This is a genomic window from Variovorax sp. GW822-FHT04E09 (assembly GCF_058800845.1).
Genome location: NZ_JBXAMR010000008.1, coordinates 56,548 through 112,966 on the forward strand (window position 1 = coordinate 56,548; position 56,419 = coordinate 112,966).

A 56,419-nucleotide genomic window follows, 5' to 3' on the forward strand; every position below is an offset into this window, starting at 1 on the left:
GCGGAACAGGCGGCGGTCGTTGGTGGGCACGCGGCTGATGCGGTGGCCCGGCATCACGCGCTGGCGGCGGCCCAGCAGGTCGTACAGGCGCAGGCCCGCGGCCACGGCCAGCAGGCCGCGCGTGCGCTGCGGCGGCGTGCGTCCGAAGAACTTGAGCGCGCTGCTCAACAGCCCGCCGAAGAAGCTCGACAGCGGCACCACGGTCTTCAACGGCTGCACCAGGTGCGGCGCGTTGCGCAGCAGCAGGTTGCGCTCGCGCGTGGCCTCGGCCACCAGCGAGAAGCTGCCGTTTTCCAGGTAGCGCAGGCCGCCGTGGATCATGCGCGAGGGCGCGCTGCTGGCGCCGGCGCCGAAGTCGCCCTTGTCGACGATGAGGCAATCGACGCGCTGCAGCGACAGGTCGCGGAACACGCCCACGCCGTTGATGCCGGCGCCGACGATCACCGTCGAAAAGTGGCGGCCCTCCAGCGAAGCCGGACGGACGAAAGGCAGTTGCCAGGCGCTCATGACGCACCGCCCGAAAGATGGTTGAAGACAGGAGACATGCGATCGATCAGTTCGTTGAATTCGGCGTTGAAATCGGCATGGGCCCGCGCGTCGCGCGCGTCGGGTTCGATGAGTTCGCAGGGCGCGCGCAGCGGGCTGGCAGGCCCCGCGTCGTCGAGGTCCTGCGACATCGCGGCATAGAGGGCGGCGCCGCGCGCGCCGGTTTCGTCGTCGGCACAGCGCTCGACCGGGTGGCCCAGCAGCGCCGCGAGCAGCCGCACGAGGCGCGCATCGCTGGCGCCGCCGCCCAGCACGCTGGAGGCCGACACCGGCAGGCCCTGCGACGCGAGGCGCGCGGTGTGGCGCGCATGCAGCGCCGCCACGGCATCGACCACGGCGCGCGCCATGTCGGCGGGCGTGTGGTGGCTCTTGAGCCCGACGAAGCCGGCCGTGATGCCGCCCCCGCCGTTGATGAAAGGCAGGAAGCGCAGCCCGTTCGCACCGAGCGGCACGCCCATGGCCAGGTCGACCACGGCGCGCGCGTCGGGCAGCCCGAGCGCGCCGGCCAGCCACGCGATGTTGGCCATCGACGAGGGGCTGTTCTCCATGTACAGGCGCTCGCGCGTGCGGCCGAAGTTGACGAGCGCGGCGACCTCGGGCTGGGGATCGATCACCGGGCCGATGACGGCGTTGACGCACCACGTGCCCAGCACCGACACGGCACGGCCGCGGTCTTCGGCGCCGATGGCGGTCATCGAGGCGAGCAGGTCGATGGCGCCCATCGCCACCGGAATGCCGGCGGGCAGACCGCACAGCGCCGCTTCGGCCGCGCGCAGCCGGCCCATGGTCTGGCCGCTGGGCACCAGCGGGCCGAAGGCACGCGGCCCGAGGCCGTCGATGCCCGCGACCTCGAAGGCCAGGGGCGACCAGTCGCCGGTGGCCAGCGAGAGCAGGCCGGCGGTGCTGGCGTCGCTCGCGTCGGTGGCGATTTCGCCGGTCAGCAGGAAGCCGAGGTAGTCCTTGGCGAACAGCAGGCGGTGCAGTTCGCCGCGCTGCACGGCGTCGGCGCCCAGCAGCTCGGCCGCGATCACCGTGGGCTGGCCGGGCCAGGGGCGGCAGCCCACGTCGGCGAACAGCCGGTCGCCGTGGCGTGCCGAGAGGGCGAGCGCGCGCGCATCGGCGCGCTGGTCGGTGGAGGCGACGGCGCGGCCGCCGACGAGTTCGTTGTGTGCATCGAGGGCGTACAGGCCCGCCCCGTGGCCGGTGCAGCCGATGGCGCACACGTCCGCCGCGCGCGGGCCGAGCTGGCGCGCCACGTCGCCGAGCACGTGGGTCAGCCCCGCGCGGATCGCCGCCGCGCCCACCTCGCACCCGCCGCCGGGCAGCCGCGCATGCCGCAGGGGCAGGCGCGACACGGCCAGGCTGCGCCCGCTCCCCGCGTCCAGGGCCAGCGCCTTCAGGCTGCTCGAGCCCATGTCGATGCCGATCAGTATTTTGGTCTTCATGTCATAACAGCTTCGGCGGAAAAAAAGGCTGTCACCAGTAGCGTTTCCCCTAGTTATCGGGAGAAACGGCCCGCCATTACATTCTAGCCTGTCATAACAACTGTCGTGACACCACGGTCCACAGGTCCGCCACGCAACGGCGGGCCGAAAGCTCTGCCAGTCAACGTGAGGAGACAAAGAATGAGGCGTAATTTCCTGAAGTCCGCGGCCGCTGCCGGTATCGGCCTGGCCGGTGCGAGCGCGTTCGCGCAACAGCAAGCCGCGGCCCCCGCGGCAGGTGCCGGCCTGCGCGGCAATGCCAGCGACGTCTACGTGATGAACGTGATGGTCTCGGGCGTCGAGTACTGGTTCCCGGTCTACGAAATGATGAAGCAGCTCGGCCGCACGCTGGGCGTTCGCACCCGCTACACCGGCACGCCGGAGTACGACGTGAACAAGCAGCTCGCATCGTTCGAGCAGGAACTGGCGCGCAAGCCCGCCGGCATCCTGCTGCACCCGATGAACCCCGACCCGTTCATCGAACCCATCAACCGCGCCGCCGCGATGGGCATCCCGGTCGTGACCTTCGCGGCCGATTCGCCCAACTCCAAGCGCACCTCGTTCATCACCTCCGACAACGACCGCGAAGGCAACCAGGCCGCCGACGCCATCGCCGCCTCGCTGAACGGCAAGGGCGAGTACGCCGTGCTCGAGAACCCGGGCCAGGACAACCACGACCGCCGCATCGCCGCCTTCGTCAACCGCATGAAGGCCAAGCACCCGGGCATGAAGCTGGTCGGTCGCGCCGCCAGCAACCAGGACCCGAACAAGGCCTACCAGGCCGTGCTGAGCCTGGCGCAGGCCAACCCGAACCTGGGCGCCCTCTTCATGCCCGAAGCCAACTCGGCGCTCGGCGCGGCGCAGGCCAAGGTCGAGACCAAGAAGAACATCAAGGTGATGTGCTGCGACGTCAACGCCAAGATCCTGGACATGATCAAGTCGGGCGACGTGTTCGGTGCCATCAACCCGAACCAGGGCATGCAGGGCTACATGGGCATGATGATGCTGTTCCTGGCCAAGAACCCCGGCCTCATCGACCCGATGAACGACGCCAAGCGCAACGGCACGAACCCGATGTCGGTGCCCTTCCTGGACAACGGCCTGGCCGTGGTCAGCAAGGCCAACGCCGACGACTTCTACTGGGACAAGTACCTTGCCCGCCGTGGCACCAAGGGAATCGGCGAGTGAGCACCCCTGCCGCATTGCTTGAACTGCGTGGCATCGCGAAGCGCTTCGGCGCTTCGCGCGCCCTCTCGGGCGTGGACTTCTCGCTGCAGGCCGGCGAGATCCACGCCCTGTGCGGCGAGAACGGCGCGGGGAAGTCGACGCTGATGAACATCATCGACGGCATCCACCAGCCCGACGAAGGCGAGATCGTGCTGTGCGGCCAGAAGGTCGTCATCGACGGCCCCGCCCACGCCATGCGCCTGGGCATCGGCCTGGTGCACCAGGAAATCGCCCTGTGCGCCGACGCCACCGTGGCCGAGAACATCTTCATGCCGGAGATCAACGCCGGCAAGCAGGCGTGGATGAACTTCTCCGCCTTGAACACGCGCGCCGCAAAAGTGCTGGCGCGCCTGGGCCAGGACATCGACCCGGCCGCGCTGGTGCGCGACCTGAGCATTTCGAGCCAGCAGCTGGTGGAGATCGCCAAGGCGCTCACGCTCGACTGCAAGGTGCTCATCCTCGACGAGCCCACCGCCGCCCTCACCGACAACGAATCGGCGGCGCTCTTCCGGGTGCTGCACGACCTCAAGGCGCAGGGCATCGGCATCATCTACATCAGCCATCGCATGGCCGAGATCTTCACGCACTGCGACCGCGCCACCGTACTGCGCGACGGACGCAACGTGCACAGCGGCCCGCTCGAAGGCATGACGCCCGACGAGCTGGTGCGCCGCATGGTCGGGCGCGACCTGGGCAACTACTACCCGCCCAAGCAATCCGCCGTTGCCGCTGACGCGAACGCCGGCCCCGTGCTGGAAGTCGACGGCATCGCCGACGACGATCGCGTGCACGGCATCTCCTTCACGCTGCAGCGCGGCGAGATCCTCGGCATTGCCGGCCTGATGGGCGCCGGGCGCAGCGAGCTGGCCGAGACCGTGTGCGGCCTGCGCCCCGCGCGGCGCGGCGCGGTGCGGCTCAACGGCAAGACGCTCGCCATCCGCAAGTACAGCGACGCACTGCGCGAAGGCATCGCCTACCTCAGCGAAGACCGCAAGGCGGCCGGTGTGTTCCTCGACCTGCCGATCGCGCAGAACATCTCGTCGATGGCGCTGCGCCGCGTCAGCTCGGCCCTGGGCCTGCTGCAGCGCGCCAGCGAACACCGGCTGGCGGTGCAGCTGGGCGCCAAGCTCAACCTGAAGTCGGACGGCGTGGCGATCGAGGTGTCCAGCCTGTCGGGCGGCAACCAGCAGAAGGTGGCGATCGCCAAGCTGCTGGCCACGCAGCCTGCGGTGCTGCTGATGGACGAGCCCACGCGCGGCGTGGACGTGGGCGCGAAATCCGAGATTCATCACATCCTGCGCGACCTGGCCGACCAGGGCGTGGGCGTGGTGGTGATCTCTTCCGAACTGCCCGAGATCATCGGCCTGTGCGACCGCGCACTGGTGATCCGCGAAGGGCGATTGGCGGGCGAACTGGCCCATGACGAGATGACGGAGGAAGCCCTGCTGCGGCTGGCCTCCGGACTTTGCGAACCCGAAGAGGCAATGGCATGAACTTTCCGACCAGAATCGACGCAGGCGCCGCGGCCACGGCCACGGCCGGCTCCCTGCAACCCCGCCGAACAGGAGACCCCGTGAAGCAGGCCAACAAGCTCACGAGCATGCGCGAGGCCGGGCTGGTGCTGATCATCGTGGCGCTGTGCGTTGCGATGAGCTTCGCATCGCCCTACTTCCTCACCTGGGACAACGTGCGCGCGATGCTGCTGTCCTTCTCCATCGAAGGCATCGTGGTGGTGGGCATGACCATCCTGCTCATCGTCGGCGGTATCGACCTGTCGGTGGGCTCGGTGGTGTGCTTCGCGATGGTGGTGACCGGCAAGCTCTTTCTCATGGGCATGGACCCGTGGCTCGCGAGCCTGGTGGCCATCGGCGCCAGCGGCCTCATCGGCGCCATGATCGGCGGCTGCGTCACGCGCATCGGGCTGAACCACTTCATCGCCTCGCTGGCCTTCATGGTGATCGTGCGCGGCCTGTGCCTGGCGCTCACGCAGGGAACGCCGCAGTCGCTGTTCTCGCTGCCGGCCGAGTTCAAGTTCATCGGCCAGGGCACGCTGTTCGGCGTGCCGGCCGTGATCCTGATCTTCCTGGCCATCGTGATCGTGAGCGACTTCGTGCTGCGCCGCTCCACCCTGCTGCGCCGCGTGTTCTACACCGGCAGCAACGAGAAGGCCGCGCTGTACGCCGGCATCCGCGTGGGCCGCGTGAAGTTCTGGGTCACGGTGCTGTGCTCCGCCTCGGCGGGCCTGGCCGGCGTGATCTACACGGCGCGCTTCGGCGCCGCCACGCCGACCTTCGGCATGGGCATGGAACTCAACGTGATTGCCGCGGCCGTGATCGGCGGCGCCAGCCTCAAGGGCGGCTCGGGCACCGTGCTCGGCGCCGTGCTCGGCCTGGCCCTGCTGTCGGTGGTGACCAGCTCGCTGATCCTGCTCGACGTGTCGCCTTACTGGCAGGACGTGATCAAGGGCCTGATCCTGCTCGCGGCCGTGACCATCGACCACATCCTGAACACGAGAAAGACCAAGCGATGAGCAGCGCAACACAGATGAAGAAGACCACCCTGGGCCCCTCGGGCATCGAAAGCTCGGCCATCGGCCTGGGCACCTGGGCCATGGGCGGATGGATGTGGGGCGGCGGCGACAACGCCGCTGCCGTGATCGCCATCCAGGCCTCGCTCGATGCGGGCGTGAACCTGATCGACACCGCACCGGCCTACGGCCTGGGCCGCTCCGAGAGCATCGTCGGCACCGCGCTCAAGGGCCGCCGCCACGAGGCCGTGATCGCCACCAAGTGCGGCCTGGTGTGGCACACGCAGCAGGGCACGCACTTCTTCGAGGAAGACGGCCACCCGGTGTACCGCTACCTCGGACGCGACTCGATCTTCCATGAATGCGAAGAGAGCCTGAAGCGCCTGCAGACCGACTACATCGACCTGTACATCACGCACTGGCAGGACCACACGACGCCCGTGGCCGAGACCATGGACGCGCTGCTGGCGCTCAAGAAGCAGGGAAAGATCCGCGCCATCGGCGTGAGCAACGCGACGCCCGAAATTCTTTCGGAGTACCTGAAGCACGGCCCCGTCGATGCGGCGCAGGAGCTCTACAGCCTCATCGACCGCGGCATCGAGACCACGCTCGCGCCGCTGTGCGCCGAGCACAACGTGGCGGTGCTGGGCTACTCGTCGCTGGCGCTGGGCCTGCTGGCCGGGCCCATCGACCCCGCGCGCGAGTTCAAGGGCGACGACCAGCGCGCCACCAACCCGCGTTTCAGCGAAGCCAACCGCGCGAAGCTGAAGGCCTTCTTCGACACGCTGGAGCCGCTGCGCACGCACCTGGGCTGCTCGTTCGGCCAGATGATGATCGCGTGGACCGTGGCCCGCGGCACCGTCTCGGTGGCGCTGTGCGGCGCGCGCGTGCGCCAGCAGGCCATTGAAAACGCCGGCGCCGGCGCGGTCGTGCTCGACAGCGAAGCCCTGCAGCTGATCGACGCTGCGGCCAAGCGCCACCTGGACGCGCTCGCCTGAACGCGCGCCTTTCTTCCCTTCCTTTTTCCTCAACACGGAGTTTTTCCTTCATGTCGAAAGACAAGACCGCGCGGCTCAACCGCCTGCTGCACAACGGCCGCTGCCTGGACATCGCCCTGGACCACGGCGTGTGCAACGAACCCACCTTCCTGGACGGCCTGGAGGACATGCCCGGCGTGATCGACAAGCTCGTGGCCGCCAAGCCCGACGCGATTCAGCTGAACTACGGGCAGTCCGACCTGCTGCAGGACCGGCCTGGGCGCGATCGCCCCGCGCTGGTGATGCGCCTGGACATGGGCAACCCCTACAACGCCGTGCACCACCGCGTGATGTGGGCCGTGCTGCAGAACCAGGACGACCCGGTGCTGCCTGCCGTGCAGCGGGACGCGGCCTGCGTGGTCGTCAACCTGTTCATGCTGCCCGACGAGCCCGACCTGTTCCGCCAGTGCGTGCAGAACATCGCCCGCGTGCGCGCCGACTGCGATCGCTACGGCATGCCGCTCATGATCGAGCCGCTCGTGATGCAGGCGCCCACCGCCACCAGCCGCTACATGGTGGACGGCGACGCCGAGAAGATCGTCACGCTCACGCGCCTGGCGCGCGAGATGGGTGCCGACATCGTCAAGGCCGACCCCACCACCGACGCCACCGACTTCCACCGCGTGGTACAGGCCGCGCGCTGCCCCGTGCTCGTGCGCGGCGGCGGACGCGAAGACCTGCAGCAGGTGTTCGCGCGTTCGCGCGTGCTCCTGGACCAGGGCGCGGTCGGCATGGTGTACGGCCGCAACGTCTACCAGCACGCCAATCCCTCGGCGGTGGTGAGCGCACTGATGGCCATGATCCACGACGGTGCCAGCGCCGAAGCGGCCTGGAACCTCTACGAATCGGGCGGCGTGAAGTAACAGCGCCCAGGCGCTGACGTCTTCCACCCGGAAGGCGCCGGCGCCAACCAGCGGGAGAGCAAGACAGAAGAAGAAGTGGACGGCGGACAACGCATGCGTTGCCCGCCGGGGGCGCGCCTGCGCGTGCGCTTTCCCTGCAAGCGACCGAGTGAATCGAGAGAACCAAGGACAAGAGGGTTCCCTGCGAACTTCAAACAACCTGGAGGCGACGATGAAGATCCGGTATTTCCTGATGGCGTTCCTGGTGCCGTGCGTCACATTGCTGACGCATGCGGCAATCACCGGGGTCAGTCCGATGACGACCCTCAACAAGATGGCCACGGCGGCTGCCGCTGTCGTGGCCGACCCGCTCCCGCTGCAGGGGCCGGGCCTGGGCAACCTCACCTACACCTCGGCGGAACTGTTCAAGCCGGTGTCGATGATCACCAGCGCCGCGCACCCGCTCGACCCGGCGCACAGCGACGCCTACGAGGCGCGCGACGTGCCCGCCACGTACCCGGGCCGCAAGGACTACGGCATGAACGCCGGCATCATGGTCAACGGCTACTTCCTCACCTCCTTCGCGCCGGACAGCGGCCTCGGCCCCGGCGGCTTCCTGCTGTACGACGTGTCGAACCCGCGCCAGATCAGGCTCGTCAAGAAGATCTACGAACCCGATGACGCGACAGGCGGCCGCACCAAGGAATTCCGCGAGACCCATTCCTTCGGCACCGCGAAGATCGGCGGCAAGACCTACGTGGTGCTGCCCAGCATCAACGGCGTCGAGTTCTGGGACTTCACCGACATCAACGACATCAAGCAGGTGAAGAAGCTGGTGTTGCCCGGCGTCAACTCGGGCGACTACGAGAACGTGTCCTGGCAGCTGTGGTGGCAGGCGCCCTACCTGTACGTGGCCTCGGCCGGCCGGGGCATGTTCATCGTCGACGCGACGGACCCCGCGAACGCGGTGGTCGCCAACCGCGGCGCCGGCAAGCCCAACCCGGTGCCCACCGGTGAACTCGGCGGCTTCCGCCTCGGCCCGATCTTCACGATGGGCAACCACATGGTGCTGACCGCGATGGAAAGCAACGGCGGGTTCGCGAGCCTGGACATCTCCGACCCGCTCAACCCCAAGGTGCTCGATTCCATCGCCGGCGCCACGCCGTTCTATTACGCGACCTGCTTCGACGGCAAGAGCGTGCACGCCTCCGCACGCGGCAGCGGCGCCAAGATGTACAGCTACGACCTGAGCGACCGCTCGCGCTTCGTGGCCGAGGACAACCGGCTCGTCATCGACGAGCAGCTGTACTGCGCCACGCAGGACAACTACGTCATCCAGGGCGCGCAGACCCGCATCCACAAGGTGGACGTGAGCAACCCGCTCAACCACGTGGAAGTGGGCCGCGGCAGCATCCTGCGCGAGGACGACCCGAACTTCTCGCATTCGGACAACGGCCAGGTCGCGATGTTCGGCAACCTCGTCTTCGTGGGCAACGACCACGGCTCGGGCAGCGGCTTCGTCGTGCACGCGGTGGACCCCGACACCACCAAGCCCGAAGTGAAGCAGGTCTCGCCCGCCAACGGTGCGAAGCAGCAGGCCCTCAGCTCGCGCATCGGCCTGGGCATGACCGACAACATCCTGCCCGAGAGCGTGAACAGCAACACCTTCATCGTGCGTCCGGTGGGCGGCAACACGCTGGCGGGCACCTACAGCGTGCAGCTGGGCATCGTCAACTTCCATCCCGCGCAGCCGCTGCTGCCGGGCACCAGCTATGAGGTGTTCCTGCCGGCCAACGGCGTGAAGGACTATGCGGGCAACGCCATCGGCGCCGACTACCGCTCCACCTTCAACACCGGCAACGCCAGCGACATCAACCTGATGCACCACTGGCCGCTGACGGGCAACCTGGGCGACCAGATCGGCGCCAACAACGGCACGCCCGCCACCGGCGACGCGTTCGAGAGCATCGGCCTGAACTTCGCGAACCGCACCGCCGGCGTGCCGCTGAAGAACGACACCGTGGCCAGCGCGCTGGGTAGCACCGCCTCGCTGAGCTTCTACATGAAGACCACGCAGGCCGGCGCCGCCAACTCGTGGACCGCGCCCGGCATCTTCGGTCGCGACCAGTCGGGCGGCACCGACGACGTGTTCTGGGGCTGGCTGGACACCGGCGGGCGCATCAAGCTCTCGGTGGGCAATGACGGCGGCACCACCTCCACCGCGGCCGTGAACGACGGCAACTGGCACCACGTCGTGCTCACGCGCGACGCGGCCTCGGGCGCGCAGGCGGTGTACGTCGACGGCGTGAAGACCACGTCGACCGGCCCGACCGGCACCAAGGGCCTGTCGACCAAGTTCCAGGTCATGGGCCAGATCCAGGGCAACACCGCGCTCTTCAAGGGCACGCTGGCCGAGGTGCGCGTGTACGGCCGCGTGCTCGGCCAGGCCGAGGTGGACACGCTGCGCGGCCAGGCCATCATCGGCGACCCGGGCCTGGGCGGCGGGCCCAAGCTGGTCAACGGCCAGCTGAGCTTCAACCCCGCGACGCTCGGCGCCAGCGGCGTGCAGTTCCGCTGGAACTTCGGCAACGGCACGCAGACGGCGTTCTCGAACCAGCCGAACACCAGCTACACCTACACCACCCCCGGCCACTACACGGTGACCCTGACGGTGAAGGACAGCAGCGGCCGCGAGACCTACTACACCTACAACGTGACCGTCATCGCGCCGGTCACCGCGACCGCGCCCACGCACACGACCAACATCGCGGGCGATGCGAGCCGGGTGTACTCGGTGAACCCCGACAGCGGCACGGTGGCCGCCATCGACGCGCAGACCCTCGCCAAGCTGTGGGAAGTGCGCGTCGGCGACGAGGCCAAGACGCTGGCCGTGGGCCCCGACGGCCGCATCTGGGTCGCGGTGCAGGGCGAGGACAAGCTGGTGGCGCTCAACGCCGCCGACGGCTCGCAGTCGGTGTCGATCCCGCTGGCCTACGGCAGCGGCCCCTACGGCGTGGCCTTCACGCCCAACGGCGCCAAGGGCCTGCTCACGCTGGAAAGCAAGTCGGTGCTCATGAGCTTCGACCCCAGCAACGGCGCCACCACCGGCGCGCTGGCGCTCGAGGGCGGCGTGCGCGGCATCGCCGTGAGCGCCGACTCGCAGGTGGCCTACGTCACGCGCTTCAAGTCGAAGATGACGGGCGGCCAGCTGCACAAGGTCAACCTGCAGTCGCTGACCGCGCTGCAGACCATCCCGCTGCCGGTGGACACCACGACCGTCGACACCGAGAGCCGTGCGCGCGGCGTGGCCAACTACCTGAGCCAGGTGGTGATCTCGCCCGACGGTTCGCGCGCCGTGCTGCCTTCGAAGAAGGACAACATCGTGCGCGGCCGCTTCCGCGACGGCAAGGACCTGCCGCACGACCAGACGGTGCGCTCGATCCTTTCGCAGGTGAACCTGCAGGGCGCCGCCGAGGTGTTCTCCGAGCAGATCGACTTCGACGACCGCGCCCCCGCGCGCGCCGCGCTGTATTCGCCGGCCGGCGACTACCTGTTCGTGGCGCAGATGGAAGGCAACCGCGTCGCCATCGTCGACAGCTACACCCGCGCGATTCGCGGCGAGATCAACGCCAGCAGCGCCCCGCACGGCCTGTACCTGGACGCGGCGCGCAAGCGGTTGTTCGTGAACAACTTCCTGGCGCGCTCGGTGTCGGTGCACGACGTGGCGAAGGTGCTGTCGGCCGAGACCAACGCGGCGATCTTCCTGCAGAACGTGGCCACCGTGGCGCAGGAGCCGATGGCGGCCGCGGCGCTGCGCGGCAAGCAGGTGTTCTACAACGCGGCCGACCGGCGCATGAGCAAGGACAACTACATCTCCTGCGCCAGCTGCCACGCGGACGGCGGCGACGACGGCATGGTGTGGGACTTCACCCAGCGCGGCGAAGGCCTGCGCCGCACCATCAGCCTGCAGGGGCGGCGCGGCACCAGCCACGGCAAGTTGCACTGGACGGCCAACTTCGACGAAGTGCAGGACTTCGAGAACGACATCCGCAACGAGTTCGGCGGCACCGGCTTCCTGAGCAACGCCGACTGGGCCGCCACGCAGGCCCCGCTGGGCGCCCCGAAGGCCGGCAAGAGCGCGCAGCTGGACGACCTGGCCGTGTACCTGGGTTCGCTCAACAAGTACATGCGCAGCCCGGCGCGCGCCGCGGACGGCAGCCTGAGCGTGGACGCGGTGCGCGGACAGACCGTGTTCAACACGGCCCAGTGCGCCACCTGCCACACGGGTGCCACCTTCCGCGACGGGTTGCGGCACGACGTGGGGACCATCCAGGCCTCGTCGGGCAAGGGCAGCAACCAGCCGCTGGCGGGCGTGGGCTTCGACACGCCGACCCTGTCGGGCACCTGGAACACCACCGCGTTCTTCCACAACGGCCAGGCGGCCACGCTGCAGGACCTGCTCGCGGGCGGCCACGGCAACGCGTCCAGCCTGCCGGCGAACGACGTGGTGGCGCTGCGCGAGTACGTGCGCTCGCAGGACACCGCCCCGGCGGTGGTCACGCGGCTGCGCTCCGACCTCAACCCGACGATGTGCGTGAACATCAAGGGCGCCTCGACCACCAGCGGCGCGACGGCGGTGCAATGGCCGTGCGGCAACGCGGGCAACGAGAAGTTCACCATGACGCCCGTCACCGGCGGCTACGTGCAGTTCATCGCCGAGCACAGCGGCCTGTGCCTGGCACAGAACGGCACGGCGACCACGAACGCGGCCGTGGTGCAGGTGGCCTGCTCGTCGGGCAACACGGCGCAGTGGAGCCTGGTGGGCGGCACGGTGCGCAACCGCGCCTCGGGCTCGTGCCTGGACGTGCCGAACGGCTCGACCACGCAGGACACGGCGCTGATCACCTGGACCTGCAACGGCGGCAACAACCAGAACTGGACGCAGCTGCCCTAAGCCCTTCGCTTCGCGCCTGACCCCAGGCCGGCCGTTTCGACGGCCGGCCTTTTTTTCGTCTGGCGCATGACCTCCCGCGTCATGGATTCGATGCACCCGTTCTGGAACAGTGGGTCCATCGATTCATCAACCAGGAGAAAAAACCATGACCGGCTTCAACATCCTCCCGCTCGCCGTCGCCCTGTTGATCGGCATTGCCGCACTGGGGTCGTGCATCGGCATCGCGCTGGTGGGCCAGAAGTTTCTCGAAGGCACGACGCGCCAGCCCGAGCTGGTCGACACGCTGCAGACCAAGTTCTTCCTGGTCGCAGGCGTGACCGACGGGGCCTTCATCATCGCAACGGGCATCGGCCTCTGGTTCGCCACCGCAAGTCCGTTCGGTTGACGTTTGCGTAACCTTTCGCGAGGGTCCGGCGCGGCGAAGGCGACACGGTTCACTGGCACCATTCGTGCTAGTACCGTTGACACCGAATTGTTTACGGCTAAAGTATTTAACTATCAACAGTTCAGTTGTCTCAACCCTTCCCTAGCCGGAGAACCCGATGCGCCCCACGTTCCTGAAATCGCCCGCGCTGCCGCGCACCCTGATCTCGCTGCTGCTGTGCGGCGCCGCCCTCGGGGCCTCGGTGTCGGCCGTGGCCGCGCCGGTCAAGGTGGGTTTGGCCCTTGACATCTCGGGGCCTTTCGCAGCCCTGGGCGCCGAGGCGCGTGACGGCTTCGCGCTGGGCATCAAGCAGCTGAACGGCAAGCTCGGCGGGCAGGACGTGGAGTTCGTGCAGGCCGACATGGCCGGCAGCCCCGACCAGGCCAAGCAGCTGGTCGACCGCATGATCCAGCGCGACAAGATCGACATCTTCAGCGGCCCCATCGGCTCCAATGTGGCGCTGGCCGTGGGCCCGACGCTGTTCAACGCCAAGGTGCCGTACCTGTCGGCCAACGCCGGCCCGAGCCAGTTCGCCGGCGCGCAGTGCAGCCCCTACTTCTTCGGCACCGCCTACCAGAACGACCAGTTCCACGAGGCCGCCGGCAAGTTCGCGCAGGACCGCGCCTTCAAGAAGATCGTGCTCATCGCCCCCAACTACCCGGCCGGCAAGGATGCCCTGGGCGGCTTCAAGCGCCAGTTCAAGGGCCAGGTGGCCGACGAGCTGTACACCAAGCTGGGCCAGATCGACTACGCCGCCGAGCTCGCGCAGCTGCGCGCGGCCAAGCCCGACTCGATCTACTTCTTCCTGCCCGGCGCGATGGGTATCAACTTCATCAAGCAGTTCGTGGGCGCGGGCCTGTCCAAGGACATCACGCTCGTCACCAGCGGCTTCTCGGCCGACGAAGACGTGATCGGCGCCGTGGGCGAGCCCATGCTCGGCCTGTTCAACACCTCGCACTGGGCGCACGACCTGGACAACGCCGCCAACAAGGCCTTCGTGGCCGCCTTCCGCAAGGAATACAACGGCCGCTACCCGTCGGTGTACGCCGCGCAGGCCTATGACGCGATCCTCGCGATGGACGCCGCCGTGAAGCAATCGGGTGGCAACGCGCAGAACCGCGAGGCCGTGGTCGCCGCCCTGAAGAAGGCCAACTACGCCTCGACGCGCGGCACCTTCAAGTACGCGAACAACCACTTCCCCATCGAGAACTTCTACCTGCGCGTGATCGGCAAGGACGCGCAAGGCAAGGTGACGAACAAGCTGATCAACACCGTGCTGACAAGCTACGGCGACAGCTACGCCAGCAAGTGCAACATGAAGTGATGCGGCTCGTCTTTTCATGAGCGGCATCCTCGTCCTCGAGCAATTGCTCAACGGCATCGGCTACGGCCTGATGCTCTTTCTTCTGGCGGCGGGCCTCACGCTGGTGTTCGGCATCATGGACGTGCTGAACCTGGCGCACGGCTCGCTGTTCATGGCCGGCGCCTACGTGGCGGCCGAGGCGCACACGCGCACCGGCTCGTTCGCCGCCGCCATCGTGGTGGCGGTACTCGTCACCGTGGTGGTGGCGCTGCTCATCGAGGTGCTGCTGATGCGCCGCCTCTACAAGCGCGACCACCTGGCGCAGGTGCTCGCCACCTTCGGCGTGATCCTGGTGGCCGACGACATCGTCAAGATGATCTGGGGCCCCTCGCCCGTGATGGCACCCACGCCGGCCGCGCTTTCGGGCCCGGTCGAGCTGATGGACGGCCTGCCCTACCCCTCGTACCGCCTCGTGGTGCTCGCGGGCGGCCTGCTGATGGCGCTGGCGCTGTACGTGCTGGTGAACCACACGCGCATCGGCATGCGGGTGCGCGCGGGGGCGTCCGACCGGCCGATGGCCGAGCTGATGGGCGTGCGCGTGGGCCGCATCTTCAATGGCGTGTTCCTGCTCGGTGCAGCACTCGCTGCACTGGCCGGCGCACTCATGGGCCCGATCGTCGCGGTGCAGGTGGGCATGGGCGAGGCCATCCTGATCCCGGCGCTGGTGGTGCTGGTGATCGGCGGCATCGGCTCAGTGCGCGGCGCCTTCGTGGCCGCGCTGCTGGTCGGCGTGGTCGACACCATCGGCCGCGCCTTCGTGCCGATGCTGCTGCGCGCCACGCTGCCGCCCGCCACGGCGGCCGACCTGGGGCCGCTGTTCGCCGAGGTGGCGATGTACGCGCTCATGGTCGTCGTCCTGATCTTCCGGCCTTCCGGCCTCTTCTCCGCCCGCGCATGAAACCCTCGTCACGCACCTTCGGCCTCGGGCTGCTCCTCGTGGCGCTCGCGGCCTTTCCGCTGGTCGCGCCGCTGTTCGGGCTCGACTTCTACATCGGCTTCGTGCGGCGCGTGCTCGTCGTCGCGCTGGCCGCCGCGAGCCTGAACTTCATCCTCGGTTTCGGCGGCATGGTGGCGCTCGGGCATGCGGGCTTCATCGGCATGGGCGCCTACACGGTGGTGGCGCTCAGCGACGCCGGCGTGATGTCGGCCTGGATCCTGTGGCCGCTGGCCGCGCTGGTGGCCGGCCTCGTCGCCGCGCTGATCGGCACGGTGGCGCTGCGCACGCGCGGCGTGTACTTCATCATGACCACGCTGGCCTTCGCGCAGATGCTGTACTTCGTCGTCGTGTCGCTGCGCAAGTACGGCGGCGACGACGGCTACACGCTCATGTCGCGCCCCACGCTGCTGCCGGGCCTGGACCTGGGCAACGAGTCGACCTTCTACTGGGTGGTGCTCGTGGTGGTGGCGCTCGCGCTGTGGTGGCTGCACCGCGCCACGCAGGCGCGCTTCGGCCATGCGTTGATGGGCATCCGCGACAACGAGACGCGCATGCGCGCGCTGGGCTACCCGGTGTTCCGGCTGCAGCTCGTCGCCTTTGCCATCGCGGGCGCGATCGCCGGGCTGGCTGGCGCGCTGCTGGCCGGCGGCAACGGCTTCGTGAGCCCGGCGACCATGCACTGGACGCAGTCGGCCACGCTGGTGGTGATGGTCGTCATCGGTGGTCTGGGCCGCAGCTGGGGCGGGCCGGTGGGCGCCGTGGTCTGGCTGGTGCTGGAGGAAGCGCTCAAGCAGCACACCGAACACTGGCACATGCCGCTGGGCCTGCTGCTGATCGCCGTCGCCCTCTGGGCCCCGCGCGGCCTGGCCGCACTGTCGACGAAACGCCGCACGGTCGCAGCAGCAGCGGCTTCCGCTGCAACGGCCGCAGGGAGCGCCAAGCCATGAGCCTGTTCAGAATCGAAGGGTTGGTCAAGCGCTTCGGCGGCCTGCTGGCGACCGACCATGTGAACCTCACGGTGGAGCGCGGCGAAGTGCATGCGCTCATCGGCCCCAATGGCGCGGGCAAGACCACGCTGGTGAACCTCATCACCGGCCTGCTGGAGGCCGACGCGGGCCGGCTGATGCTCGACGGGCAGGACATCACGGCCTACAAGGACCACCAGCGCGTGGCCGCCGGCATGTCGCGCTGCTTCCAGGTGACGCGCGTGTTCGCCAAGGAAACGGTGCACGACAACCTGATGCTCGCGGCGCAGGCCCATGCAGGGAGCAGCCTGCGTTTCCTGGCACCGCGTGCGAACGAACGCAACCTCGTCGACCGTGCCCACGCACTGGCCGACCGCGTGGGCCTGGGCAGCGAGCGCCACCGCATCGCGGGCACGTTGCCGCACGGCGCGCAGCGCGCGCTCGACGTGGCCTTGGCGCTGGCCGCCGAACCCAAGCTGCTGCTGCTCGACGAGCCGATGGCCGGCATGGGCCCCGACGAGTCGGCGCGCATGGTCGATCTCATCGAATCGCTGCGCGCCTCGATGGCCATCCTCCTCATCGAGCACGACATGGACGCCGTGTTCCGCCTCGCCAACCGGCTCACGGTGCTGGTGCAGGGCAAGGTGCTGATGAGCGGCACGGCCGACGAAGTGCGGGGCCACCCCGATGTGCAAGCCGTGTACCTCGGCACCGAAGCAGAAGGACACGCATGAGCACGACGACCACGACATCCACCCTGCTCGAGGCCACCGCCATCGAAGCCGGCTACGGCGCCAGCCAGGTGCTGTTCGGCATCGACGTGCGCGTCGGTGCGGGCGAAGTGATGGCGCTGCTGGGCCGCAACGGCATGGGCAAGAGCACGCTGCTGAAGGTGCTGACCGGCACGATCGCGCCGATGCGCGGCGGCGTGCAGTTCTGCGGCGCGGCCATCGGCGGCCACCGGCCCGACGCCATCGCGCGGCGCGGCATGGCCATCGTGCCCGAGGGGCGCCATGTGTTTCCCAACCTCAGCGTGGACGAGCACCTGCGCGCCTTCGCACGGCCCCGGCCCGGCAGCGCGCCGCGCTGGACCGTGGAGGCGCTGTACAAGCTCTTTCCGCGCCTGTCGGAGCGCAAGGCCAACGCGGGCAACCAGCTCTCGGGCGGCGAGCAGCAGATGCTGGCCATTGCGCGCGCGCTGTCAACGCACCCGCGCCTGCTGATCCTGGACGAAGCCACCGAAGGCCTGGCGCCGGTGATCCGCGAGGAGATCTGGCACTGCATCGCCACGCTGAAGTCGGAAGGCGAGGCGATCCTCGTGGTCGACAAGTACGTGCAGCGCCTGCTGCCGCTGGCCGACCGCCACGTGATCCTCGAACGCGGGCGCGTGGTGTGGCAGGGCGACTCGGCCGCGCTCGATGCCGACCGGTCGCTGTGGACGCGCTACCTGGGCGTGTAAGCCTTCGCTCGCTCGTCCGCTAGCGCGGACGGCACGCCAGGAAGTTGGCCCACGTTACGTCGTCGCGGCCGATCCACTGGCTGCCCCATTGCAGGTCAAGGCCCGCCGCAGCCAGCGCGTCGGCGAACGCGTCTTTCGCCCAGTACACGGTCTGGTAGTCGCCGAGGGTCTCGCCTTCGCCGATGCGCATGGCCGCGAGGAAAACCCCGCCGGGCGCGAGCGCGTCGAACACCTTGCGCAGCACCGGCGCGATCTGCGCGCGATCGACATGGATCAGCACGCACATCGCCAGGACCGCGTCGTAGGGCCCGCCCAGCGCATCCGTGACGACATTGAGCAGCTCGCCCTTCTTGCCGCGCTCGGCCTGCAGGTCGAGAAACGCCTGGACCGCATCGGTGCGCCTCACGACCCCGCCCAGGGATTCGACGAGATCGGCGTCCTGCCCCGACCCGGAACCGATCTCGAGCACGGTGCCGCCGGCGGGCACGCGCTGCATCATGCGGCGCACCGCCTCCTCGATCTCGGGCGGCCGGTGGCCCGCGACGATCGCGTTGTAGTCGCGCGCGGACGCTTCGTAGGACGCAAGGGTGCGGTCCATGTGCTGGCGCACCGGGGCGGGGACGGTCATGGGCGCCGTGGCCGGGTTCAGACCGAGCGCGTGATGCCGCCGTCCACGCGCAGGTTCTGCCCCGTGATGTAGCCCGCGCCCTCGGAGGCCAGGAAGCCGATGGTGGCGGCGATCTCGGCGCTGCGGCCGTAGCGGCCCATGGGGATGCGTTCGCGGAACACTTCTTTCTCGGGCAGGCTGTCGATGAAGCCGGGCAGCACGTTGTTCATGCGCACGTTGTGCTTGGCGTACTGGTCGGCGAAGAGCTTGGTGAAGGCCGCGAGGCCGGCACGGAACACGCCCGAGGTCGGGAACACCGGGTCGGGCTCGAAGGCGGCGAAGGTCGAGATGTTGATGATCGCGCCGCCGCCCTGCTTCACCATGTGCGGCGCCACGAGGCGCGCGGGGCGCACGGCGCTCAGGAAGTAGACGTCCATGCCGCGGTGCCAGTCGTCGTCGCTGATCTCCAGGATGGGCGCGCGCGGGCCGTGGCCGGCGCTGTTCACGAGCACGTCGATGCGGCCCCATTCGGCGATGACCTTGTCCACGAGGCGCTGGATGTCGTCGTTCGACTGGTTGGAGCCGGTCACGCCAAGGCCGCCGAGTTCCTGCGCCAGCGCCTCGCCCTTGCCCGACGAGGACAGGATGGCCACGCGAAAGCCGTCGTCCGCGAGCTTGCGGGCCGCGGCGGCGCCCATGCCGCTGCCGCCGGCGGTGACGATGGCTACTTTCTGATCTGACATGGTGGGTTCCTCCTTCGGATGAAACCCCGTAGCCTACCCCTCGATGTCCCAGCGCGCTTTCACGGGGAAAGGCGCGCTGTCCTGCAGGGTGAAGCGCTTCAGGTCTTCCTCGAACTCGGCCTGCGGCATCAGCGAGGGCACCTGCTCGGGCCTGGCGCGCGGGCCCGTCTTGAAGGGCCGCGACACCAGCGGCTGCCGGCTCAGCGCCTGCAGGTAGGCGGCGGTTTCCGTGTCGTCCATGAAAGCCGTGACGGTGGCCACGTCGGCCGCGATGCGCTCGGCCATCTCGGGCTCGGACAGGTCCCAGTCGCTGAGGTAGCTCAGGTCGACAAAGGCTTCCAGGAACTTCGCGCAGACGAAATCGGCGAACGAGCCGTGGCCCACGCTGCTTTCCTCGTCGTCGTGCCACACGAAGGCCACGCCCACGGCGCCGCCGTCCAGCGGCACGAGGCAGTAGGCGTCGCCCGCGCCCGATTGCGCAAAGGGCAGGAAGCTGCGGCCGTCCTGCCACTTGGCGTCGAGCCATTCATCGAGGTCGTTGGCCGCCTGTTCGGCGTCCAGCCACTCGAAGTCGGGAAAGCCGACCAGATCCGGCGGCCCGCTGGCGAGGAGCTGTTGCAGCAGCGGGGGAATTTCGATGCCGGTGCGGCGCGAGAGATCGTCGAACGTCATCGCTCAGGCCGTCGGCAACGTGGCCTGCATCGACGGCCGGTGGTTGAACACGGCGAACCACTTCGCGCTGTTCGGCGCCTGGGCGCGCCAGTCCACCGAGGGAAAGCGGAAGTCCATGTAGCCCAGCGCGCAGCCGAAGGCGATGGTGCCGATGTCGACGCGATCGCCGAACGACGGCGCCGCCGCTTCCAGCCACTCGAGGCCGGTGCGCACCTTGTCGAGCTGGCCGTCGGTCCAGTCGCTCCAGCGCAGCGCTTCGGGGCGCAGCATGGTCTCGTAGCGCGCGAGCAGCGCGGCGCCGGTCATGCCGTCGGCCAATGACAGCTCGGTCAGGCGCGCCCAGCGCGCGGGCCCGCTGGCCGGGAACAGGCCGCCGGCGTGCGTGGTGTCGAGGTACTCGCAGATCACGCGGCTGTCGAACAGCGCCTGGCCGTCGTCGGTGAGAAAGGTCGGCACCTGGCCCAGCGGGTTGGTCGGCAGGATGCGGGCGTCGCGCTTCACCGGGCCGGCCGCGCTGGGCAGCTTCTCGATGCGGTCGGCCACGCCCAGCTCGTGGGCCACGACCATGCACTTGCGCACGAAGGGAGACGCGGGAGAGAAGAAGATCTTCATGGCCAGGGTGAACGAGTGGATGTTGAAAAAAGAGGCGGGACTTTCAGCCCGTGATCGGCGTGCGCGGCGATCCCGGCTTGCGGATGCGCAGCATGCCCTCTTGCGCCGCCGAGGCCACGAGGCGGCCGTCGCGCGTGTAGAGGCTGCCGCGGCACAGGCCGCGCGCGCCGCCCGCGCTGGGCGAGTCGACCACGTAGAGCAGCCAGTCGTCGAAGCGGAAATCGCGGTGGAACCACATCGCGTGGTCCAGGCTGGCGGGGCGCACCTGGCCGCTCATGAAGCTCAGGCCGTGCGGCAGCATCGCGGCGCGCAGCAGGCCGTGGTCGGAGGCGTAGGCCAGCAGCGCGCGGTGCACCGTCAGGTCGTCGGGCAGCGGCGCGATGGCGCGCATCCAGATGGCGCTCTGGTTCTCGGTGGGGCGCACTTCGGGCCGCAGCAGGTCTTCGGGATCGACGCGCCGGTACTCGATGCCGTGCGGCTGGATGGCCTTGGAGCGCCAGGGCTCGGGCAGGCGGTCGCCGAGCGCGATGCGCTGGTCGAGTTCGCTGGTCAGGCCCTCGGGGCCTTCGACGGCGGGCATGGGGAACTGGTGCTCGACGCCCTCGTCCACGGTCTGGAACGAGGCCGACATCTCGAAAATGATGCGGTCCTGCTGGCGCGCCACCACATGGCGCGTGGTGAAGCTGCGGCCGTCGCGCACGCGGTCGACGCTGTACTCGATGGGCGCGTGCTCGCCGGGCAGCAGGAAGTAGGCGTGCATCGAATGCACCGGGCGCTCGGCGCCCACCGTGAGGCTGGCGGCCATGAGCGACTGGCCGAGCACCTGGCCGCCGAAGACGGCGGGCGTGCCGATGTCCTCGCTCTGAGCCAGGAAGCGGTCGCCGCCCAGGGGTTCGAGCTGCATGAGGGCGACGAGGTCGGCAACGAGGCGGGCGGCAAGGACGGGTTCGGGGGTCATCGGGGGGAAGGGATTCGGCGCAGAAAAGCAATCCACGACGATAGCAAAGGCCGGGCCCGCGCGCTGTCGCGGCCCGGTCAGCAGCGCCCGGCGGGCCTACTTGAAGAAGCAGATGTCCAGCATCAGGCGCAGGCTGCAGCCGTGATCGGTGCCGCCATCCACCATGCGTACCGGCACGCCGCCCAGCAGCATCACGCCGTCGGCGCCGTACGCCAGCGGCGAACGCGCGGCCTGGCTGAAGGGGCCGCTGAGCGTTTCCTGCTCGACGTACTTCAGGTACTGGCGCCGCGAGAAATCGACCGTGTCGGCCGACTTCAGCGCCACCGCCGCGTAGCGCTTGCCGTAGACCGTGCCGAAGTAGCGCAGCACCGGCCCGGTGCGGTCGCCGTACTTCACCTCGGCCTTCGCGAAACCGGTCTGGACGAGGAAGTTGCGGTCCTCGGGGGTCAGGTCGGCGTCGAAGGCCATCAGCACGTACTGGCCTTCGAAGCTCTGGTTGCGCGCCACCTTCAGTTCGCCGATGAGCGCGGGCGTGACCTTGGTGCGGCCGTCCCAGCGCAGCAGCGCGGCCACGGACGGGTCGCCGTCGAACACGTAGTGGTACTTGTCGCCGGCGATGGCGACCTTGCGGCCGTCCTTGGCCGCGACGAAGCTCAGCACGCGGTCCTTGCCGTGGACGGGGTCGCCCTCGGGGGTGCTGGCGCAGCCCACCTGCAGCAGGCCGAAGGCGGCGCAGGCCAGCGCCAGGAAGAGCCGACGCGCGGGGGTCGACAGCGAAGAAGAAAGAGGCACGGTGTGTCCGGGGTTCGAGTTCATCCAGCCCCGGACTCTAGCGCCGCGCCGCCCTCAACGGTCCAGGTCGACGCCGTCGGCCAGCAGCTTTTTCTGCAGCGCCGCCACGTCGATCGCCGCGAAGCGCCCGCTGCCCAGCGAGGCCGCCGCCGTGCCCGCCGCCTGCCCCATGACGAAGCAGCCGCCGCTGGCACGCGCGGCCGACTGGCCTTCGTGCGTCATCGAGGCGCAGCGCCCGGCCACCAGCAGGTTGTCGAGCGTCTGCGGCACCAGCATGCGCCACGGCAGGTGGTTGTAGGCGTTGGCTTCGTCGCGCGGGAAGGCCCACTCGATGCGGCCGTCGGCGTGCATTTCCATCGGCCAGGCGTTCAGGCCGATGGTGTCGTCGAAGGTGGCCGAGCCGAGGATGTCCTCGCGCCCGAGCGCATACAGGCCCTGGATGCGCCGCGTCTCGCGGATGCCGACCTGCGGCGCGATCTCCACAATGGCCGACGGCGCGAAGCCCGGCACCTCGGCCTGCAGGAACTTGAAGTACGCCGCAATCTGGCGCCGGCCTTCGAGCTCGCCGTCGCTGAGCTCGCGCGCATCGACGCCGTTCATCGCGCGGCCTTCGGCGTTGCGGATCTGCGTGACGTTGGCGCGCCATTCGCGCGGGTCCTTGTTGGGCCGCAGGATCGCGCCTTCGCGCGGAAAGCTGTACTTGCCCGGGTGCTGCTGCTCGGCGCGCGCCATGAAGCCGTTGATGGCCGAGAACTCGCCCACCGCTTCCAGCGCGGCCGGCGCGTCGACCTGGCCGATGCGGAACATGGTGGTCGGGAACAGCCCGCTGCCGTGGCCGTCGCCCACCTCGAAAGGCACGCCCGCGAAGGCCGCCACGTCGGCGTCGCCGCTGGCGTCGATGAAGGCGTTGGCGCGGATCGCCTGGCGGCCCGATTTGGTTTCGACCACCAGCGCGGCAATGCGTGCGCCGTCGTGCAGCACGGCCGCGGCATACGCGTGGAACAGCATCTGCACGCCGGCCGCTTCGAGCAGCTGGTCGGCGGCCAGCTTGTAGGCCGAGGTGTCGTACGAGCGCACACAGATGCGCCCGCCCATGCCGTTCTGCGGCGCGTTCATGCCGTTGAAGCCGGCGATGCGGTCGATGAGGTCGTCGACCACGCCGCGCACCAGCTGCGTCATCTCGCCGCGGCGCTTGCCGTACAGGCCCGCGAAGTTGGTCACGCCGCCCGCGGTGCCCATGCCGCCGAGAAAACCGTAGCGCTCCACCAGCAGCGTGCGCGCGCCGTGGCGCGCGGCGCTCACGGCGGCAGCAATGCCGGCGGGGCCGCCGCCGACCACCACCACGTCGAAGTCGCCGAACACCGGCAGCGCGCGCGCCGGTTCGGTCAGGGTGTGTTGTTGCTGCGTCGTCGCCGTCATCACTGCAGTTTGATCCCGCGCGTGGAAATGATCTTGCTCATGATCGCCGCCTCTTCCTTCACGCGCGTGCGCATGCCGTCAGGCGAGGTGCCCACGGCCTGCCAGCCTTGTTCGAAGAGCTTGCGGCGCACGTCGGGGTCTTTCATGACGATCTCGATCTCGCGGCTGATGCGTGCCTGCGCGGGCTTCGACAGGCTGGCCGGGCCGAGCAGCGCCACCCACACCTCGAGGCTGAAGTCCTTCACGCCGGCATCGGCCAGCGGGGCGATCTCGGGCACCAGCGCGCTGCGTCCGCCCGTGAGGCCCACGGCCTTGAGCTTTCCGGCGCGGATCTGCGGCATGGCCACGCCCGGCGGGATCAGGCCCATCTGCACCTGGTCGCCCAGCATGCCGGTGACGACCTGCGGGTTGCCCTGGTAGGGCACGTGCTCGGGCTTGAAGCCGTTCACGCGGCTCTTGAGCAGTTCCATGCCCAGGTGGCCGACCGAGCCCACGCCCACCGAGCCGTAGTTCCACTTGTCGCCGGCCTGGCGCGCGGCGTCGAAGAAGGCGGTGCCCGAGGGCAGGCTGTTCTGCGCCACGAGCACCAGCGGCGCGGTGGCGATCAGCGACAGGTAGGTGAAGTCCTTCGCCGGGTCGTACGGCAGCTTGGGGTACAGCATCTTCGACGACGTGAGGTTGCCGTTGATGACGATGCCCAGCGTGTGGTCGTCGGTGGCCTTGGCCACCTGGTCGGCCGCGATGTTGCCCGAGGCGCCGGCCTTGTTGTCCACCACGACCGGCTGGCCCAGCGCGCGGGACAGCGGCTCGGCGATGGTGCGCGCCGCGATGTCGGGCGTGGAGCCGCCCGGGAAACCCACCAGCAGGCGGATCGGCTTGGTCGGCCACGCGGGGGTGTCGGCGCTGGCGGACAGCGGCAGCGCCGCGGTGGCGGCCATGCCGCAGGCGATCAGGAGGGCTCTCTTGGTGGCTTGCATGGAAAAAGACAGTTAAAAGGTAAACAAAAATGCAAAGAGAGCCAGCTTAACTGGCGCGCCGAGCCCTGGGCAAGGCGCACCCTCGTCAGTCGAGGCTGATGTTGCCCCGGCGCACCAGCTCCCCGTACACCTTCGACTTGACCTCGGCGTTGCGCTCGATCTCCTCGGGCGACCAGGCCAGCGGCTCGAAGGCGAAGGTGTCGAAGCGGGCGCGGATGTCCGGGTCGGCGATGACCTTGGCCACGTCGGCGTTGATCTTGGCCTTCACGGCGGCCGACACGCCCTTGGGCGCCAGCAGCGACACGAAGGAGTTGACCTCCAGCGAGGCCGGGCCGCCGGCCTCGGCCATGGTGGGCACGTCGGGCATCTGCGGGATGCGCTTGGGCGCGGCCACGGCGATGTAGCGCAGCTTGCCGGCCTTGTAGATGCCCTGGCTCGACGGGATGCTCGCGAAAGCCCACGGCACCTCGCCGGTGCCCACGTTGGAATACAGCTGCGACACCTCGCGGTACGGCGCGTGCCGCATGCGGATGCCCGTGAGCGCCTCGAGCTGCTGCGCGCCCAGGTGGCCCGGGCTGCCGACGCCCCACGAACCGTAGACCACGCCCTCGGGGTTGGCCTTGGCGGCGGCGATCAGGTCGCCCATGGTCTTCCACTTCGACTCGGTGCCCACGGCCACGAAGAAGGGCGTGCGGAACAGCGAGGCGACCGGGTCGAAGTGCTGCAAGGTCACGAAGTTGCGCGACTTGTACAGGTGCGGCAGCGCGGCGATGTGCTCGCTGTCCAGCTGCAGCAAGGTGTAGCCGTCGGGCGCGGCGCGGCGCGCCTGGTCGATGGCGATGAAGCCGCCGCCGCCGGGCCGGTTGTCGACCACCACGCGCTGGTTCCACAGGCGCGAGAGCTTGTCGGACACGAGCCGCAGCACCGCGTCGGGGCCGCTGCCGGCCGCGAACGGGGTGATCAGCGTCACCGGCTTGCTCGGGTAGTCGCTGCCCTGCGCCCAGGCGCCGGAGGCGGCGGTCAGGGCCAGGACGGCGGTCGTCAGCAATGCGCGCGGAAAGTTCATGGGTTGTCTCCTGGGCCTTCGGCCTCGTTGGTAGATGATGAAGAGAGAAACGCGGATCAGCGCGGCGCGGGCGCCTCGCCCAGGCAGTGCTCGGGTCGCCAGGCGTACAGCCATTCGACCGCATCGTAGAAGCGTTCGGGCGTGCGCCCGGTCCACAGGCTGTTGCGCACCAGGCGCTCCACGCCCTGGGCGTGGTACAGGCGCCCCATCTCGCGCACCGACAGCACGACGCGCGCGCAGCGTGCGATGCGGGCCTGTTCGTAGCGCTGGAAGGCGGCGGCCATGTCGAAGTCGCAGGCCTTCACGGCCTCGCCGAGCGTCACCGCGTCTTCGAGCGCCATGCAGGCGCCCTGCGCGAGGTACTGCATCATGGGATGCGCCGCGTCGCCCAGCAGCGTGGCCGGGCCGTCGCTCCAGCGTTCGACGGGGTCGCGGTCGGCGGTGCTCCAGCGGCGCCACGAGGTCGGGCGGTCGAGCAGCTGGCGCGGGCGCGCGTGCACGCCTTCGAAGTACGACAGCACCTCTTCCTTGCTGCCGTCGGTGACGCCCCATTCTTCGGCATCGCGGCTGTGGAAGGTGACGACCAGGTTGTACTGCTCGCCATGGCGCAGCGGGTAGTGCACCAGGTGGCAGTTCGGGCCGGCCCAGACCACGGGCGCGTTCCATTGCAGGTCGGCAGGCATGTCGGCCGCGGGCACGACGGCGCGGTAGACCACGTGGCCCGACACGCGCGGCGCGTCGCCAATGAGCTTGGCGCGCACCACCGACTTCACGCCGTCGCAGCCGACGATGGCGTCGGCCTGGAAACGGCGGCCGTCGCGCGTGACGGCCGTGACACCGTGCGCGCCGGTGTCGATCGCCTCGACCTGCGCCGAGGTATGGAAGCGGATCAGCGGATGCTGCTTCACGGCCTCATGGATCGCGCCGTGCAGGTCGGCGCGGTGGCTCACGGCGTACGGATTGCCGAAACGCGCGCGGAAGGCCTCGCCGACGGGCACCGAGGCGACTTCGCTGCAGTCGACCGCGTCCATCATCACGAGCCGGTCGGTGAACACCGAGCTGCGGCGCACGGCCTCGCCCACGCCCAGCGCGTCGAGCGCCGCGAAGGCGTTGGGGCCGAGCTGCAGGCCGGCGCCGATCTCGCCGATGACGGCGCTCTGTTCGAGCAGGTCGATGGCCACGCCCAGGCGTGCGAGCGCCAGCGCAGCGGCCATGCCGCCGATGCCGCCGCCGACGAGCAGCACGGAGGGAGGATGCTTCGAGAGGGTCATGCGCGGGCCGGGGCGATCAGTCGATGCGAACCGTCAGGGACGGCAGGCGCTCGATGCTGACCTTGATCGTCTGGCCCGGCTTCACCGCGCCCACGCCTTCGGGCGTGCCCGTGAAGATCAGGTCGCCGGGCTGCAGCGCGAACAGCGTCGAGAGGTTGGCGATGACCTCTTTCACCGACCAGATCAGGTGCGTGATGTCGCTGTTCTGGCGCACCTGGCCATCGACCTCGAGCGTGATGGCGCCGGCGTTGATCTCGCCCACGTCGGCCAGCGTGCGCAGCGGCGCGATGGGGGCCGAGAAGTCGAAGGCCTTGCCGATCTCCCAGGGGCGGCCGGCTTCGCGCATCTTCATCTGCAGATCGCGGCGCGTCATGTCCAGGCCTACGGCGTAGCTGTGGATGTGGCTGGCGGCCTGATCGACCGGGATGTCCTTGCCGCCCTTGCCGATGGCGACCACCAGCTCGGCTTCGTAGTGGTAGTTGCTCGTGAGCGGCGGGTAGGGAATGGCTGCGGTGGCGCCTTCGGCCACGGGCACGACCGAGGCGTCGTCGTTGGGCTTGCAGAAGAAGAACGGCGGTTCGCGGTCGGGGTCGAAGCCCATCTCGCGCGCATGCGCCGCGTAGTTGCGGCCCACGCAGTAGACGCGGCGCACGGGGAACTGCCGGTCGGAGCCGACGATGGGCAGGCCGACGATGGAAGGGGGCGTGAAGACGAAGGACATGGAAGCTCCTGCCGCGTGGGACGGCACATCAGACAAACAAGAAAAAAGAAAAAAGAGGGTCGCCGCGCTTTCAGGCGTCTTCGAGAAAGGCTTCGCGCAGGATGCCCATGGCCTGCTGCACGGGGCGGTCGGAAAAACTGAAGAGCACGGTGTCTTCGTTCGGCGACGCGAGAAGCAGCGGCGCCCACGAGGGCACGACGAAGGTGTCGCGCGGGCCGAAGTCGAAACGCTGGCCGGCGATTTCGGCCGTGCCGTGGCCTTCGACCACGCTGTAGACGGTGCCGTCGGTGGCGCGGTGCGCCTGGCCCGCGAAGCCCTTGGGCAGCAGCTGCAGCTGGGTCGAGATGGTCGGCATCGGCGAGCCGCCCGTCAGCGGGTTGATGTAGCGCAGCTTGTGGCCCAGCCAGGCATCGGGCGCCTCCTGCTTCTGCAACTGGGCCAGCGCCTCGCGGCTGCGCAGGTAGGGGTAGTTGAAGATCGGCGAGGTGGCCGAGGTGTGGTCGTGCCGCACCGGCACCATGTTGTGGCCGAAGCGCGCCAGGCTGTGGCCTTCGGGCCGCGCCACGTGCTGCACCTTGGCGTCGTCGTTCTCGGCGAAGCCGGCGTCGAAGAAGCGCAGCATGGGAATGTCGAGCCCGTCGAGCCAGACCACCGGCTCGGTCACGCCTTCGATGCCTTCGTTGCCGTGGTCGTGCCAGGCCCACGAGGGCGTGATGATGAAGTCGCCGGGGTGCATGGTCGTGCGCTCGCCGCCCACGGTGGTGTAGGCGCCCTTGCCGTCGACGATGAAGCGCAGCGCCGACTGCACATGGCGGTGCGACGGTGCCACCTCGCCCGGCATGATGAGCTGCAGGCCGGCGTAGATCGACTGCGTGATCGACGCGTTGCCGGGCAGCGCCGGGTTCTCGAGCACCAGCACGCGGCGCACGGCCTCTTCGGCGGTGATGAGGTCAGCCGACTCCATGAGCAGCGGGCGGATCTCGTCGTAGCGCCACAGCGCGGGCACGCACGGGCTCGCGGGTTCGCGCGGCACCAGCACGTGCAGCGACTCCCACAGCGGCGAGAGGTTCAGCGGACGGATGCGGGCGTAGTAGTCGCGGCGCTCGGCGGCGTTGGCCGGTGCGCTGGCGGCATGGGAAGAAGCGGGGTTCATGGGGTCGGTGTCTCCGTTGGCGGCATTGTTGACCTGCACCACTATTTCCTCAAGACCGCGTGCCAATACACGGAATTCGAAATTTCGATAATGGTGCCTTTCGCCTTCAGGGCTCCGTCCCGCCTCACCCCATGTCCAAGCTCGATCTCGAATGGCTCGCCGTGTTCGACGAGGTCTACAAGACCGGCAACGTCACCAAGGCGGCCGAGCGCCTGGGCATGGCGCAGGCGGCGGCCAGCACGGCGCTGAACAAGCTGCGCGCGCACTTCGACGACCGCCTGTTCACCCGCACCGCGCAGGGCATGCAGCCCACGCCGCACGCCGAGCGCATCTACCCGAACCTGCGCGAGGCGCTGGCGCAGCTGGCGCAGGCGCAGGGCAACCGCAGCAGCTTCGAGCCGGCGCGCGCGCAGCGGCGCTTTCGCATCTGCATGACCGACATCAGCGAGGTGGTGCTGCTGCCCGGCCTGCTCGACCACCTGCGCCATGCGGCGCCGGGCGTGCACATCGAGACCGAGATCATCTCCACCCACAGCGGCCGCCGGCTGCAGGACGGCGACGTCGACCTGGCCGTGGGCTTCATGCCGCAGCTGGACGCGGGCTTCTACCAGCAGGTGCTGTTCATGCAGAACTTCGTCTGCCTGGCGGCGCAGAACCATCCGCGCATCGGCGCCAAGCTCACGCGCAAGCGCTTCGAGGAAGAGGCGCACGCGGTGGTGTCCAGCTCGGGCACGGGGCACGCCATCGTCGACACCACCATCGCGCGCCTGGGCCTCAAGCGCAACGTTGTGGTGCGGCTGTCGAGCTTCCTGAGCGTGGCGCGCATCGTGGCCCACACCGAGCTGATCGTGGTGGTGCCGCGCATCCTGGGCAACGTGCTGGCCACGCAGGAGCCGGTGAAGGTGCTGGCGCCGCCCTTCACGCTGCCGGCCTATGCGGTGAAGCAGCACTGGCACGAGCGCTTTCATGCCGACCCGGGCAACGCCTGGCTGCGCCGCACGCTGGCGCAGCTGTTCAGCGGCAGCTGAACGGCGGCGGCAGACGCCAAAGGGCGCCCGGGCGCTCGCATAATCGCGGCTCCCCACCCACAGCCCACAGAAAAAAGGCGCCCCATGTCTTCCATCACCCTCCGATTCCTGGCCGAACCCAGCACCGTCAACTTCGGCGGCAAGGTCCACGGCGGCACGGTCATGAAGTGGATCGACGAAGCCGGCTACGCCTGCGCCACCAGCTGGGCCAAGCGCTACTGCGTCACCGCCTTCATCGGCAGCATCCGCTTTCACCGGCCGATCATGATCGGCGACCTGGTCGAGGTCGAGGCCCGCCTGGCCTACACCGGCAAGACCAGCATGAACATCTCGGTCGAGGTGCGCAGCGGCGACATGAAGGGCGGCGTGATGGAAAAGACCACCGAATGCCTGATCGTGTTCGTCTCGGTCGACTCGCACGGCCGGCCGCTGCCGGTGGAAGCCTTCGTGCCCGGCACCCCCGGCGAAATGGCGCTGGCCGAGCGCGCCAAGGCGCATCTGGACGCCAGCCGCGCCGCCGGCGGCACGCCCTGATCCGGGGCGCGGGGATAGGCGGCGCGCCCTAACCACGGCGCGCCCGGGCGGCTAGAGTCGTGCGATTGCATCCCAAGGAACACATCGCATGGCCACCTCCCGAGACGACGACAGCAACGACAAGACCGACCGCATCAAGGACTCGGCCCAGCAGATCTGGCTGGCCGGCCTCGGCGCCTTCGCCAAGATGCAGCAGGAAGGCAGCAAGGCCTTCGAGGCGCTGGTCAAGGACGGCGCCGGCATGCAGAAGAAGACCCAGCAGGCCGCCGAGGAAACCCTGGCCCAGGCCCAGCAGCGCATGGCCGGCTTCGCCAGCGAGTTCGGCACCAAGGCCGCCGGCCAGTGGGGCAAGCTCGAGAACATCTTCGAAGACCGCGTGGCGCGCGCGCTCGAAAAGCTCGGCGTGCCCTCGGCCGCCGACGTGGCCGCGCTGCAGGCGCGCGTCGAGGCGCTCGAAGCCCAACTCAAGCAGCGCGATGCCAAGACCGCCGCCACGGCACCCCGCAAGTCCGCCGCGCGCAAGGCCGCCACCGCCCCCGCCGCCAAGAAGACCCTGCGCCGCCCCAAGGCCGGCTGACATCGTTCTGTAATTGCGGCACTGCACAAAAATTCAGCGCCGCAAAACATGTCCCGCACCGTTCATGGTGCAGCGCACATGCGCTAGAGTGCCCCCAAGACCAAGAGAAACCACGGGGGCACCGACATGGCAAAGAAGGCGCCACGCCGCACTGCGCAACGCATCCTCGAAGCTGCATTGGATTTGTTCAACCGCTTCGGGGAACCGAACGTGTCGACCACGCTGGTGGCCGGCGAGCTGAACATCAGCCCCGGCAATCTCTACTACCACTACCCCGCCAAGGAAGAGCTGATCAACAAGCTCTACGAAGGCTACGAAGCCGAGCTCAACGAGCTGCTGCACGCCAGCGAAGGCGTGCACGACGTGGAGGACGCCTGGTTCTTCATGCACAGCCTCTTCGAGCTGATCTGGCGCTACCGCTTCCTGTACCGCGACCTCAACGACCTGCTGAGCAAGAACCGGCACCTGGAGACCCAGTTCCAGCTCGTGCTCAAGAACAAGGCGCGCGCCATCCGCCAGCTGATCGCCGGCCTGAGCCGTGCCGGCCACCTGGACATCGACGCGCACGAGGTCGACACGCTGGCCCAGAGCATGGTCGTGGTGCTGACCTACTGGCTCAGCTACGAGTACGTGCGCAACCCGCGCCAGGCGCTCGAGCCCGCGCACGCGCAGGGCGCGCTGATGCGCGGCGGCCACCACACGCTGCATCTGCTCGCGCCCTACCTCGCACGCGACCAGCGCCGCCACCTGCTGGCGCTGAGCAATGCCTACAACGGCGAAAGCGCCGCCAGCAACCCCAGCCCCGTGCCACCGACGGTCGATATGGCGGCCTAGAACATCCATGCCCCACTCCGATTTCAAACCGCTCTCGCTGCTGTCCGCCGGCCCTGCCGCGGCCACGGCCACCGCCGGCACCGAACCCTGGACGCCCCTTCCCTACCCCGACGTGCCCCGCTACGACGCGCGCAGCCTGCTCGCCCACTGGCAGCGCCTGCACGCCGGCCACGCACTGCCGCCGCCCGCGCCCGACGCGCCGCTGGCCGAAGGCTGGGCGCTGTACCACAGCGGCGAGTTCGAACGCGCCGCCGCCCTCGGCCTGCGGCACGGCCCCGACGGCCTGGCGCTCGCCAACCAGGCGACCGCCATCTACGCCAACTACCTGGAGCCGCGCGAGGCCGTGCGGCTCGCCATGTTCCGCCAGGTGATCGAACGCGCCGGCGCGCAGGTCGCGGCCGAACCCGACAACTGCCAGGCGCTGTACTGGCAGGCCTACGCGCTGGGCCGCTACAGCCAGGGCATCAGCGTGGCGCGCGCCCTGGCGCAGGGCCTGGGCACCAAACTCAAGGGCGCGCTGGAGCACGTGATCGAACTGCAGCCGGAACATGGCGACGCGCACCTCGCGCTGGCCGCCTTCCACGCCGAGGTGATCGACAAGGTCGGCGCGCTGGTCGGGCGCATGACCTACGGCGTGCGCGCCGAGACCTCGATCGAACTGTTCGAGCGCGGGCTGGCGCTGCACCCGCAGTCGGCGGCCGGGATGATGGAATACGCGCGTGCGCTGCTGATGCTGCACGGCGAGTCGCGCCTCGGCGAGGCGAACGGGCTGTACGAGAAGGCGGCGACGCTGACGCCGGCGGATGCGCGGGAGCGACTGGATGTGGAGCTGGCGCGCGCAGGGCTGACGGACTGAAAGGCCGGAACGCTTGCTATTGGTACCACTTGGTACCAATCCATTTAAGATGCGCGGTTTCTGACCTTCTTCCCGACCGCCATGTCCGACCTCAACGCCCAATTCGAAGCCGCCCAGGCCAACTCCAAGCTGCTGGCCGAGCGCCCCGACAACCCGACGCTGCTGAAAATCTACGCCCTGTTCAAGCAGGCGACCGAAGGCGACAACACCGCCAAGAAGCCCAGCTTCAGCGACATCGTCGCGCGCGCCAAGTGGGACGCGTGGACCGCCCAGAAGGGCGCCACGGCCGACGAAGCCAAGCAGAAGTACATCGACCTGATCGAGTCCCTCCGAGGCTGACCGATCAGCCGACGATCCCGCGTTCCTGCAGCGCGGCGATCTGCCCGGCGCTCAAGCCGATCTCCTCCAGCACCGCCTGCGTGTCCGCCCCCAGCGCCGGCGCATTGCGCCGGTGGCCGGCCGGCGTGAGCGACAGCTTGGGCACGAAGCCCGGCACCGCGAGCGCGCTGCCGTCGGGCATCTTCACCTCTTGCAGCATGCCGCGCGCGGCATAGTGCGGGTCGGCCGCGATGTCGGCGATGGTGTAGATGCGCCCGGCCGGCACGTGCGCCGCGTCGAGCGCGGCCAGCACCTCGGTCACCGTGCGCTGCGCGGCCCAGTCGCCGATGGCGGCATCGAGCATCCCGACCTGCGCCACGCGCCCCGTGTTGCCGGCCAGCGCCGGGTCGGCCGCGAGGTCCGGCCGGCCGATGCAGGCCATGAGCCGCTTGAAGATGCTGTCGCCGTTGCCGGCGACGATGGCGTAGCCGCCGTCCGCGCAGCGGTAGGCGTTGGTGGGCGCAATGCCCGGCAGCGCGCTGCCGGCGGCCTCGCGCACCGCGCCGAATTCGGCGTACTCGGGCAGCAGGCTTTCCATGCAGTTGAAGACCGCCTCGTACAGCGCGACGTCGACCACCTGGCCCCGGCCCTTCGGAAATTCGGCGCTCACGGTGGCGTGGCGATGCTGCATGGCCATCAGCACGCCGATCACGCCATGCAGCGAGGCCAGCGTGTCGCCGATCGACACGCCCACGCGCACCGGCACGCGGCCCGGTTCGCCCGTGAGGTGGCGCAGCCCGCCCATGGCCTCGGCCACCACGCCGAAGCCGGGCCGGTCGCGGTAGGGGCCGGTCTGGCCGTAGCCGCTGATGCGCAGCATCACGAGCGCGGGGTTGGCGGCCAGCAGCGCGTCGGGCCCCAGGCCCCAGCCTTCCATCGCGCCAGGGCGGAAGTTCTCGACCAGCACGTCGGCCTCGGCCGCGAGCTGGCGCACGATGGCCTGCGCCTCGGGCTGGCGCAGGTCCAGCGCCAGCGAGCGCTTGTTGCGCGACTGCACCTGCCACCAGACGGAGGTGCCGTCCTTCAGCAGCCGCCAGGTGCGCAACGGGTCGCCCGCGCCGGGCGGCTCGATCTTGACCACGTCGGCGCCGAAGTCGGCCAGCGTGCGCGCCGCGAAGGGGCCGGCGATCAGTTGCCCGAGTTCGACGACCTTGAGGCCGGCCAGCGGACCCGCGGCCGGAGGGGAAAGAGAGCTTTGCGTCATGGTTTCCGAGTGTGCCGTGCCGCCCGGAGTACCGGGTCAGGCCGGGAAAACACCTATGAAATCTTGACACGGCGCGACGCGGCTCTTTTGCACTGCAGCAATTGCACTCCCGCACGCGCCACGCCCCGAGGAGAAAGGGGTTTGCTGCAGCGCAGCGAGCCGCCGCACCCCTCGCCACCGGGCAGGACCGCGACTCAAAAAAGTATCAGTTGCGCACCCCAACGCTGGTTGTTGGCATCCGGAGCGATTCGTACAGTCCGCCTCACCCCCAACCCGGGGGCCATACACAGAGGAAAGACCGCCGGCCATGCAACCCGATCTGGAAATCGTCGAAGTCCAAGGTGACGAATCGTTCACCGCCTGGGCGCACGGCTATCCGTATCGCACGGTGCGCTGGCACTTCCACCCCGAGTACGAGATCCAGCTGATCGTCGAGACCCAGGGCGTGTACTTCGTGGGCGACCACGTCGGCCACTTCGAGCCGGGCAACCTCGTGTTCATGGGCCCCGACCTGCCGCACAACTGGATCAGCGACGTGCCCGCCGGCCAGAGCGTCGAGCGCCGCGGCATCGTGATCCAGTTCCCGGCCGCGCTGGTGCGCAACATGGCCGCCACCTTCCCCGAGTTCCGCCGCATCGAGCCGCTGCTGGCCGAGTCGGCCTCCGGCCTGCTCTTCTCGGCCGCCACCGCCGCTGCGGCCAAGCCGATCATGGAAGCGCTGCTCGAGGCGCGCGGGCTGCGCCGCGTGGTGCTGCTGCTGTCGCTGTTCGAACTGCTGGTGGCCAGCGACGACCGCCAGCGGCTGGCCAGCCCCGCGTTCACGCCCGACCCCAAGGCCTTCATGTCGCACGCGATCAACAACGTGCTGGCGCACATCGCCGCCAACCTGGGCGACGAGCTGCGCGAGCCGATGCTGGCCGAGCTGGTGGGCCAGAGCCCGAGCGCGTTCTCGCGGTCGTTTCGCAAGCACACGGGGCAGTCGTTCGTGCGCTACGTGAACCGGCTGCGCATCGGCCGCGCCTGCGAACTGCTCGCCAACAGCGACAAGCCCGTGCTCGACGTCTGCATGGACGTGGGCTTCAACAACGTGTCGAACTTCAACCGGCAGTTCCTGCTGCACAAGCGCATGCCGCCGACCAAGTTCCGCCATTTCCATCGCATGCAGCTCGCTGCATCGCGCGCCGCCAACAGCCCGCCGTAGCGCGCCGCCCCGTGTTCCCCGCGTCGTTCCTGGCGCGGCGCACTCCGCGCCGCGCAGGGCGCCCCTTTGCCCGCGTTTTTTTGCAGACCGTCACACAACCAACCTCAAGGAGACAACCCCATGAAGAGCCTTCTCAAAGCCACCGCCCTCGTCGCCGCCCTCGCCTGCGGCACCACCGCCGCACTGGCCCAGGCGCCCAAGCAGCCGCTGCGCATCGGCATGACCTTCCAGGAACTGAACAACCCCTACTTCGTGACGATGAAGCAGGCCCTGGAAGAAGCCGCCGCCAGCATCGGCGCCACCGTGGTCACCACCGATGCGCGCCACGACGTGGCCAAGCAGATCGGCGACGTGGAAGACATGATCCAGAAGAAAATCGACATCCTGCTGCTGAACCCGACCGACTCGGCCGGCGTGCAGTCGGCGGTGCGCTCGGCCAAGAAGGCCGGCGTGATCGTGGTGGCGGTCGATGCCAACGCGCAAGGCCCGGTCGATTCGTTCGTGGGTTCCAAGAACCTCGACGCCGGCCGCCTGGCCTGCGAGTACCTCGCGAAGAACATCGGCGAGAAGGGCGACGTGGCCATCCTCGACGGCATCCCGGTCGTGCCGATCCTGGAGCGCGTGAAGGGCTGCCGCGAAGCGCTGGCCAAGTACCCCGGCATCAAGGTCGTGAGCACGCAGAACGGCAAGCAGGAGCGCGCCACCGCGCTCACCGTGACCGAGAACATCCTGCAGGCCAACAAGAACCTCAAGGGCGTGTTCAGCGTGAACGACGGCGGCTCGATGGGCGCGCTCGCGGCCATTGAGGCCAGCGGCAAGGACGTGAAGCTCACCAGCGTGGACGGCGCGCCCGAGGCCATCAAGGCGATGCAGAAGGCGGGCTCGAAGTTCATCGCCACCACCGCGCAGTACCCGCGCGACCAGATCCGCCTGGCCATCGGCATCGCGCTGGCCAAGAAGTGGGGCGCCAACGTGCCCGCGGCCGTGCCGGTCGACGTGAAGCTCATCGACGCCGAAGGCGCCAAGACCTTCAGCTGGTAAGCCTTCGGACGCGCCGCTCGTGACCACCACGTACGAACCACCCCGGGAGATGCTGCGGCTCGAGGGCGTGTCCAAGCGCTTCCCGGGCGTGAAGGCCCTGTCGAACATCGACCTCTCGGTGCGCCAGGGCGAGGTGCACGCGCTGCTCGGCGAGAACGGTGCGGGCAAGTCGACGCTGATGAAGATCCTCGGCGGCATCCACCGGGCCGACGAGGGCCGCATCGTCATCGACGGCACCGAGTGCCACTTCGCCGGCTACGGCGACGCCATCGCGGCGGGCATCGGCATCATCTTCCAGGAGTTCAGCCTGGTGCCGTACCTGAACGCGGTGGAGAACATCTTCCTGGGCCGCTACCTCACGAACCGGTTCGGCCTCATGGACCAGGCGGCGATGCAGCGCGAAGCCCGCGCGGTGTTCGACGAACTGGGCGTGCAGATCGACCTCGGCGTGCCGATCTGCCAGCTCTCGGTGGCGCAGCAGCAGTTCGTCGAGATCGGCAAGGCGCTGTCGCTGAAGGCACGGCTGCTGGTGCTCGACGAACCCACCGCCACGCTCACGCCCAACGAGGCCGAGCACCTGTTCAAGGTGATGCGCGCACTGCGCGCCAAGGGCGTGGCGATGATCTTCATCTCGCACCATCTCGATGAAATCTTCGAGGTGTGCGACCGCATCAGCGTGCTGCGCGACGGCGCCAACGCCGGGCATGTCGACGTGGCCGCCACGACCGTCGACGCGCTGGTCGAGATGATGGTGGGCCGGCGCATCGAACAGAGCTTTCCGCCCAAGCCGCAGCCCGCGCCGAACGGCCGCAAGGTGCTCGAGGTGCCCGAGATCCAGCTCGTGAAGGACGGCCCGGTCAACCGCTTCGACCTGCACGCGGGCGAGATCCTCGGCTTCGCGGGGCTGGTGGGCTCGGGGCGCACCGAGCTCGCGCTGGGCATGATGGGCGCCGACCGCACGCACCGCAAGACGGTGCTGCGCAACGGCCAGCCCGTGCGCCTGGACGACCCGACGCAGGCGCTCGCGCACGGCATCGGCCTGCTGCCCGAAAGCCGCAAGGTCGAAGGGCTGATCACCGACTTCACGATCCGCTTCAACATCTCGCTGAACAACCTCGGGCGGCACCGCCGCGCGGGCGTGGTCGACACGGCATCGGAGAAGCGCGCAGCCGATGAACTCTCGCGCCGCGTGGGCGTGAAGGCGCCGGGCATCGACACCCGCGTGGCCACGCTGTCGGGCGGCAACCAGCAGAAGGTGGTGATCGCGCGCTGGCTCGGCCACGACTGCGACGTGCTGATCTTCGACGAGCCCACGCGCGGCATCGACGTGGGCGCCAAGGCCGAGATCTACCAGCTGATGCGCGAACTCACGCGCCAGGGCAAGTCGATTTTGATGATCTCCAGCGAACTGCCCGAGATCGTCGGCCTGTGCGACCGCGTCGCCGTGTTCTCGGGCGGCGCCATCGTGGCCACGCTCACGGGCGGCGCGATCAACGCGGGCGAAATCATGCGCCACGCGACGTCTTCTTCTCCCTCCCTTCCCTCTTCCTCCGGGAGCCCCCCATGACTGCCACCGCCACCCATCCCACGCCGCCCGTGCCCGCGGGCGGGTTCTTCACGCAGCTGCGCCGCTCGACGGCCTTCCTGCCGCTGGTCGGCCTTATTGCCATCTCGGTCTTCATGATCGTGGCGACCGACAACTTCCTCTCGGTGAGCAACCTGCAGAACATTGCGCTGCAGTCGTCCATCAACGCGATCATCGCGGTGGGCATGACGGCCGCGATCCTCACGGGCGGCATCGACCTCTCGGTGGGCGCGGTGGTGGCGCTGTCGGGCACGCTGGCCTCGGGGCTGATGGTGCACTTCGGCCTGCCGCCCGTGCTCGCCGTGCCGCTCGGGCTCGGCGTGGGCGCGGTGATCGGCCTGTTCAACGGCTACTGCGTGGCCTACCTGCGCATGCCGCCGATCATCGTGACGCTGGCCACCATGGGCATCGCGCGCGGCATCGCCCTGATCTACACCGGCGGCTACCCGATCGACGGCCTGCCCGAGTCGTTCGCCTTCCTGGGCAGCGGCACGCTCGCGGGCCTGAAGGTGCCGATCCTCATCATGCTGGCCACCTACCTCGTGGCCTACGTGCTGCTCAACATGGCACCCTTCGGCCGCTACGTGTACGCCATCGGCGGCAACGAGGAAGCCACGCGGCTGTCGGGCGTGCGCGTGTCGCGCTACAAGCTGCTGGTGTACGTGCTCAGCGGCCTCACGGCCGCCATCGCGGGCATCGTGCAGGCCGCGCGCGTCACCAGCGGCCAGCCCGGCGTGGGCGTGGGCTTCGAGCTCGACGCCATCGCGGCGGTGGTGATGGGCGGCACGTCCATCGCGGGCGGCCGCGGCGCCATCGTGGGCACGCTGGTCGGCGCGCTGCTGCTGGCCGTGCTCAACAACGGTCTCAACATGATCGGCGTGTCGCCGTACCTGCAATTGATCATCAAGGGCGGCATCGTCTTGCTCGCCATCTTCATCAGCCGCGAGGCCCGCCGCTGATCTCTTCCCCGCTTCTTCGTACCTCCCTCGACTCAAGGAATCCATGTCGTATCAAAAGCTCCAGCCCGGCGCCACGGGCGCCATCGGCGAACTCGCCGCCATGCAAGCCGTCGTGTGCCACGGCCCGAAGGACTACCGCCTCGAAACCGTCGCGATGCCCACCATCGGCCCGAACGAACTGCTCATTTCCATCGCGGCCTGCGGCATCTGCGCCTCCGACTGCAAGTGCCACTCGGGCGCGAAGATGTTCTGGGGTGGCGACGGCCAGCCCTCGTGGGTCAAAGCGCCGGTCATTCCCGGCCACGAGTTCTTCGGCTATGTCGAGGCGCTGGGCGAGGGCGCGGCGGAGCACTTCGGCGTGGAGAAAGGCGACCGCGTGATCGCCGAGCAGATCGTGCCCTGCGGCAAGTGCCGCTTCTGCACCAGCGGCAAGTACTGGATGTGCGAGGTGCACCACATCTTCGGCTTCCAGCGCGCCGTGGCCGATGGCGGCATGGCCGACTACATGCGCCTGCCGCCGACCTCGCGCGTGCACAAGATCCCCGACGGCATCTCGCTGGAAGACGCGGCCATCATCGAGCCGCTGGCGTGCGCGATCCACACGGTGAACCGCGGCGAACTCCAGCTCGACGACGTGGTGGTGATCGCCGGTGCCGGCCCGCTCGGCCTGATGATGACGCAGGTGGCAGCGCTCAAGACACCGAAGAAGCTCATCGTGATCGACCTCGTTCCCGAGCGCCTGGCACTCGCGAAGCAGTACGGCGCCGACGTGGTCATCAACCCGAAGACCGAGAACGCCGATGCCATCGTCAAGGGCCTCACCGAAGGCTACGGCTGCGACGTGTACATCGAGACCACCGGCGCGCCCATCGGCGTGACGCAGGGCCTGGACATGATCCGCAAGCTCGGCCGCTTCGTCGAGTTCAGCGTGTTCGGTTCGGAGACGAGCGCCGACTGGTCGATCATCGGCGACCGCAAGGAGCTCGACGTGCGCGGCGCGCACCTGGGCCCGTATTGCTACCCGGTCGCCATCGACCTGCTGGCGCGCGGGCTCGTCACGTCGAAGGGCATCGTGACGCACGACTTTCCGCTGACCGAGTGGGAGCGCGCCTTCGCGCTGGCCAACTCGCTCGATTCGATCAAGGTGCTGCTCAAGCCGCAGCCCCGCGCAGTGTCATGAAGTACGTCGTCGGCGTCGACATCGGCACGCAGAGCACCAAGTGCCTGCTGGTCGGCATCGACGGCAAGGTGCACGCGCAGGCGAGCGTGGCCTACCAGCCCGAGACGCCGAAGCCGCTGTGGGCGCAGCAGGACTGCGAGGTCTGGTTCGACGCCGTGTGCGAGAGCGTGCGTGCCTGCGTGGCGCAAGGCGGCATCGCGGCCACCGACATCGCTGCGATGTGCGTGAGCAGCCTCTACGGCGGCGCGGGCATCCCGGTCGACGAGGCCATGCGCCCGCTGCACCCCTGCCTCATCTGGATGGACCGCCGCGCCACCGCCGAGGTCGACGCGGTGAACGCAACGGTCGACGTGGCGCGGCTGCAGGCCATCACGGGCAACGGCGTCGACAGCTACTACGGCTTCACCAAGATGCTGTGGCTGCGCGAGCACCGGCCCGAGGTGTGGGCGAAGACGCACCACTTCCTGCCGCCCAACAGCTACATCAACTGGCGGCTGACGGGCCAGCTCGCGGTCGACCACAGCTCGGCGGGGAACATCGGCGGCGTGTACGACGCGGCGCGGAGGCGCTGGTCGGCGCAGGCGCTCGACATGCTCGGCATTCCGGCGCGCATGATGCCGCCGCGGCTCGTCGAATCGAGCGAGGTAGTGGGCCATCTGAGCGCCGAGTGGGCCATGCAGCTGGGCCTGCGCGAAGGCATGCCGCTGATGGCCGGCGGCGTCGATGCGGCGGTTGCCACCTTCTGTACGGGCGTCACCGGCAGCGGCGACCATGTCGCGATGATCGGCACCAGCATGTGCTGGGGCTTCGTGAGCCCGACGGTGGACGCGCGCCACCAGCTCATCACGATGCCGCACGTCTACCGCGGTGCGGACCGCAGCTACGTGTTCGGCGGCGCGATCACGGCCGGCGCTGCCGTCACCTGGTTCCGCGAAACCTTCTGCCAGGCCGAAGTGGCCGAGGCCGCGCGCACCGGCGAAGACGCGCACGCCCTCATCGAACGCCGCGCGGTCGACGTGCCGCCCGGCGCCGACGGCCTCGTCTTCCTGCCCTACCTGATGGGCGAGCGCAGCCCGATCTGGGACGCGCAGGCCAAGGGCGCCTTCCTCGGCCTCTCGCTCGCGCACAGCCGCGCCCACCTGTACCGCGCCGTGCTCGAAGGCGTGAGCTTCGCGCTGCAGCACAACATCGAGGCCGGCCGGCGCAGCGGCCAGCCGCTGGACAACCGCCTGATCGTGGTCGGCGGCGCCGCGCATTCCGACCTGTGGATGCAGATCGTGGCCGACGTCACGGGCTACCGCGTGTTCACGATCGAGGAAGAGGTCGAGGCCGCCCTCGGCGCGGCGATGCTCGCGGCGCTCGGCGCCGGGCTGGTCGATGCGGCCACCGCCGAGCGTGGATGGGTCACGCTGGTGGAACGCGCGCGGCCCGAGCCTGCGGCGCAGGCGGTCTACCGGGAGCGCTTCGAGATCTACACCTCGCTGTACCCGGCGCTGCGTGATGCGATGCATCGGTTGGGATGACGCATGCGCTGTTCAGGGCGACGCTCCCGCCGACGCGGTACCTTGCTCCGCGAATGTCCCCCGGGCTTCGCCCTCCTCCTTGATTTCGCTGCGCAAGGCACCGCATCGACGTGAGCGTGGGCAGTGCGGTCGTTGATCGGCTGCACACCAGCGCCGCTTCCCGTGCGCAGGACACCGGGTGCTTCCCGCAGCGAAATCAAGGAGGAGGCCGCAGGCCGGGGGACATTCGCGAAGGGAAGTACCCGGTGGCCTGTGCACACGCCCTGAACCACCACCTTTGATGAGCACAACACCATGACACCCACCTTCGACTTCTCAGGCAAGCGCGCCCTCGTGACCGGCGCCAGCAGCGGCATCGGCCGCGCAGTGGCCGCACAGCTCGCCCAATCAGGCGCACAGGTCACCGCCGTGGGCCGCAACGCCGACGCGCTGGAGGCATTGCAGGCCGAGTCCGGCTGCCAGCCCTTGGCCCTGGACGTGGCCGACGTCACCGCATTGGAAGAGGCGCTCGCCCCGCTGCCCGCGTTCGACCTCGTAGTGAACTGCGCCGGCACCACACGCATCGAGCGCGCCATCGACCTGCAGGCCGGGAGCTTCGACGCCGTGATGGCCGTCAACGCACGCGCCGCAGCGCTCGTGGCCGCGCGCTGCGGCCGGGCCATGATCGCGGCCGGCGTGCGCGGCAGCATCGTCAACGTGTCGAGCCAGGCCTCATTGGTCGCGCTCGACGCGCACCTTTGCTACAGCGCCTCGAAGGCGGCGATGGACGCCGTCACGCGTGCGCTGTGCCTCGAATTCGGGCCGCACGGCATCCGCGTGAACAGCGTGAACCCGACCGTCACGCTCACGCCGATGGCCGAGCAGGCGTGGTCCGATCCGGCCAAGAGCGCGGCGGCGCTCAAGAGCATCCCGTTGGGACGTTTCGCACAGGTCGAGGAAGTGGTCGCGCCAATCTTGTTCCTGCTGTCCGACGGCGCGGCGATGGTCAGCGGCGTGGCGCTGCCGGTCGATGGCGGCTACACCATCGCCTGAAGAAGAGTCTCCGCCTCAGGCGAAGCGGGTGCCGCCCTGCGGCGCGTCGAGCAGCGCGTCGAGGTTGCGCGAAATCTTCTGCTCGATCTGGTCGCTGAAGCTGCTGAACAGGAAACCCAGTGTCGCCTCGAGCCGGAAGGTGTCGGCCGTGACCTCCACCGTGCCGTCGATGCCCGCACGGCTGAACTGGGCCCGGTCGCAGTCGGTGCCCTCGGTGTAGGTGCATTCGAGACCGTAGTCCTGCTCGACCTGATGCACCCATTGGCGCGCGACTTCGCGGGCGCCGGCAATGCCCAGCGTGTGGTTGCGTTCGATTTGGATGTCAGGCACCGTCGTCTCCGTTGTTGTCGTGTGTGCGGCCGTGGCGCGCATGGGTGTGCAGGATACCCGTGGCGGCCTGCAGGGCGCTGCGGCGCTCCTCCGTCGTAGCCAGCGCGGCGATGCGCCGCACCGCAGTGTAAAAGCGCGGCCAGTCTCGGCCCTCGCGTTCGAACAGGGCTTCGAAGCCCGGCACCAGGTCGTCGTAGGCGCCCTGCGCGCCGAAGGCCGCGTTGTTGGCGCGCGCCACCCAGCCGTCGTAGGCGTTCTGGCGCGGACCGGTCCACGCCGCCTTCAGCGCGGTGTAGCGCTCGCGAAAGTCGGCCATGGCGGCCTGCTTCTGCGCTTCGACCTTTGTCCAGTCTTTCGCCTTGGCTTCGGGCGACTCGTACACCTGCGTGAGCGCGCGGCGCGTGTTGAGCGCGAGCGCACGGAAGTCCTGCCGCTGTGCATTGAACTGCGCGTATTCGGCGCGTGCCGCCTCACCGGCTTCGCGCTGCAGCCACATCGCGCCGCCGATGCGCTCCACAGCCGTGGCGTACGACTCGTTGAACACGGTGTCGCCCGGCACATAGAGCACCTGGTGCGCCAGCTCGTGGAACACGAGGCGCGCCAGCTCACCCTCGGGGTAGCCGATGAAGGTGGACAGCAGCGGATCGCCGCCGGCCCAGTTCATCCAGCCCAGCGTGGAGTAGGCCGGCACGGGGTACACGGCCACTTCGAGGCCGTTTGTCTTCTGCGCCTCGGCCTCGGTTTTCGCGGCGGCCTCGTCGTAGTAGCCGCGATAACCCACGCAGCCCGCGACCGGGAAGCACCAGCTCTTGAGCGTGAGCGAGTACGGCGGCGCGGCCACCACGTTCCACACGGCCGCGGGGCGGTGCAGGTCGGCGTACGAGGTGTAGCTCGCGTTGTCGGGCAGGCCGAGTTCGCTCGATGCGAAACGGCGGATGCGCTGGGCGAGCTCGAGCTTGGCCTTGAGCGGCGCGCCCACGGCCGGGTCGGCCAGCCATTCGGGCACGGGCTTGGCCGCGCGCAGGATGTCGAGGTGGCCGTTGGCCGATTGCCAGTAGTAGCCGAGGTCGGCGCAGCCGCTCAAAAAAAGCGCGCCGGCCAATGCCAGCGCGGGCGCGCGCAGCCGTCGCATCACGCCTTTTCGACCTGCACCAGGCAGTCGTAGAAGGTCGGGCCGCGGCCGATGTCGGTCAGGCGCTGGCTGGTCAGCTCGTTGACGTTGGTGCCGTCCATGCCGAGCTTGCGCCACCAGATGCCCATGCCGTGCACCACGCCCTGGCGCGCGCGGCGCGACACCTCGGCGCGGCAGCGGTGCTCGCCGCGCTGGTTGAATACGCGCACCGTGGCGCCGTCCTCGATGCCGCGCGCAGCGGCGTCGTCGGCGTGGATCTCGAGCAGCGGCTCGACCTCGATGGCGCGCAGGCTGGTCACGTTGACGAAGGTCGAATTGAGGAAGTTGCGCGCCGGCGGCGAGATCATCGCCAGCGGGAATTCGGTCGAGCTGCCGGCCGGCTCCCAGTTGGGCACGTGGTCGGGCAGGCCGTCCATGCCCATGGCCTGCAGGCGTTCGCTGAAGAACTCGCAGCGGCCCGAAGGCGTGGGGAACCTGCCTTCGGCGAACGGTGCCTCGGCCAGCTTCAGGCTGGTGAAGCCTTGGGTGCGCAGCTGGTCGAAGTCGATCGCCTTCTCGGCGAAGGCGGTGCGGCACAGCGACTCGTCGCTCTCCGAGAAGCAGGGCTCGTCGAAACCCAGGCGGCGCGCCAGTTCGCGGAACACCCAGGCGTTGCTGCGGGCCTCGCCGCGCGGCGCCACGGCCGGGCGGTTCAGCAGCACGTCGGTGTGGCCGTAGCTGCAGTGGATGTCCCAGTGCTCGAGCTGCGTGGTGGCGGGCAGCAGGTAATCGGCGTAGTCGGCGGTGTCGGTGCGGAACTGCTCGAGCACCACGGTGAACAGGTCTTCGCGCGCGAAGCCCGCCACCACCTTGGCCGACTCGGGCGCCACCGCCACCGGGTTGCTGTTGTAGACCACGACGGCCTTCACGGGCCTGGCGGCGTCGAGCAGCGCGTCGCCGATGGTGCTCATGTTGATGGTGCGCGGCTTGCGCCCGGCCAGCAGGTCGGGGCGCTGCAGCGCGGCGCGGTCGACCGGGTAGTGGCCCGAGCTGCTGAGCAGCAGGCCGCCCGCGCGGTCGCGCCAGGCGCCGACCAGCGACGGCAGGCAGGCGATGGCGCGCGCCGCGTTGCCGCCGCCGCGCACGCGCTGCATGCCGTAGTTCAGGCGGATCGCGGCCGGCTTGGTCGTGCCGTAGGCCTGGGCCAGCGCCACGATCTGCGCCTCGGGAATGCCGCAGACCTCGGCCGCGCGCGACGGCGGCCATTGCAGCGCGCGCTCGCGCAGCTGCTCCCAGCCCAGCGTGTGGTTGGCGATGTAGTCGTGGTCGAGCCAGTCGTGCACGATGAGTTCGTGCATGAGCGCCAGCGCCAGCGCGGCGTCGGTGCCGGGCAGCAGCGCGATGTGCTCGTCGCACTTGTCGGCGGTTTCGGTCTTGCGCGGGTCGATGCACACCAGCCGCGCGCCGGCGCGCTTGGCGGCCTGGGCGTGGCGCCAGAAGTGCAGGTTGCTGGCGATGGAGTTGCTGCCCCAGATAAGGATGAGCTTGGCCTCGGCGAAGAACTCGATGCGCATGCCGACCTTGGCGCCCAGCGTGTAGACCATGGCCTCGCCGCCCGCCATCGAGCAGATGGTGCGGTCCAGCAGCGAGGCGCCCAGCTTGTGGAAGAAGCGCCGGTCCATCGATTCGCCCTGCACGAGGCCCATGGTGCCCGCATAGCTGTAGGGGAGAATTGCTTCCGGTTCAGTCTGCAATCCCCGAAGATGCGCGGCGATGTCGTCCAATGCCGTCTCCCACGAGACGGGCTCGAAGTGGCCGCTGCCCTTGGGACCGACGCGTTTCAGGGGCTGCACGAGCCGCTCGGCATGGTCATTGCGTTCGATGTACCGCGACACCTTGGTGCACAGCACGCCGCCGGTGTGCGAGTGGGCGGGGTTGCCTTGCAGCTTCACCGCCACGCCGTCCTTGACGGTGGTGACGAGCGCACAGGTGTCGGGGCAATCGTGCGGGCAGGCGCCCAGCACCGTGGAAGGTGCGGAGGCGTCGGGCGTGTCGAGGAGGGAATCCGTTGCGTGGGCCATCGGACAAGTCTAATTTGAGTATCAACACACAGGGCAGAGGGAGGATTTCACCATGACGATGCAATTGAATCGCAGGCATTTTTCGATCGCCACGGCGGCCGCCGCCACGCTGGGCGGCTTCGGCATCGCCCGGGCGCAGGGCGACACGCCGCTGGTGCTGGGCCAGTCGGCGCCGTTCACCGGGCCGGCCGCGCAGCTGGGCATCCAGTTCCACCAGGGCGCCAAGCTGTTCCTGGACCAGTACAACGCCCAGCCGGGCCAGCGCGACGTGGTCATCAAGAACCTGGACGACGGCTACGAGCCCGACCGCTGCGCGGCCAACACGCAGAAGCTGATCAGTGAAGACGTGTTCGCGCTGTTCGGCTACATCGGCACGCCGACCAGCCTGGCCGCGCTGCCGCTGGCGGTGAAGGACAAGGTGCCGTTCATCGCGCCGTTCACGGGTGCGATGTCGCTGCGCGAGCCTTTTCACCGCAACGTGTTCCATCTGCGCGCTTCGTACAACGACGAGACGGCATTGATGGTGAAACAGCTCACCCACCTGGGCATGAAGAAGATCGCGGTCTTCTACCAGAACGACGCCTACGGCAAGGCCGGCCTCGACGGCGTGACGCTGGCATTGGCCCAGCAGGAACTCAAGCCGGTGGCGCTGGCCACGGTGGAGCGCAACTCGGCCGACGTGGCCGCGGCGGTGAAGACGATCATGGCGAGCCAGCCGGCGGCGGTGGTCCAGGTCGGCGCCTACAAGGCCTGCGCGGCGTTCATCCGCGAGATGCGCAAGGCGGGCTATGGCGGTGTGTTCTTCAACCTCTCGTTCGTGGGCACGCAGGCGCTGGCGGACGAACTGGGCAAGGAGGCCGCGGGCGTGATGGTCACGCAGGTGGTGCCCTCGCCCTACAACCAGGCCAACGCGCTGGCCCGCGAGTTCACCGAAGCGGTGCGCAAGGCGGGCGGCGGCGCGAGCGCCAATTTCTCGAGCATGGAAGGCTACCTAGCCGCCAAGGTGCTGACCGAGGGGCTGCGCCGCGCACCGGGCGGCAAGGGCACGCGCGACGGGCTGATCGCGGGGCTGGAAAGCATCGAGCGGCAGCAGTTCGGCGGCTTCGAGGTGTCGTTCTCTTCGAAGAGCCATGTGGCTTCGAAGTTTGTCGAGCTGTCGATGCTGACTGCTGACGGGCGGGTGCGGACGTAGTTTTTTCGCGCTCTGGTTCGGGGCGCGTGCACAGGCCACCGGGTACTTCCCTCCGCGAATGTCCTCCGGGCTTCGCCCTCCTCCTTGATTTCGCTGCGGGAAGCACCCAGTGTCCTGTGCACGGGACGCAGCGCTGGTGTGCAGTCGATCAACAACCGCACAGCCCAACGCTCACGTCGATGCGGTGCCTTGCGCAGCGAAATCAAGGAGGAGGCCGCAGGCCGGGGGACATTCGCGGAGCAAGGTACCGCGTCGGCGGAAGCACGCCAGAGCGCGCGCCCGGGCCGTTCAGGTTCAGCTGCTCAGCCCGTCCACCGCCTGGAACATCGCCTGCCGCGCCTGGCTCACGATCTGGCCGCGCCAGGCGTCGGAGTCCGTGTAGAACGCCTCCACCATGCGCGCGCGGATGCCATCGGCCAGGTCGGCCGGTGCGTCCGGGTGCTTGTGCAGCCAGTGGTCGGCGCGCAGGGCGCCGGTCACCTCGAGCATCGGCAGCGTGCCGTATTCGAGCGCGATGCCGGTGTACTCGGCCTGCGGGCACTCTTCGTACACGGCGTCCCACATCAGCCCGCGCAGCAGCGCCGAGGTCGAGGAGCCGTCGTAGATCGAGGTGACGGGCGCCGCCGGCGTGCCCCACCAGGCGTTGGCGCGGGCGTAAGCCACCTTGTCGTCGCGGCAGGCAAAGATGCGCTCGCCCAGGCCGTTGGGGCCGAGCCCCGTGTGCAGGTCGATCCAGGCCAGGCGCTTCGCGCTGCCTGCATGGCGGCGCAACACGCTGCGGATGGTCTTGTTGCTCCAGGTGGGCGCCTTGCCGCCGAAGAACAGGCCATCGTCGAACTGGTACTGGCCGCTGGTGACAGCCGCCTGGTAGGCCGTGGCGCCGTGCTTGTCGATCCACTTCTCGATCGCGGCCTGGTTGTCCGGCGTCGGCGGCCAGGTGTCGGGCAGCAGCAGCGGGTGCAGCTTGGCGTAAGGCTCGTTCACCGGCACGGGCTTCGAGAAGTCGAGGAAGTTGCGGTTCAGGTCGACGTTCTCGTGCGTCACGCGGCGGCCGTACGAAAAGCCGTGCGGGTTCAGCGCATGCACGTACAGCACCGCCACGCCCTGTGCCTTGGCCTTCTCGCGCCATTCGGCGTCGTGCAGCGCGAACACCTGCACGCCGCTGCCGCAGTGGCCCTCGACGCCGTGGCAGGCGCTGGTGACGACCAGCAGCCGCTCGGCGTTGGCATCGCCGTCGAGCGCCACGTCCATCGACAGCTCTTCGCCGTCGCGGCCCTTGAGCGGGTGCGCGTGCGGCTCGACCGTGAGGCCGGCGCTGACGCAGCCCTGCAGGAACTTCTGGCGCGCCTGGGCGTAGCGCGGCGAAAAGGCCTCGCCGATGCCGATCATGCCGCTGCGCCGCCGGTGCCGGGCTTCAGGAACTGCTCGGCGATCTGCACCCAGCAGGTCGCGCCCAGCGGGATGAGGTCGTCGTTGAAGTCGTAGCTGGCGTTGTGCAGCGTGCACGGGCCTTCGCCGTGGTGCACGTCGCGGTGCGAGCCGTCGCCGTTGCCGATGAAGGCGTAGGCGCCGGGCTTGGCCTGCAGCATGAAGGCGAAGTCTTCCGAGGTCATGGCGGCCTCCTGCTTGAGCACGTTCTCGGGGCCGACGATCCCGCCCATCACGCGGCGCGCGAAGTCGGCCTCGGCCTCGGTGTTGATGGTCGGCGGGTAGTAGCGCTCGAAGCGGAACTCGCAGGTGGCGTCGTGCGCGGCGCAGATGTGCTCGCTGATCTGCTTCATCTTGGCCTCGATCATGTCGAGCACCTCGAGCGAGAAGGTGCGCACGGTGCCCGACAGCTCGCAGTTGTCGGGGATCACGTTGTTGGTCTCGCCGGCGTGAATGGTGGTGACCGAGATCACCGCCGAGTCGGTCGGCTTCATCTTGCGCGTGAGGATGGTCTGGAAGGCCTGCACGATCTCGCAGGCGATCGGCACCGGGTCGATGCCGGTCTGCGGCAGCGCGGCGTGGCCGCCCTTGCCGACCACGTTCACATGGAACTTGTTGCCCGAGGCCATCACCGGGCCGGGGCTCACGGCGAACTGGCCGGCCTTCATGCCGGGCCAGTTGTGCATGCCGAAGACGGCGTCCATGGGGAACTGCTCGAAGAGCCCTTCCTTGATCATCTCGCGCGCGCCGCCGCCGCCCTCTTCGGCCGGCTGGAAGATCAGGTAGACGGTGCCGTCGAAGTTGCGGTTTTTCGCTAGGTGTTGCGCCGCCGCGAGCAGCATGGCCGTGTGGCCGTCATGGCCGCAGGCGTGCATCTTGCCGTGGTGCTGGCTGGCGTGGGCGAAGGTGTTGAGCTCGGTGACGGGCAGCGCGTCCATGTCGGCGCGCAGGCCGACGGCGCGGTTGCTGGTGCCGTTCTTGACGATGCCGACCACGCCGGTGGTGCCCAGGCCGCGGTGGATGGGAATGCCCCATTCGGTGAGCTTGCCTGCCACCACGTCGGCGGTGCGGACTTCTTCGAAACAGAGTTCAGGGTGGGCATGAAGGTCACGCCGGACGGCCGCGATGCCGGCCGCCTGCGTGACGAGCGAGTCGATGAGTTTCATAAGACACAGTCTAGGCTTTGCGCTGGGCGCCGCAAAGACCGTGCCGGGCAAACCCTCAGCGGCCGATGCTCTTCAGGTACTCGGCGCGCGCGGCCAGCGCGGTGTCGGTGAAGTCGGTGAACACGCCATCGACGCCGAGCTTGTAATAGACCGCGTATTCGTTCTTGCCGTCCTTGTTGTAGTCGGACGCGAGCCGGCGCGACTCGTTACGGAACGTGAAGGGATGCACGAACAGGCCCGCCTTGTGGGCGTCGGCGATCAGCGTGGTGGGGGCCGTCGAGGTGGCGTCGGCGTCGTTGATCTTGCCGTCCTTGTTGACGTCCACCACCTTGCCGTCGGCGCCCACGGCGCCCTTGACGCTCACGATGTAGCGCTTCCAGGGACCGATGCCGTCGGCGTAGGTCTTGATCTCGGCCAGCCCGGCGGGCGTGACCATGACGTCGAAGTTGCGCTTGTCGCCGGCCTTGGTCCACTCGTAGGGGCGGTCGACGGGCACGGCGTAGGTCATGGCGCCGGTCTTCATGTCGATGCCGTCGCCGTCGATCAGCTGGATGAGCCGGGTGTTCAGGCCCTTGCTCTTCATGTACTTGAGGCTGCCGGGCTCGAAGGACTGCACGTAGATGGGCGCGGTCTTGCTGTTCCAGCCGGCGGCGTTGATGGCGGCGATGACCTTGTCTTCCATGGGCATGCCCAGGTCGCGGAAGTAGGTCGGGTTCTTGGTTTCCGGGTAGATCGCGATGGTGCGGCCGGTTTCCTTCGACTTGGCCTTGGCGAAATCGATGATCTCCTGGAAGGTCACGACCTTGAACTTGCCGTTGAATTCCTGCGGGCGCTCGGGGTCGGTCGAGATGCCGCCCAGGGTCTTGATCTCGGCCAGCGTGAAGTCGTTGCTGAACCAGCCGGTCTGGGTCTCGCCGTCGACCTGGATGGTCTTCTTGCGCGAGGCGAAGCGGGCGTGCTTGGCCACGTCGGTGCTGATCGCCAGGTTGGGGTCGTGGCGGGCGATGAGCACGCCGTCCTTGGTGGAGACCAGGTCCATCTCGATGACGTCGGCGCCCAGTTCGATGGCGCGGGCGTACGACTCCAGCGTCTGTTCCGGCAGGTAGCCCGAGGCGCCGCGGTGGGCGATGACCAGCGGCGGGTTGCCGTCCAGCGTGAGCAGCTTGTTCGCCGCCGGGCCGGTGGTGCCGCAGGCAGCCAGGCTCAGGGCGGCCGCGGCGGTCAGGGTGATCTGCAGGGACATGCGCATGTTGTCTTCTCCATCCAAACAAAGAAAAAAGAGGAGGCAGGCTACCCGCTGCGCGTGACAACGCCGATACCCATCTGCGCGGGCGTTCAACTTCCCGGACAATCTGTTGCATGCAGCACACGCTTTCTCCCCAGAGCCTCTTGATGGCGCAAACCTTGGTTCGCATGAACACGGTGAGCGCAAACAGCAACCTCGAGCTGATCGACTTCGCCCAGGCGCACCTCGCCGCCCTCGGCGTGAAGAGCCGCATCACCTACAACGCCGAGCGCACCAAGGCGAACCTGTTCGCCACGCTGGGCGAGGGCAAGCCGGCCGGCGTGATCCTCTCGGGCCACACCGACACGGTGCCCTGGGACGGCCAGGCCTGGAGCGTGGACCCGCTGTCGGCCGTGGTGCAGAACGAGCGCCTGTACGGTCGCGGCTCGGCCGACATGAAGAGCTACATCGCGATCGCGCTGGCCAACGCCCAGCGCTTCCTCGAGGGCGACGCGCCCTTCGCCGTGCACTTCGCCTTCACGTACGAAGAAGAGATCGGCTGCTTCGGCGTGCGCGAACTCATTGCCGACATGCGCGACGCCGGCATCAAGCCGCTGGCGTGCATCGTGGGCGAGCCCACGAGCATGGTGCCGGCCATCGCCCACAAGGGCGTGTACCGCTACAAGTGCTGCGTGCGCGGCAAGGAGGCGCATTCGTCGCTCACGCCGAAGTCGGTCAACGCCATCGAGATGGCCGCGCGCGTGATCGGCAAGGTGCGCGACATGGCCGAGGACTTCGAGCGCAGCGAGCCGCGCTACGACGGCTTCGACGTGCCCTTCAGCACCGCCAGCGTGGGCCAGTTCCACGGCGGCATCGCCGACAACGTGGTGCCGCGCGACGCCGAGTTCCGCTACGAATTCCGCGACCTGCCCACGGCCGACGCCAAGCGCATGCAGTCCGACGTGCTGGCGTACGCCGCGAGCATCGAGCCCGCCATGAAGAAGGTGGCGCCCGACGCGGGCTTCAAGTTTGAAACGATCTGCGAGATCCCGAGCTTCCTGGGCGCGGCCGGCGATCCGGTCACGCTGCTCGCGCAGCGCCTGGCCAGCGAAGACCGCACCACGCTGGTGGCCTTCGGCACCGAAGCGGGCCTGTTCAAGAACGCCGGCATCCCCACCGTGGTGTGCGGCCCCGGCAGCATCGAGCAGGCGCACCAGCCCGACGAGTTCGTGAGCCTCGAGCAGCTCGCGCGCTGCGAGCTGTTCATGGAGCGCCTCGCGACCTCGCACACCATTGGCTGAAGACCACGGCAGCGGCGCACTGCAACGCATGAAACGCGTCGCGCTCGGCCTGCTGTGCGCGGCGGCGGCGCTGTATGCGCTGGCCAGCGCACTGCACGGCCAGCACCCGGCCTGGGGCTACGTGGCGGCCTTTGCCGAGGCCGCGATGGTCGGCGCCATTGCCGACTGGTTCGCGGTGGTGGCGCTGTTCCGCCACCCGCTGGGCCTGCCGATCCCGCACACGGCGATCATCCCGAGCAACAAGGACCGCATCGGCGCCAAGCTCGCGGGCTTCATCTGCGACAACTTCCTGAGCACCGCCCAGGTGCTGGCCAAGCTGCGCCAGTTCGACGCGGCAGGGCGCATCGCCGAGTGGCTGGCCCGGCCCGCCAGCGGCGAGCGGCTCGGCGAATGGGGCGTGGCCGCCACGCGCTACGGCCTAGCCGCCTTCGACGACGAACGGGTGCGCGACTTCATGGGCCGCGCCGCCGCGACCGGGCTGGCCAAGATCGACCTCTCGCGCCTCACGGGCCAGGCGCTCGATGCGCTCACGGCCGGCGGGCGCCACCAGGCGCTGCTCGACGACGTGCTGCAGCAGGTGGCCGAGCTGCTCGACGGCGACGAGGTACAGGCGCACATCACCGAGGCCATCGCGCGCGAGATCAAGACGCTGCGCTACGTGGGCCTGGACCAGGTGGCGGCCAAGCTCGCCACGCGCAAGATCGTGGCCGCCATCGCGCGCACGCTGGCCGAACTGGCGGCCGAGCCCGACCACCCGATGCGCAAGCGCTTCGACCATTTCGTGGACGACTTCGTGGTGCGCCTGAAGCTGGACCCCGAGTTCCAGCAGCGCGGCGAGCAGATCCGCGCCGAGCTCATCGCGCACCCCGCGCTGGGCGACTACCTGCACGGCCTGTGGGGCGAGCTGCTGGGCTGGCTGCACGACGACCTGGGGCGCCCCGACTCGACCATCCGCCAGCGCATCGCCACCATGGCCGGCGCGCTGGGCCAGCGGCTGCAGAACGACGCGGCGATCCGCGCCTGGATCAACGAGCAGCTCGAAGCCGCCGCGCCGGCGGCCATCGAACGCTACCGGGAAGACATCCGCCGTTACATCGAGGAGCGCGTGGGCGAGTGGAACGCGCACGAGATGACCGACGAGCTTGAGCGCCACATCGGGCGCGACCTGCAGTTCATCCGCATCAACGGCACGCTGGTGGGCGGGCTGGTGGGGCTGCTGATCCACACGGCGACGCAGCTGCTGCGCGGCTGAAGAATCACCGGGTGCTGCGGGTTATCCGCAGCGGACGAAAGTCCGCGTCTTGTCCCGCGAGCGACTGCGCGGCCTCTTCCGGCTCCTAGACTGCGGGCGCACTGCCGCATCCACAACGCCAACCCCAGAGGAGATCGCCATGCCCCGTCGCTCGATCCGCGCTGCCGCGCTGACCGCCGCCCTCGCCCTGCTCGCCGCCTGCAGTTCGCTGTCGCCGCCACCCAAGCGCCCCGCCGCGTGGGCCGCGCCCGAGGTGCTCGTGGCCCCGTCGTCCTTCGCGGGCGTGCACGGCCTGGCCATCGATGCGAAGGGCCGGCTGCTGGCGGGCTCCGTGCTCGGCAACACGCTGTGGGAGGTCGACCGCCAGACCGGCGCCGCCAAGGTGCTGATCGATGCGCCCGAGGGCCAGGCCGACGACATCGCGGTCGGCCCGAAGGGCGAGTTGGCCTGGACCAACTACCTCATGGGCATGCTGCGCTACCGCGAAAACGACAGCGCGCCGCTGCGCGTGCTCGCCAAGGATCTGCCCGGGCTGAACTCGCTCGACTTCGATCGCAAGAACGGCAAGCTCTACGCCTCGCAGGTGTTCCTGGGCGACGCGCTGTGGGAGATCGACCGCGAAGGCAAGCAGCCGCCCCGGCTCATCAAGAAGGACATGGGCGGCTTCAACGGCTTCGAGGTCGGGCCCGACGGCCTGCTCTACGGCCCGCTGTGGTTCAAGGGCCAGGTCGTGAAGATCGACCCGGCGAACGGCAATCTGACCGTGATCGCCGACGGCTTCAAGATCCCGGCCGCCGCCAACCTCGACGGCAAGGGCAACCTCTGGGTGGTCGATGCGCGCAGCGGCGAACTGGTGAAGGTCGATCTTGCGAGCGGCAAGAAGACCGTGGCCAAGCAGCTGCGCCCGTCGCTCGACAACCTGGCCATCGCTCCGGACGGGACCATCTACGTTTCGAACATGGCCAACAACGAGGTGCAGGCCTTCAACCCCGCCACCGGCGCGCTGCGCACGCTCACCAGCGGCAAGGTGGCGGTGCCCGCGGGCCTGAAGATCGACGGCAACGACCTGTGGGTGGCCGACGTCTTCGGCTTCCGGCAGGTCGACGTGCGCACCGGCGAGGTGCGCGACGTGTTCCGCATGCAGCGCGACCCCGAACTCGACTACCCCTTCGCAGTCGGCCTGTCGCCCAGGCTGTTCGCGCTGACCTCGTGGTTCACGGGCTCGGTGCAGCTGGTCGACCGCCAGACGCTGAAGACGATCGAGACGATCCACGGCCTGAAGGCCCCGTTCGATGCGCTGCCCATGCCCGACGGCAGCGTGATCTACGCCGAACTCGCCACCGGCAGCATCACCCGCGCCAGCGGGCCGAAGTTTGCGGAGAAGTCAGTGCTGGCTAGCGGACTGAACGGCCCGGTGCAACTGGTGGTCGGCCAGGACGGCGCGCTCTACGTGACCGAGGCGGCCGGCAAGCTGCTGCGCATTCCGCTGGACGCCAGCGCGCCGCTGCGCACCGTGGCCGACGGGCTGGCGCTGCCCGAGGGCCTGGCCCAGACGCCGTGGGGCAGCTTCATCGTGGCCGAGAGCGCGGCACGCCGGCTGGTCGAGATCGACCCGGCCACCGGCACCCGCCGCACCGTCGCCGAGAACCTGCCCATCGGCCTGGCGGCCGGGCCCGGCCTGCCCCCGCCCTACGTGGTGACGGGCGTGGCCGTGGGCCGCGACGGCACGGTCTACGTGGCGGCCGACAGGAACAATTCGATCTATCGAATTCGGCCTGTCATTCAGGGTAACAATTAGTACAAGTTTCTGTTTACTTTTATAAACACATATTACAAACTGGTCGGGACGCGTCGCAGCGTTCCGATCGCATAGGGCAGTCGGGGTCTGCGAAGCGCTCTTTCCGAAGGGACATCGCATGACTCCACTCGTCGTAGGCCAAGTGCTATCGCCCGAATACTCCCTGGGGCTGGTCGCGCTTTCGTTCGTCATTTCCTTCTTCGGCTCGCTGGTGGCCCTGATCTGCGCCGGGCGCATGGTCGGCGCCGACGGCAAACCCAACCTGGCCATCGTGGCCTGTGCCGCGGTGGCGCTGGGGGGCATCGGCATCTGGTCGATGCACTTCATCGGCATGCTGGCCTACCGGCTGCCCTTCGGCATCGCGTACAACATGCCGCTGACCATCGTGTCGCTGGTGGCGGCCATCCTGATCTCGGGCATTGCGCTGTACCTGGCGGGCGGGCGCGCCAAGTTCAGCCGCTCGGGCTGGCTGGCCGGCAGCCTGCTGGCGGGCCTGGGCGTGTGCGTGATGCACTACATGGGCATGTTCGCGATGAACATGCGGGCCACGATGAGCTTCGACTTCAGCATGGTCGCGCTGTCGGTGGTCATCGCCATCACGGCCGCCGCCGCGGCGCTGTGGCTGGCCTTCAACCTGCGCAAGCTGAGCCACCAGGTGGCCGCCGCCGCCGTGATGGGCGTGGCGGTGTGCACCATGCACTACGTGGGCATGAGCGCGGCCAGCATGATCTGCACGGCGGCCGCCCCGGTCGACGCGCTCTCGCTGGGCGGCAGCTACATGGGCCTCACGGTGTTCGGCACGGCCGGCGCGGTGCTGATCTTCATCTACTGGGTGGTCACGGGCAGC

The 56,419-nt window shown here is 69.0% G+C and carries 51 protein-coding genes (2 of these 51 running past the window's edge); 30 read left to right on the forward strand and 21 right to left on the reverse strand.

Annotated features, from left to right (window positions below):
* Positions 1–507, reverse strand: partial view of a glycerol-3-phosphate dehydrogenase/oxidase gene (locus AC1RL8_RS26435; protein WP_369630972.1) — the beginning only. 1,263 nt of this gene lie to the left of the window's left edge; only the first 507 of its 1,770 coding nucleotides appear in the window; its start codon is at positions 505–507; the stop codon falls past the left edge of the window.
* A complete protein-coding gene (locus AC1RL8_RS26440; RefSeq protein WP_492686664.1) occupies positions 504–1,991 on the reverse strand; it encodes an FGGY family carbohydrate kinase in 1,488 nt (495 codons plus the stop codon). Before AC1RL8_RS26440 ends, AC1RL8_RS26435 begins: the two co-directional genes overlap by 4 nt.
* Positions 1,992–2,171: 180 nt before the next feature.
* Between AC1RL8_RS26440 and AC1RL8_RS26445 the strand changes: the two genes are divergently transcribed.
* The 12 genes from AC1RL8_RS26445 to AC1RL8_RS26500 all read left to right on the forward strand — a co-directional run bounded on the left by AC1RL8_RS26445 (position 2,172) and on the right by AC1RL8_RS26500 (position 17,765).
* Positions 2,172–3,218, forward strand: a complete 1,047-nt coding sequence (locus AC1RL8_RS26445; RefSeq protein WP_056584185.1) for a substrate-binding domain-containing protein — start codon at positions 2,172–2,174, stop codon at positions 3,216–3,218.
* A complete protein-coding gene (locus AC1RL8_RS26450) occupies positions 3,215–4,750 on the forward strand; it encodes a sugar ABC transporter ATP-binding protein (protein ID WP_492686663.1) in 1,536 nt (511 codons plus the stop codon). The genes AC1RL8_RS26445 and AC1RL8_RS26450 overlap by 4 nt, the downstream gene beginning before the upstream one ends.
* A complete protein-coding gene (locus tag AC1RL8_RS26455) occupies positions 4,747–5,787 on the forward strand; it encodes an ABC transporter permease (RefSeq protein ID WP_070063424.1) in 1,041 nt (346 codons plus the stop codon). Before AC1RL8_RS26450 ends, AC1RL8_RS26455 begins: the two co-directional genes overlap by 4 nt.
* Positions 5,784–6,782, forward strand: coding sequence for an aldo/keto reductase (locus tag AC1RL8_RS26460; RefSeq protein ID WP_492686662.1), 999 nt, complete (start codon positions 5,784–5,786; stop codon positions 6,780–6,782). The genes AC1RL8_RS26455 and AC1RL8_RS26460 overlap by 4 nt, the downstream gene beginning before the upstream one ends.
* A gap of 50 nt (positions 6,783–6,832) precedes the next feature.
* The gene (locus tag AC1RL8_RS26465) at positions 6,833–7,684 is read left to right on the forward strand and encodes a class I fructose-bisphosphate aldolase (protein WP_070063426.1); all 852 of its coding nucleotides are present in this window, start codon (positions 6,833–6,835) and stop codon (positions 7,682–7,684) included.
* A gap of 211 nt (positions 7,685–7,895) precedes the next feature.
* Positions 7,896–12,617, forward strand: a complete 4,722-nt coding sequence (locus tag AC1RL8_RS26470; RefSeq protein WP_492686661.1) for an Ig-like domain-containing protein — start codon at positions 7,896–7,898, stop codon at positions 12,615–12,617.
* A 145-nt stretch (positions 12,618–12,762) separates the two neighbouring features.
* Positions 12,763–13,002, forward strand: a complete 240-nt coding sequence (gene atpE, locus AC1RL8_RS26475) for a F0F1 ATP synthase subunit C (RefSeq protein ID WP_062476044.1) — start codon at positions 12,763–12,765, stop codon at positions 13,000–13,002.
* A 157-nt stretch (positions 13,003–13,159) separates the two neighbouring features.
* Positions 13,160–14,365: an ABC transporter substrate-binding protein gene (locus AC1RL8_RS26480; RefSeq protein WP_492686660.1), complete on the forward strand. Its 1,206-nt coding sequence runs from the start codon at positions 13,160–13,162 to the stop codon at positions 14,363–14,365.
* Between the two features lie 16 nt (positions 14,366–14,381).
* Positions 14,382–15,302 (forward strand): branched-chain amino acid ABC transporter permease, encoded by a 921-nt coding sequence (locus AC1RL8_RS26485; protein WP_062476050.1) that lies wholly within the window; start codon positions 14,382–14,384, stop codon positions 15,300–15,302.
* A complete protein-coding gene (locus AC1RL8_RS26490) occupies positions 15,299–16,288 on the forward strand; it encodes a branched-chain amino acid ABC transporter permease (RefSeq protein WP_095950698.1) in 990 nt (329 codons plus the stop codon). The genes AC1RL8_RS26485 and AC1RL8_RS26490 overlap by 4 nt, the downstream gene beginning before the upstream one ends.
* Positions 16,285–17,040, forward strand: coding sequence for an ABC transporter ATP-binding protein (locus AC1RL8_RS26495; protein WP_492686659.1), 756 nt, complete (start codon positions 16,285–16,287; stop codon positions 17,038–17,040). Before AC1RL8_RS26490 ends, AC1RL8_RS26495 begins: the two co-directional genes overlap by 4 nt.
* Positions 17,037–17,765 carry an ABC transporter ATP-binding protein gene (locus tag AC1RL8_RS26500; RefSeq protein WP_062476058.1) on the forward strand — a complete coding sequence of 243 codons (729 nt, stop codon included), beginning with the start codon at positions 17,037–17,039 and terminating at the stop codon, positions 17,763–17,765. Before AC1RL8_RS26495 ends, AC1RL8_RS26500 begins: the two co-directional genes overlap by 4 nt.
* A 19-nt stretch (positions 17,766–17,784) precedes the next feature.
* Here AC1RL8_RS26500 and AC1RL8_RS26505 read toward each other — a convergent pair whose 3' ends face one another.
* The 12 genes from AC1RL8_RS26505 to gtdA form a co-directional block, all read right to left on the reverse strand.
* On the reverse strand, positions 17,785–18,393 hold the full coding sequence (locus AC1RL8_RS26505; protein WP_492686658.1) for a class I SAM-dependent methyltransferase: 609 nt from the start codon (positions 18,391–18,393) through the stop codon (positions 17,785–17,787).
* 17 nt (positions 18,394–18,410) lie between these two features.
* Positions 18,411–19,115 carry an SDR family oxidoreductase gene (locus AC1RL8_RS26510; protein WP_070063433.1) on the reverse strand — a complete coding sequence of 235 codons (705 nt, stop codon included), beginning with the start codon at positions 19,113–19,115 and terminating at the stop codon, positions 18,411–18,413.
* 33 nt (positions 19,116–19,148) lie between these two features.
* Positions 19,149–19,787 carry an SMI1/KNR4 family protein gene (locus AC1RL8_RS26515; RefSeq protein WP_492686657.1) on the reverse strand — a complete coding sequence of 213 codons (639 nt, stop codon included), beginning with the start codon at positions 19,785–19,787 and terminating at the stop codon, positions 19,149–19,151.
* Between the two features lie 3 nt (positions 19,788–19,790).
* Positions 19,791–20,399 carry a glutathione S-transferase gene (locus tag AC1RL8_RS26520; protein WP_492686656.1) on the reverse strand — a complete coding sequence of 203 codons (609 nt, stop codon included), beginning with the start codon at positions 20,397–20,399 and terminating at the stop codon, positions 19,791–19,793.
* 43 nt (positions 20,400–20,442) lie between these two features.
* Positions 20,443–21,357: an acyl-CoA thioesterase gene (locus tag AC1RL8_RS26525; RefSeq protein ID WP_062476073.1), complete on the reverse strand. Its 915-nt coding sequence runs from the start codon at positions 21,355–21,357 to the stop codon at positions 20,443–20,445.
* Between the two features lie 96 nt (positions 21,358–21,453).
* Positions 21,454–22,149: a hypothetical protein gene (locus tag AC1RL8_RS26530; RefSeq protein ID WP_492686655.1), complete on the reverse strand. Its 696-nt coding sequence runs from the start codon at positions 22,147–22,149 to the stop codon at positions 21,454–21,456.
* Positions 22,150–22,203: 54 nt separating this feature from the next.
* Positions 22,204–23,568 (reverse strand): FAD-dependent oxidoreductase, encoded by a 1,365-nt coding sequence (locus AC1RL8_RS26535; RefSeq protein ID WP_492686654.1) that lies wholly within the window; start codon positions 23,566–23,568, stop codon positions 22,204–22,206.
* Positions 23,568–24,545, reverse strand: coding sequence for a Bug family tripartite tricarboxylate transporter substrate binding protein (locus tag AC1RL8_RS26540; RefSeq protein ID WP_492686653.1), 978 nt, complete (start codon positions 24,543–24,545; stop codon positions 23,568–23,570). The genes AC1RL8_RS26535 and AC1RL8_RS26540 overlap by 1 nt, the downstream gene beginning before the upstream one ends.
* Positions 24,546–24,630: 85 nt before the next feature.
* Complete coding sequence (locus tag AC1RL8_RS26545; RefSeq protein WP_492686652.1) at positions 24,631–25,611, reverse strand: Bug family tripartite tricarboxylate transporter substrate binding protein; 981 nt, start codon at positions 25,609–25,611, stop codon at positions 24,631–24,633.
* A gap of 56 nt (positions 25,612–25,667) precedes the next feature.
* On the reverse strand, positions 25,668–26,882 hold the full coding sequence (locus AC1RL8_RS26550) for a 3-hydroxybenzoate 6-monooxygenase (RefSeq protein ID WP_492686651.1): 1,215 nt from the start codon (positions 26,880–26,882) through the stop codon (positions 25,668–25,670).
* A 16-nt stretch (positions 26,883–26,898) separates the two neighbouring features.
* Positions 26,899–27,603 carry a fumarylacetoacetate hydrolase family protein gene (locus AC1RL8_RS26555; RefSeq protein WP_492686650.1) on the reverse strand — a complete coding sequence of 235 codons (705 nt, stop codon included), beginning with the start codon at positions 27,601–27,603 and terminating at the stop codon, positions 26,899–26,901.
* Positions 27,604–27,673: 70 nt separating this feature from the next.
* A complete protein-coding gene (gtdA, locus tag AC1RL8_RS26560) occupies positions 27,674–28,756 on the reverse strand; it encodes a gentisate 1,2-dioxygenase (RefSeq protein WP_492686649.1) in 1,083 nt (360 codons plus the stop codon).
* Between the two features lie 131 nt (positions 28,757–28,887).
* On the opposite strand from gtdA, the gene AC1RL8_RS26565 reads away from it, so the two are divergent.
* The 6 genes from AC1RL8_RS26565 (at position 28,888) to AC1RL8_RS26590 (ending at position 32,924) form a co-directional block, all read left to right on the forward strand.
* A complete protein-coding gene (locus AC1RL8_RS26565; RefSeq protein WP_062476092.1) occupies positions 28,888–29,784 on the forward strand; it encodes a LysR family transcriptional regulator in 897 nt (298 codons plus the stop codon).
* Positions 29,785–29,868: 84 nt separating this feature from the next.
* Entirely contained in the window at positions 29,869–30,318 is a 450-nt protein-coding gene (locus AC1RL8_RS26570; protein ID WP_062476095.1) for an acyl-CoA thioesterase, read from the forward strand.
* A gap of 88 nt (positions 30,319–30,406) precedes the next feature.
* On the forward strand, positions 30,407–30,895 hold the full coding sequence (locus AC1RL8_RS26575) for a phasin family protein (protein ID WP_492686648.1): 489 nt from the start codon (positions 30,407–30,409) through the stop codon (positions 30,893–30,895).
* Between the two features lie 126 nt (positions 30,896–31,021).
* Positions 31,022–31,729 carry a TetR/AcrR family transcriptional regulator gene (locus AC1RL8_RS26580; protein WP_070063441.1) on the forward strand — a complete coding sequence of 236 codons (708 nt, stop codon included), beginning with the start codon at positions 31,022–31,024 and terminating at the stop codon, positions 31,727–31,729.
* 7 nt (positions 31,730–31,736) lie between these two features.
* Entirely contained in the window at positions 31,737–32,585 is an 849-nt protein-coding gene (locus AC1RL8_RS26585) for a tetratricopeptide repeat protein (protein WP_369645015.1), read from the forward strand.
* 81 nt (positions 32,586–32,666) lie between these two features.
* Positions 32,667–32,924, forward strand: coding sequence for an acyl-CoA-binding protein (locus AC1RL8_RS26590; RefSeq protein WP_062476104.1), 258 nt, complete (start codon positions 32,667–32,669; stop codon positions 32,922–32,924).
* A gap of 4 nt (positions 32,925–32,928) precedes the next feature.
* On the opposite strand, the gene AC1RL8_RS26595 is transcribed toward AC1RL8_RS26590, so the two are convergent.
* Positions 32,929–34,167: a CaiB/BaiF CoA transferase family protein gene (locus AC1RL8_RS26595; RefSeq protein ID WP_095743259.1), complete on the reverse strand. Its 1,239-nt coding sequence runs from the start codon at positions 34,165–34,167 to the stop codon at positions 32,929–32,931.
* Positions 34,168–34,474: 307 nt separating this feature from the next.
* Here AC1RL8_RS26595 and AC1RL8_RS26600 point away from each other — a divergent pair, with 307 nt between their 5' ends.
* The 7 genes from AC1RL8_RS26600 (at position 34,475) to AC1RL8_RS26630 (ending at position 42,688) form a co-directional block, all read left to right on the forward strand.
* Positions 34,475–35,368: a helix-turn-helix domain-containing protein gene (locus AC1RL8_RS26600; protein ID WP_062476111.1), complete on the forward strand. Its 894-nt coding sequence runs from the start codon at positions 34,475–34,477 to the stop codon at positions 35,366–35,368.
* Positions 35,369–35,488: 120 nt separating this feature from the next.
* Positions 35,489–36,409, forward strand: a complete 921-nt coding sequence (locus AC1RL8_RS26605; RefSeq protein ID WP_062476114.1) for an ABC transporter substrate-binding protein — start codon at positions 35,489–35,491, stop codon at positions 36,407–36,409.
* 49 nt (positions 36,410–36,458) lie between these two features.
* Entirely contained in the window at positions 36,459–37,976 is a 1,518-nt protein-coding gene (locus AC1RL8_RS26610; protein ID WP_492686732.1) for a sugar ABC transporter ATP-binding protein, read from the forward strand.
* Complete coding sequence (locus AC1RL8_RS26615) at positions 37,973–38,953, forward strand: ABC transporter permease (protein WP_492686647.1); 981 nt, start codon at positions 37,973–37,975, stop codon at positions 38,951–38,953. Before AC1RL8_RS26610 ends, AC1RL8_RS26615 begins: the two co-directional genes overlap by 4 nt.
* A gap of 43 nt (positions 38,954–38,996) precedes the next feature.
* Positions 38,997–40,133, forward strand: a complete 1,137-nt coding sequence (locus tag AC1RL8_RS26620) for an alcohol dehydrogenase catalytic domain-containing protein (RefSeq protein ID WP_492686646.1) — start codon at positions 38,997–38,999, stop codon at positions 40,131–40,133.
* Positions 40,130–41,656, forward strand: coding sequence for an FGGY-family carbohydrate kinase (locus AC1RL8_RS26625; RefSeq protein ID WP_492686645.1), 1,527 nt, complete (start codon positions 40,130–40,132; stop codon positions 41,654–41,656). The genes AC1RL8_RS26620 and AC1RL8_RS26625 overlap by 4 nt, the downstream gene beginning before the upstream one ends.
* A 294-nt stretch (positions 41,657–41,950) precedes the next feature.
* On the forward strand, positions 41,951–42,688 hold the full coding sequence (locus AC1RL8_RS26630) for an SDR family oxidoreductase (RefSeq protein WP_492686644.1): 738 nt from the start codon (positions 41,951–41,953) through the stop codon (positions 42,686–42,688).
* 15 nt (positions 42,689–42,703) lie between these two features.
* Here the strand turns inward: AC1RL8_RS26630 and AC1RL8_RS26635 are convergent, their stop codons facing one another.
* The 3 genes from AC1RL8_RS26635 to AC1RL8_RS26645 are packed head-to-tail and all read right to left on the reverse strand — an operon-like array spanning position 42,704 to position 46,210.
* Positions 42,704–43,018 carry a polyhydroxyalkanoic acid system family protein gene (locus AC1RL8_RS26635; RefSeq protein WP_062476134.1) on the reverse strand — a complete coding sequence of 105 codons (315 nt, stop codon included), beginning with the start codon at positions 43,016–43,018 and terminating at the stop codon, positions 42,704–42,706.
* On the reverse strand, positions 43,011–44,150 hold the full coding sequence (locus AC1RL8_RS26640; RefSeq protein ID WP_492686643.1) for an aminopeptidase: 1,140 nt from the start codon (positions 44,148–44,150) through the stop codon (positions 43,011–43,013). The genes AC1RL8_RS26635 and AC1RL8_RS26640 overlap by 8 nt, the downstream gene beginning before the upstream one ends.
* Positions 44,150–46,210: a molybdopterin-containing oxidoreductase family protein gene (locus tag AC1RL8_RS26645; protein WP_492686642.1), complete on the reverse strand. Its 2,061-nt coding sequence runs from the start codon at positions 46,208–46,210 to the stop codon at positions 44,150–44,152. Before AC1RL8_RS26645 ends, AC1RL8_RS26640 begins: the two co-directional genes overlap by 1 nt.
* A 58-nt stretch (positions 46,211–46,268) precedes the next feature.
* On the opposite strand from AC1RL8_RS26645, the gene AC1RL8_RS26650 reads away from it, so the two are divergent.
* On the forward strand, positions 46,269–47,402 hold the full coding sequence (locus AC1RL8_RS26650; RefSeq protein WP_492686731.1) for an ABC transporter substrate-binding protein: 1,134 nt from the start codon (positions 46,269–46,271) through the stop codon (positions 47,400–47,402).
* A gap of 294 nt (positions 47,403–47,696) precedes the next feature.
* Here the strand turns inward: AC1RL8_RS26650 and AC1RL8_RS26655 are convergent, their stop codons facing one another.
* The 3 genes from AC1RL8_RS26655 to AC1RL8_RS26665 are packed head-to-tail and all read right to left on the reverse strand — an operon-like array spanning position 47,697 to position 51,245.
* On the reverse strand, positions 47,697–48,791 hold the full coding sequence (locus tag AC1RL8_RS26655) for a M14 family metallopeptidase (RefSeq protein WP_447740330.1): 1,095 nt from the start codon (positions 48,789–48,791) through the stop codon (positions 47,697–47,699).
* Positions 48,788–49,996 (reverse strand): M20 aminoacylase family protein, encoded by a 1,209-nt coding sequence (locus AC1RL8_RS26660; RefSeq protein WP_492686641.1) that lies wholly within the window; start codon positions 49,994–49,996, stop codon positions 48,788–48,790. Before AC1RL8_RS26660 ends, AC1RL8_RS26655 begins: the two co-directional genes overlap by 4 nt.
* 55 nt (positions 49,997–50,051) lie before the next feature.
* Positions 50,052–51,245: a glycerophosphodiester phosphodiesterase gene (locus AC1RL8_RS26665; RefSeq protein WP_492686640.1), complete on the reverse strand. Its 1,194-nt coding sequence runs from the start codon at positions 51,243–51,245 to the stop codon at positions 50,052–50,054.
* Positions 51,246–51,355: 110 nt separating this feature from the next.
* On the opposite strand from AC1RL8_RS26665, the gene argE reads away from it, so the two are divergent.
* From argE to AC1RL8_RS26685, 4 genes are all read left to right on the forward strand, one after another.
* The gene (argE, locus tag AC1RL8_RS26670) at positions 51,356–52,522 is read left to right on the forward strand and encodes an acetylornithine deacetylase (RefSeq protein ID WP_095950723.1); all 1,167 of its coding nucleotides are present in this window, start codon (positions 51,356–51,358) and stop codon (positions 52,520–52,522) included.
* Between the two features lie 28 nt (positions 52,523–52,550).
* Positions 52,551–53,774, forward strand: coding sequence for a DUF445 domain-containing protein (locus AC1RL8_RS26675; RefSeq protein ID WP_492686639.1), 1,224 nt, complete (start codon positions 52,551–52,553; stop codon positions 53,772–53,774).
* Positions 53,775–53,913: 139 nt separating this feature from the next.
* Complete coding sequence (locus AC1RL8_RS26680; RefSeq protein ID WP_492686638.1) at positions 53,914–55,572, forward strand: Vgb family protein; 1,659 nt, start codon at positions 53,914–53,916, stop codon at positions 55,570–55,572.
* Positions 55,573–55,690: 118 nt separating this feature from the next.
* Positions 55,691–56,419 carry the 5' portion of an MHYT domain-containing protein gene (locus AC1RL8_RS26685; protein WP_062472795.1) on the forward strand. It continues 48 nt past the right edge of the window, so 729 of the gene's 777 nt are visible here — the first part of the coding sequence; the start codon lies at positions 55,691–55,693; the stop codon falls past the right edge of the window.

Coding starts and splice junctions, on each gene's coding strand:
- AC1RL8_RS26440 (WP_492686664.1), bottom strand. CDS start 1,991: ATGAAGACCAAAATACTGATCGGCATCGACATGGGCTCGAGCAGCCTG.
- AC1RL8_RS26445 (WP_056584185.1), top strand. CDS start 2,172: ATGAGGCGTAATTTCCTGAAGTCCGCGGCCGCTGCCGGTATCGGCCTG.
- AC1RL8_RS26455 (WP_070063424.1), top strand. CDS start 4,747: ATGAACTTTCCGACCAGAATCGACGCAGGCGCCGCGGCCACGGCCACG.
- AC1RL8_RS26460 (WP_492686662.1), top strand. CDS start 5,784: ATGAGCAGCGCAACACAGATGAAGAAGACCACCCTGGGCCCCTCGGGC.
- AC1RL8_RS26465 (WP_070063426.1), top strand. CDS start 6,833: ATGTCGAAAGACAAGACCGCGCGGCTCAACCGCCTGCTGCACAACGGC.
- AC1RL8_RS26470 (WP_492686661.1), top strand. CDS start 7,896: ATGAAGATCCGGTATTTCCTGATGGCGTTCCTGGTGCCGTGCGTCACA.
- atpE (WP_062476044.1), top strand. CDS start 12,763: ATGACCGGCTTCAACATCCTCCCGCTCGCCGTCGCCCTGTTGATCGGC.
- AC1RL8_RS26480 (WP_492686660.1), top strand. CDS start 13,160: ATGCGCCCCACGTTCCTGAAATCGCCCGCGCTGCCGCGCACCCTGATC.
- AC1RL8_RS26485 (WP_062476050.1), top strand. CDS start 14,382: ATGAGCGGCATCCTCGTCCTCGAGCAATTGCTCAACGGCATCGGCTAC.
- AC1RL8_RS26490 (WP_095950698.1), top strand. CDS start 15,299: ATGAAACCCTCGTCACGCACCTTCGGCCTCGGGCTGCTCCTCGTGGCG.
- AC1RL8_RS26495 (WP_492686659.1), top strand. CDS start 16,285: ATGAGCCTGTTCAGAATCGAAGGGTTGGTCAAGCGCTTCGGCGGCCTG.
- AC1RL8_RS26500 (WP_062476058.1), top strand. CDS start 17,037: ATGAGCACGACGACCACGACATCCACCCTGCTCGAGGCCACCGCCATC.
- AC1RL8_RS26505 (WP_492686658.1), bottom strand. CDS start 18,393: ATGACCGTCCCCGCCCCGGTGCGCCAGCACATGGACCGCACCCTTGCG.
- AC1RL8_RS26510 (WP_070063433.1), bottom strand. CDS start 19,115: ATGTCAGATCAGAAAGTAGCCATCGTCACCGCCGGCGGCAGCGGCATG.
- AC1RL8_RS26515 (WP_492686657.1), bottom strand. CDS start 19,787: ATGACGTTCGACGATCTCTCGCGCCGCACCGGCATCGAAATTCCCCCG.
- AC1RL8_RS26520 (WP_492686656.1), bottom strand. CDS start 20,399: ATGAAGATCTTCTTCTCTCCCGCGTCTCCCTTCGTGCGCAAGTGCATG.
- AC1RL8_RS26525 (WP_062476073.1), bottom strand. CDS start 21,357: ATGACCCCCGAACCCGTCCTTGCCGCCCGCCTCGTTGCCGACCTCGTC.
- AC1RL8_RS26535 (WP_492686654.1), bottom strand. CDS start 23,568: ATGACGGCGACGACGCAGCAACAACACACCCTGACCGAACCGGCGCGC.
- AC1RL8_RS26540 (WP_492686653.1), bottom strand. CDS start 24,545: ATGCAAGCCACCAAGAGAGCCCTCCTGATCGCCTGCGGCATGGCCGCC.
- AC1RL8_RS26545 (WP_492686652.1), bottom strand. CDS start 25,611: ATGAACTTTCCGCGCGCATTGCTGACGACCGCCGTCCTGGCCCTGACC.
- AC1RL8_RS26550 (WP_492686651.1), bottom strand. CDS start 26,882: ATGACCCTCTCGAAGCATCCTCCCTCCGTGCTGCTCGTCGGCGGCGGC.
- AC1RL8_RS26555 (WP_492686650.1), bottom strand. CDS start 27,603: ATGTCCTTCGTCTTCACGCCCCCTTCCATCGTCGGCCTGCCCATCGTC.
- gtdA (WP_492686649.1), bottom strand. CDS start 28,756: ATGAACCCCGCTTCTTCCCATGCCGCCAGCGCACCGGCCAACGCCGCC.
- AC1RL8_RS26565 (WP_062476092.1), top strand. CDS start 28,888: ATGTCCAAGCTCGATCTCGAATGGCTCGCCGTGTTCGACGAGGTCTAC.
- AC1RL8_RS26570 (WP_062476095.1), top strand. CDS start 29,869: ATGTCTTCCATCACCCTCCGATTCCTGGCCGAACCCAGCACCGTCAAC.
- AC1RL8_RS26575 (WP_492686648.1), top strand. CDS start 30,407: ATGGCCACCTCCCGAGACGACGACAGCAACGACAAGACCGACCGCATC.
- AC1RL8_RS26580 (WP_070063441.1), top strand. CDS start 31,022: ATGGCAAAGAAGGCGCCACGCCGCACTGCGCAACGCATCCTCGAAGCT.
- AC1RL8_RS26585 (WP_369645015.1), top strand. CDS start 31,737: ATGCCCCACTCCGATTTCAAACCGCTCTCGCTGCTGTCCGCCGGCCCT.
- AC1RL8_RS26590 (WP_062476104.1), top strand. CDS start 32,667: ATGTCCGACCTCAACGCCCAATTCGAAGCCGCCCAGGCCAACTCCAAG.
- AC1RL8_RS26595 (WP_095743259.1), bottom strand. CDS start 34,167: ATGACGCAAAGCTCTCTTTCCCCTCCGGCCGCGGGTCCGCTGGCCGGC.
- AC1RL8_RS26600 (WP_062476111.1), top strand. CDS start 34,475: ATGCAACCCGATCTGGAAATCGTCGAAGTCCAAGGTGACGAATCGTTC.
- AC1RL8_RS26605 (WP_062476114.1), top strand. CDS start 35,489: ATGAAGAGCCTTCTCAAAGCCACCGCCCTCGTCGCCGCCCTCGCCTGC.
- AC1RL8_RS26610 (WP_492686732.1), top strand. CDS start 36,459: ATGCTGCGGCTCGAGGGCGTGTCCAAGCGCTTCCCGGGCGTGAAGGCC.
- AC1RL8_RS26615 (WP_492686647.1), top strand. CDS start 37,973: ATGACTGCCACCGCCACCCATCCCACGCCGCCCGTGCCCGCGGGCGGG.
- AC1RL8_RS26620 (WP_492686646.1), top strand. CDS start 38,997: ATGTCGTATCAAAAGCTCCAGCCCGGCGCCACGGGCGCCATCGGCGAA.
- AC1RL8_RS26625 (WP_492686645.1), top strand. CDS start 40,130: ATGAAGTACGTCGTCGGCGTCGACATCGGCACGCAGAGCACCAAGTGC.
- AC1RL8_RS26630 (WP_492686644.1), top strand. CDS start 41,951: ATGACACCCACCTTCGACTTCTCAGGCAAGCGCGCCCTCGTGACCGGC.
- AC1RL8_RS26640 (WP_492686643.1), bottom strand. CDS start 44,150: ATGCGACGGCTGCGCGCGCCCGCGCTGGCATTGGCCGGCGCGCTTTTT.
- AC1RL8_RS26645 (WP_492686642.1), bottom strand. CDS start 46,210: ATGGCCCACGCAACGGATTCCCTCCTCGACACGCCCGACGCCTCCGCA.
- AC1RL8_RS26650 (WP_492686731.1), top strand. CDS start 46,269: ATGCAATTGAATCGCAGGCATTTTTCGATCGCCACGGCGGCCGCCGCC.
- AC1RL8_RS26655 (WP_447740330.1), bottom strand. CDS start 48,791: ATGATCGGCATCGGCGAGGCCTTTTCGCCGCGCTACGCCCAGGCGCGC.
- AC1RL8_RS26660 (WP_492686641.1), bottom strand. CDS start 49,996: ATGAAACTCATCGACTCGCTCGTCACGCAGGCGGCCGGCATCGCGGCC.
- AC1RL8_RS26665 (WP_492686640.1), bottom strand. CDS start 51,245: ATGCGCATGTCCCTGCAGATCACCCTGACCGCCGCGGCCGCCCTGAGC.
- argE (WP_095950723.1), top strand. CDS start 51,356: ATGCAGCACACGCTTTCTCCCCAGAGCCTCTTGATGGCGCAAACCTTG.
- AC1RL8_RS26675 (WP_492686639.1), top strand. CDS start 52,551: ATGAAACGCGTCGCGCTCGGCCTGCTGTGCGCGGCGGCGGCGCTGTAT.
- AC1RL8_RS26680 (WP_492686638.1), top strand. CDS start 53,914: ATGCCCCGTCGCTCGATCCGCGCTGCCGCGCTGACCGCCGCCCTCGCC.